General features: G+C 73.2%; 52 protein-coding genes and 4 pseudogenes (1 of these 56 running past the window's edge). 31 read left to right on the top strand and 25 right to left on the bottom strand.

The features are described 5' to 3' along the window. A protein-coding gene (locus tag ABT245_RS07505; RefSeq protein ID WP_351729918.1) for a FadR/GntR family transcriptional regulator crosses the window boundary here: on the bottom strand, positions 1-60 show its beginning. 642 nt of this gene lie to the left of the window's left edge; only the first 60 of its 702 coding nucleotides appear in the window; the start codon lies at positions 58-60; its stop codon lies beyond the left edge, outside the window. A gap of 142 nt (positions 61-202) precedes the next feature. Here ABT245_RS07505 and ABT245_RS07500 point away from each other — a divergent pair, with 142 nt between their 5' ends. The 3 genes and pseudogenes from ABT245_RS07500 to ABT245_RS07490 form a co-directional block, all read left to right on the top strand. Continuing rightward, positions 203-721, top strand: coding sequence for a gluconokinase (locus ABT245_RS07500; RefSeq protein ID WP_351730206.1), 519 nt, complete (start codon positions 203-205; stop codon positions 719-721). Positions 722-883: 162 nt separating this feature from the next. Beyond that, a complete protein-coding gene (locus tag ABT245_RS07495; protein ID WP_351730226.1) occupies positions 884-1,036 on the top strand; it encodes a hypothetical protein in 153 nt (50 codons plus the stop codon). Further along, positions 997-1,261 (top strand): annotated as a pseudogene (locus tag ABT245_RS07490) (GntT/GntP/DsdX family permease); the annotation flags it as partial. The gene ABT245_RS07495 and the pseudogene ABT245_RS07490, both read left to right, overlap by 40 nt. On the opposite strand, the gene ABT245_RS07485 reads toward ABT245_RS07490, so the two are convergent. Genes ABT245_RS07485 through ABT245_RS07475 form a run of 3 tightly spaced genes read right to left on the bottom strand, consistent with a single transcriptional unit; the run spans position 1,261 to position 3,692 of the window. Beyond that, positions 1,261-1,884 carry a cytochrome b/b6 domain-containing protein gene (locus ABT245_RS07485; protein ID WP_351729915.1) on the bottom strand — a complete coding sequence of 208 codons (624 nt, stop codon included), beginning with the start codon at positions 1,882-1,884 and terminating at the stop codon, positions 1,261-1,263. The pseudogene ABT245_RS07490 and the gene ABT245_RS07485 sit on opposite strands and share 1 nt — an antisense overlap. After that, positions 1,868-2,605 (bottom strand): molybdopterin-dependent oxidoreductase, encoded by a 738-nt coding sequence (locus ABT245_RS07480; RefSeq protein WP_351729912.1) that lies wholly within the window; start codon positions 2,603-2,605, stop codon positions 1,868-1,870. Before ABT245_RS07480 ends, ABT245_RS07485 begins: the two co-directional genes overlap by 17 nt. Before the next feature lie 52 nt (positions 2,606-2,657). Then, positions 2,658-3,692 carry a hypothetical protein gene (locus ABT245_RS07475; RefSeq protein WP_351729909.1) on the bottom strand — a complete coding sequence of 345 codons (1,035 nt, stop codon included), beginning with the start codon at positions 3,690-3,692 and terminating at the stop codon, positions 2,658-2,660. Between the two features lie 380 nt (positions 3,693-4,072). Between ABT245_RS07475 and ABT245_RS07470 the strand changes: the two genes are divergently transcribed. From ABT245_RS07470 to ABT245_RS07440, 7 genes are all read left to right on the top strand, one after another. Beyond that, positions 4,073-4,966 carry a DMT family transporter gene (locus tag ABT245_RS07470; RefSeq protein WP_351729906.1) on the top strand — a complete coding sequence of 298 codons (894 nt, stop codon included), beginning with the start codon at positions 4,073-4,075 and terminating at the stop codon, positions 4,964-4,966. 447 nt (positions 4,967-5,413) lie between these two features. Then, positions 5,414-5,929 (top strand): NUDIX hydrolase, encoded by a 516-nt coding sequence (locus tag ABT245_RS07465; RefSeq protein ID WP_351729903.1) that lies wholly within the window; start codon positions 5,414-5,416, stop codon positions 5,927-5,929. Positions 5,930-5,986: 57 nt separating this feature from the next. After that, complete coding sequence (locus tag ABT245_RS07460; protein ID WP_351729900.1) at positions 5,987-6,379, top strand: YidH family protein; 393 nt, start codon at positions 5,987-5,989, stop codon at positions 6,377-6,379. Continuing rightward, complete coding sequence (locus ABT245_RS07455; protein WP_351729897.1) at positions 6,376-6,687, top strand: DUF202 domain-containing protein; 312 nt, start codon at positions 6,376-6,378, stop codon at positions 6,685-6,687. The genes ABT245_RS07460 and ABT245_RS07455 overlap by 4 nt, the downstream gene beginning before the upstream one ends. 466 nt (positions 6,688-7,153) lie before the next feature. Further along, positions 7,154-7,453: a hypothetical protein gene (locus ABT245_RS07450; RefSeq protein WP_351729894.1), complete on the top strand. Its 300-nt coding sequence runs from the start codon at positions 7,154-7,156 to the stop codon at positions 7,451-7,453. A gap of 178 nt (positions 7,454-7,631) precedes the next feature. After that, positions 7,632-8,654, top strand: a complete 1,023-nt coding sequence (locus ABT245_RS07445) for a phosphotransferase family protein (protein WP_351729891.1) — start codon at positions 7,632-7,634, stop codon at positions 8,652-8,654. Between the two features lie 5 nt (positions 8,655-8,659). Then, a complete protein-coding gene (locus ABT245_RS07440; protein WP_351729888.1) occupies positions 8,660-9,913 on the top strand; it encodes an acyl-CoA dehydrogenase family protein in 1,254 nt (417 codons plus the stop codon). A 168-nt stretch (positions 9,914-10,081) separates the two neighbouring features. Here ABT245_RS07440 and ABT245_RS07435 read toward each other — a convergent pair whose 3' ends face one another. The 3 genes from ABT245_RS07435 to ABT245_RS07425 form a co-directional block, all read right to left on the bottom strand. Continuing rightward, positions 10,082-10,675, bottom strand: a complete 594-nt coding sequence (locus ABT245_RS07435) for a TetR/AcrR family transcriptional regulator (protein ID WP_351729885.1) — start codon at positions 10,673-10,675, stop codon at positions 10,082-10,084. Positions 10,676-10,833: 158 nt separating this feature from the next. Further along, positions 10,834-11,595 (bottom strand): SDR family oxidoreductase, encoded by a 762-nt coding sequence (locus ABT245_RS07430; RefSeq protein ID WP_351729882.1) that lies wholly within the window; start codon positions 11,593-11,595, stop codon positions 10,834-10,836. 303 nt (positions 11,596-11,898) lie between these two features. Continuing rightward, the gene (locus ABT245_RS07425; RefSeq protein ID WP_351729879.1) at positions 11,899-14,703 is read right to left on the bottom strand and encodes a penicillin acylase family protein; all 2,805 of its coding nucleotides are present in this window, start codon (positions 14,701-14,703) and stop codon (positions 11,899-11,901) included. Between ABT245_RS07425 and ABT245_RS07420 the strand changes: the two genes are divergently transcribed. Beyond that, positions 14,702-14,941, top strand: a complete 240-nt coding sequence (locus ABT245_RS07420; RefSeq protein WP_351729876.1) for a hypothetical protein — start codon at positions 14,702-14,704, stop codon at positions 14,939-14,941. The genes ABT245_RS07425 and ABT245_RS07420 overlap by 2 nt on opposite strands. A gap of 15 nt (positions 14,942-14,956) precedes the next feature. Next, the gene (locus tag ABT245_RS07415; RefSeq protein WP_351729873.1) at positions 14,957-15,559 is read left to right on the top strand and encodes a hypothetical protein; all 603 of its coding nucleotides are present in this window, start codon (positions 14,957-14,959) and stop codon (positions 15,557-15,559) included. Between the two features lie 709 nt (positions 15,560-16,268). Here ABT245_RS07415 and soxR read toward each other — a convergent pair. Next, the gene (gene soxR / locus ABT245_RS07410; protein ID WP_351729870.1) at positions 16,269-16,730 is read right to left on the bottom strand and encodes a redox-sensitive transcriptional activator SoxR; all 462 of its coding nucleotides are present in this window, start codon (positions 16,728-16,730) and stop codon (positions 16,269-16,271) included. A gap of 125 nt (positions 16,731-16,855) precedes the next feature. Here soxR and ABT245_RS07405 point away from each other — a divergent pair, with 125 nt between their 5' ends. Continuing rightward, the gene (locus tag ABT245_RS07405; RefSeq protein WP_351729867.1) at positions 16,856-17,323 is read left to right on the top strand and encodes a MaoC family dehydratase; all 468 of its coding nucleotides are present in this window, start codon (positions 16,856-16,858) and stop codon (positions 17,321-17,323) included. Between the two features lie 256 nt (positions 17,324-17,579). Here ABT245_RS07405 and ABT245_RS07400 read toward each other — a convergent pair whose 3' ends face one another. Together ABT245_RS07400 and ABT245_RS07395 are read right to left on the bottom strand one after the other, a co-directional pair. Continuing rightward, positions 17,580-18,203, bottom strand: coding sequence for a TetR-type transcription factor C-terminal domain-containing protein (locus ABT245_RS07400; protein ID WP_351729864.1), 624 nt, complete (start codon positions 18,201-18,203; stop codon positions 17,580-17,582). Positions 18,204-19,156: 953 nt separating this feature from the next. Continuing rightward, entirely contained in the window at positions 19,157-19,468 is a 312-nt protein-coding gene (locus ABT245_RS07395; protein ID WP_351729861.1) for a YiaA/YiaB family inner membrane protein, read from the bottom strand. 123 nt (positions 19,469-19,591) lie between these two features. Between ABT245_RS07395 and ABT245_RS07390 the strand changes: the two genes are divergently transcribed. Together ABT245_RS07390 and ABT245_RS07385 are read left to right on the top strand one after the other, a co-directional pair. After that, on the top strand, positions 19,592-20,236 hold the full coding sequence (locus ABT245_RS07390) for a TetR/AcrR family transcriptional regulator (RefSeq protein ID WP_351729858.1): 645 nt from the start codon (positions 19,592-19,594) through the stop codon (positions 20,234-20,236). 43 nt (positions 20,237-20,279) lie between these two features. Then, entirely contained in the window at positions 20,280-21,077 is a 798-nt protein-coding gene (locus tag ABT245_RS07385; protein WP_351729855.1) for an ArsR/SmtB family transcription factor, read from the top strand. Between the two features lie 50 nt (positions 21,078-21,127). Here the strand turns inward: ABT245_RS07385 and ABT245_RS07380 are convergent, their stop codons facing one another. From ABT245_RS07380 to ABT245_RS07370, 3 genes are all read right to left on the bottom strand, one after another. Further along, the gene (locus ABT245_RS07380; protein WP_351729852.1) at positions 21,128-22,507 is read right to left on the bottom strand and encodes an ABC transporter ATP-binding protein; all 1,380 of its coding nucleotides are present in this window, start codon (positions 22,505-22,507) and stop codon (positions 21,128-21,130) included. A gap of 574 nt (positions 22,508-23,081) precedes the next feature. Further along, the gene (locus ABT245_RS07375; protein ID WP_351729849.1) at positions 23,082-23,699 is read right to left on the bottom strand and encodes a TetR/AcrR family transcriptional regulator; all 618 of its coding nucleotides are present in this window, start codon (positions 23,697-23,699) and stop codon (positions 23,082-23,084) included. A gap of 184 nt (positions 23,700-23,883) precedes the next feature. After that, entirely contained in the window at positions 23,884-24,420 is a 537-nt protein-coding gene (locus ABT245_RS07370) for a hypothetical protein (RefSeq protein WP_351729846.1), read from the bottom strand. Between the two features lie 174 nt (positions 24,421-24,594). Between ABT245_RS07370 and hmgA the strand changes: the two genes are divergently transcribed. The 3 genes from hmgA to ABT245_RS07355 all read left to right on the top strand — a co-directional run bounded on the left by hmgA (position 24,595) and on the right by ABT245_RS07355 (position 28,297). Further along, a complete protein-coding gene (gene hmgA / locus ABT245_RS07365) occupies positions 24,595-25,911 on the top strand; it encodes a homogentisate 1,2-dioxygenase (protein WP_351729843.1) in 1,317 nt (438 codons plus the stop codon). 27 nt (positions 25,912-25,938) lie between these two features. Continuing rightward, positions 25,939-26,688 carry a GntR family transcriptional regulator gene (locus ABT245_RS07360; RefSeq protein ID WP_351729840.1) on the top strand — a complete coding sequence of 250 codons (750 nt, stop codon included), beginning with the start codon at positions 25,939-25,941 and terminating at the stop codon, positions 26,686-26,688. Between the two features lie 448 nt (positions 26,689-27,136). Further along, entirely contained in the window at positions 27,137-28,297 is a 1,161-nt protein-coding gene (locus ABT245_RS07355) for a type ISP restriction/modification enzyme (protein ID WP_351729837.1), read from the top strand. Between the two features lie 31 nt (positions 28,298-28,328). Here the strand turns inward: ABT245_RS07355 and ABT245_RS07350 are convergent, their stop codons facing one another. Beyond that, positions 28,329-29,048: a TetR/AcrR family transcriptional regulator C-terminal domain-containing protein gene (locus tag ABT245_RS07350; protein ID WP_351729834.1), complete on the bottom strand. Its 720-nt coding sequence runs from the start codon at positions 29,046-29,048 to the stop codon at positions 28,329-28,331. Between the two features lie 63 nt (positions 29,049-29,111). Here ABT245_RS07350 and ABT245_RS07345 point away from each other — a divergent pair, with 63 nt between their 5' ends. Together ABT245_RS07345 and ABT245_RS07340 are read left to right on the top strand one after the other, a co-directional pair. After that, positions 29,112-30,107: an ATP-binding cassette domain-containing protein gene (locus ABT245_RS07345; RefSeq protein WP_351729831.1), complete on the top strand. Its 996-nt coding sequence runs from the start codon at positions 29,112-29,114 to the stop codon at positions 30,105-30,107. Next, positions 30,104-30,886 carry an ABC transporter permease gene (locus ABT245_RS07340; protein ID WP_351729828.1) on the top strand — a complete coding sequence of 261 codons (783 nt, stop codon included), beginning with the start codon at positions 30,104-30,106 and terminating at the stop codon, positions 30,884-30,886. The genes ABT245_RS07345 and ABT245_RS07340 overlap by 4 nt, the downstream gene beginning before the upstream one ends. Before the next feature lie 4 nt (positions 30,887-30,890). Here ABT245_RS07340 and ABT245_RS07335 read toward each other — a convergent pair whose 3' ends face one another. The 4 genes from ABT245_RS07335 to ABT245_RS07320 all read right to left on the bottom strand — a co-directional run bounded on the left by ABT245_RS07335 (position 30,891) and on the right by ABT245_RS07320 (position 33,308). Further along, positions 30,891-31,262: a hypothetical protein gene (locus tag ABT245_RS07335; RefSeq protein WP_351729825.1), complete on the bottom strand. Its 372-nt coding sequence runs from the start codon at positions 31,260-31,262 to the stop codon at positions 30,891-30,893. Between the two features lie 302 nt (positions 31,263-31,564). Next, positions 31,565-31,840, bottom strand: coding sequence for a hypothetical protein (locus ABT245_RS07330; RefSeq protein ID WP_351729822.1), 276 nt, complete (start codon positions 31,838-31,840; stop codon positions 31,565-31,567). Between the two features lie 116 nt (positions 31,841-31,956). Continuing rightward, positions 31,957-32,769: an anti-sigma factor gene (locus ABT245_RS07325; protein WP_351729819.1), complete on the bottom strand. Its 813-nt coding sequence runs from the start codon at positions 32,767-32,769 to the stop codon at positions 31,957-31,959. Then, the gene (locus tag ABT245_RS07320) at positions 32,766-33,308 is read right to left on the bottom strand and encodes a sigma-70 family RNA polymerase sigma factor (protein WP_351729816.1); all 543 of its coding nucleotides are present in this window, start codon (positions 33,306-33,308) and stop codon (positions 32,766-32,768) included. Before ABT245_RS07320 ends, ABT245_RS07325 begins: the two co-directional genes overlap by 4 nt. A 208-nt stretch (positions 33,309-33,516) precedes the next feature. On the opposite strand from ABT245_RS07320, the gene ABT245_RS07315 reads away from it, so the two are divergent. The 4 genes from ABT245_RS07315 to ABT245_RS07300 all read left to right on the top strand — a co-directional run bounded on the left by ABT245_RS07315 (position 33,517) and on the right by ABT245_RS07300 (position 40,439). Further along, the gene (locus ABT245_RS07315; protein ID WP_351729813.1) at positions 33,517-35,055 is read left to right on the top strand and encodes a DUF4331 domain-containing protein; all 1,539 of its coding nucleotides are present in this window, start codon (positions 33,517-33,519) and stop codon (positions 35,053-35,055) included. 111 nt (positions 35,056-35,166) lie between these two features. Next, positions 35,167-37,122 (top strand): tetratricopeptide repeat protein, encoded by a 1,956-nt coding sequence (locus ABT245_RS07310; protein ID WP_351729810.1) that lies wholly within the window; start codon positions 35,167-35,169, stop codon positions 37,120-37,122. Continuing rightward, the gene (locus ABT245_RS07305; RefSeq protein ID WP_351729807.1) at positions 37,119-38,783 is read left to right on the top strand and encodes a nickel transporter; all 1,665 of its coding nucleotides are present in this window, start codon (positions 37,119-37,121) and stop codon (positions 38,781-38,783) included. Before ABT245_RS07310 ends, ABT245_RS07305 begins: the two co-directional genes overlap by 4 nt. Before the next feature lie 45 nt (positions 38,784-38,828). Next, a complete protein-coding gene (locus ABT245_RS07300; RefSeq protein ID WP_351729804.1) occupies positions 38,829-40,439 on the top strand; it encodes a serine/threonine-protein kinase in 1,611 nt (536 codons plus the stop codon). A 4-nt stretch (positions 40,440-40,443) separates the two neighbouring features. Here the strand turns inward: ABT245_RS07300 and ABT245_RS07295 are convergent, their stop codons facing one another. Continuing rightward, a complete protein-coding gene (locus ABT245_RS07295; RefSeq protein WP_351729801.1) occupies positions 40,444-41,250 on the bottom strand; it encodes an SGNH/GDSL hydrolase family protein in 807 nt (268 codons plus the stop codon). Positions 41,251-41,567: 317 nt separating this feature from the next. Here ABT245_RS07295 and ABT245_RS07290 point away from each other — a divergent pair, with 317 nt between their 5' ends. Next, entirely contained in the window at positions 41,568-42,776 is a 1,209-nt protein-coding gene (locus tag ABT245_RS07290) for a S8 family peptidase (protein WP_351730204.1), read from the top strand. A 79-nt stretch (positions 42,777-42,855) separates the two neighbouring features. Here ABT245_RS07290 and ABT245_RS07285 read toward each other — a convergent pair. Continuing rightward, positions 42,856-43,158: pseudogene (locus tag ABT245_RS07285) on the bottom strand (enoyl-CoA hydratase-related protein); the annotation flags it as partial. A gap of 146 nt (positions 43,159-43,304) precedes the next feature. Here ABT245_RS07285 and ABT245_RS07280 point away from each other — a divergent pair. Both ABT245_RS07280 and ABT245_RS07275 read left to right on the top strand, forming a co-directional pair. Then, positions 43,305-44,399, top strand: coding sequence for a DUF5925 domain-containing protein (locus tag ABT245_RS07280; protein ID WP_351729798.1), 1,095 nt, complete (start codon positions 43,305-43,307; stop codon positions 44,397-44,399). 135 nt (positions 44,400-44,534) lie between these two features. Further along, complete coding sequence (locus ABT245_RS07275; protein WP_351729795.1) at positions 44,535-45,383, top strand: DUF72 domain-containing protein; 849 nt, start codon at positions 44,535-44,537, stop codon at positions 45,381-45,383. Here ABT245_RS07275 and ABT245_RS07270 read toward each other — a convergent pair. Further along, the gene (locus ABT245_RS07270) at positions 45,368-45,739 is read right to left on the bottom strand and encodes a GntR family transcriptional regulator (RefSeq protein ID WP_351729792.1); all 372 of its coding nucleotides are present in this window, start codon (positions 45,737-45,739) and stop codon (positions 45,368-45,370) included. The two genes, ABT245_RS07275 and ABT245_RS07270, sit on opposite strands and share 16 nt — an antisense overlap. A gap of 71 nt (positions 45,740-45,810) precedes the next feature. On the opposite strand from ABT245_RS07270, the gene ABT245_RS07265 reads away from it, so the two are divergent. Together ABT245_RS07265 and ABT245_RS07260 are read left to right on the top strand one after the other, a co-directional pair. Then, positions 45,811-46,740, top strand: a complete 930-nt coding sequence (locus ABT245_RS07265) for a GNAT family N-acetyltransferase (RefSeq protein ID WP_351729789.1) — start codon at positions 45,811-45,813, stop codon at positions 46,738-46,740. After that, the gene (locus tag ABT245_RS07260) at positions 46,721-47,221 is read left to right on the top strand and encodes a ribonuclease FAU-1 family protein (protein ID WP_351729786.1); all 501 of its coding nucleotides are present in this window, start codon (positions 46,721-46,723) and stop codon (positions 47,219-47,221) included. The genes ABT245_RS07265 and ABT245_RS07260 overlap by 20 nt, the downstream gene beginning before the upstream one ends. A gap of 17 nt (positions 47,222-47,238) precedes the next feature. Here ABT245_RS07260 and ABT245_RS07255 read toward each other — a convergent pair whose 3' ends face one another. Then, positions 47,239-47,853: a class I SAM-dependent methyltransferase gene (locus ABT245_RS07255; RefSeq protein WP_351729783.1), complete on the bottom strand. Its 615-nt coding sequence runs from the start codon at positions 47,851-47,853 to the stop codon at positions 47,239-47,241. 138 nt (positions 47,854-47,991) lie between these two features. Between ABT245_RS07255 and ABT245_RS07250 the strand changes: the two genes are divergently transcribed. Both ABT245_RS07250 and ABT245_RS07245 read left to right on the top strand, forming a co-directional pair. Beyond that, positions 47,992-48,126: a hypothetical protein gene (locus ABT245_RS07250; RefSeq protein ID WP_351729780.1), complete on the top strand. Its 135-nt coding sequence runs from the start codon at positions 47,992-47,994 to the stop codon at positions 48,124-48,126. Between the two features lie 240 nt (positions 48,127-48,366). Then, positions 48,367-49,452 (top strand): lytic polysaccharide monooxygenase auxiliary activity family 9 protein, encoded by a 1,086-nt coding sequence (locus ABT245_RS07245; RefSeq protein WP_351729777.1) that lies wholly within the window; start codon positions 48,367-48,369, stop codon positions 49,450-49,452. 55 nt (positions 49,453-49,507) lie between these two features. Here ABT245_RS07245 and ABT245_RS07240 read toward each other — a convergent pair. The 3 genes and pseudogenes from ABT245_RS07240 to ABT245_RS07230 all read right to left on the bottom strand — a co-directional run. Further along, positions 49,508-50,158 (bottom strand): annotated as a pseudogene (locus tag ABT245_RS07240) (lipase family alpha/beta hydrolase); the annotation flags it as partial. 358 nt (positions 50,159-50,516) lie between these two features. Then, a pseudogene (locus tag ABT245_RS07235) lies at positions 50,517-51,526 on the bottom strand (DNA polymerase Y family protein). Continuing rightward, positions 51,523-55,029: a DNA polymerase III subunit alpha gene (locus ABT245_RS07230; protein ID WP_351729774.1), complete on the bottom strand. Its 3,507-nt coding sequence runs from the start codon at positions 55,027-55,029 to the stop codon at positions 51,523-51,525. Before ABT245_RS07230 ends, ABT245_RS07235 begins: the two are co-directional and overlap by 4 nt. Positions 55,030-55,668 lie beyond the last annotated feature (639 nt).

Raw genomic sequence — 55,668 nt, 5'->3', positions numbered from 1 at the left:
GATCGCGGGTCCGAGGGTGTCCAGTACGCGGCCGTGCAGCCCCCGGCCCGGTGTGCTCATGCACTCAGCGTACAGAGTGGATCACGCCCCAAAAAGTCAGACTTATTTATTAGAGACCCTTGAATTCGTCGTACCTAATGGGATTCAGTGTGGCCGACGTCGGATGTCGACGTCGCAGGTCGAGGAAGACAGCGAGGCAGTGATGCGTACCCCTCATGTCGTCGTGGTGATGGGCGTCGCGGGCACGGGCAAGACCACGATCGGTCCCCTGCTCGCGGCCCGGCTCGGCGTCCCGTATGCCGAGGGTGACGACTTCCACCCGCCGGCCAACATCGCCAAGATGTCGGCCGGGATTCCGCTGGACGACACTGACCGGTGGCCGTGGCTCGATGCCATCGGCGGCTGGGCGCACGGGCGGGCGGGCCTGGGCGGGGTGGTGAGCAGCTCGGCGCTGAAGCGGTCGTACCGCGACCGGCTCAGGGCGGCGGCCCCCGGGATCGTGTTCGTGCACCTGGCGGGTGACCGTGCGCTCATCGAGGACCGCATGTCCCACCGGCAGGGCCACTTCATGCCGACCGCGCTGCTGGACTCCCAGTTCGCCACGCTCCAGCCGCTGGAGCCGGACGAGCCGGGTGCCACGGTGGACGTCTCCGGCAGCCCGGACGAGATCACCGCGCGGGCCGCCGAGGCACTGGCCGCGCTTCCCGGCCCCGCGCGGTGACACCCCCGCAGCACCCCCGCCTCGGCAACGTCTCCCCGTCCCCGTCCATCCGCAAGGGAATCCGTGACCGGTCTCAGCGCCGAGACGCCGGCAGCGGACACCGTCCAGCCCCTCACCTCGGCAACGTCGTCTCCCCGTCCCCGTCCATCCGCAAGGGAATCCGTGACCGGTCTCAGCGCCGAGACGCCGACAGCGGACGCCGTCCAGCCCCTCACCTCGGCAGGGCACACCCAGCTCGGCACAGCCGTGCCGGCGGGCACCGCCGTGATCGTCCTGTGCGCATCGGCGTCCCGGCGCTCGCGGGACTGTCCGTGAGGCACGGGCTGGTGCCGCCGCACCCCGGCCCGCTGGTCGCGATCGACGCGGTCGGCGCCGACCTGGGCGTCACCCGGCGCTCGGTGTGCTCGTCGCCGCCCCCACCGTCGTCATCGCGGCCCGCTGTTCGCGAAGGCCGCCGCCCGCCGGGGGGACGTCCCGGCGCCCGAGCGGATGATCCCGCGGCGCCCCTCCGAGGAACTGTGCGGCGGGCCGGCGGTGGGTCAGGGGCGCCACAGGGGGTGTTCCCGGGCTGCCCAGTCGCGGCTCACGGTGCCGGTGCGCAGGCCGCGGCGGGCTTCCGGGTCGGCCAGGGCCATGCCGATGTGGCCGGCCAGCACGACGCCCATGGTGAGGGCGAGCCAGTCGTGCACGAAGGTCGCCGAGGTGCGCCACATCAGCGGGGTGAGATGGGTGAACCACATCATCAGGCCCGTGCCGAGCATCACCAGCGTGGCTCCGGCGATCCAGGCGGCGTAGACCTTCTGGCCGGCGTTGAACTTGCCCGCGGGGCGCGCGGAGTGCCGCTTGTCACGGCGCAGGGCCGCCCTGAGCCAGACCCGGTCGTGCGGGCCGAAGCGGTTCAGGAAGCGCAGGTCGGCGCGGAACGCCCGGGAGGCGAGCCCCAGCAGTACGGGCACCGGCAGCGCGAGGCCAGCGCACTCGTGGACGCGGACGACGAGGGCGCGGCGGCCGACGGCGACGGCGAGCTGGGGGACGTAGAGGCAGGCCGCGGTCAGCACGCACACGCCCATCAGCGCGGCCGTCGTGCGGTGCACCCAGCGTTCGGCGCGGGAGAAGCGCGGCAGCCGGGCCGTGCCCGCGGTGGCCTCAGTTCGTAGGCTCATCGGTCCGTCCGTTGGAGCGGCCGACCCAGGCGTCGACGTCGTATCCCAGGTGCTCCCAGTACCCGGGTTCGACCCGGTCGGTGACGGTGATACCGGAGAGCCACTTCGCCGACTTGTAGAAGTACATGGGGGCCACATACAGACGGACGGGTCCGCCGTGGTCGTGGCCGATGTCCTCGTCCTGCATGCGCAGCGCGACCAGCACGTCGGGGCGGCGGGCCTGGTCGAGGGTGAGGCTCTCGGTGTAGGTGCCGTCGAAGCAGGTGAAGCGGATCGCGCGGGCCGTGCCGCGCACGCCCGCCGCATCCAGCAGCCGGGACAGTCTGACCCCCTCGAAGGGGGTGCCGGGGACCCGCCAGCCGGTGACGCACTGGACGTCCTTGACCAGCCGGGTCTGCGGCAGGGCGCGCAGATCGGCGAGGGAGTAGGTGCGGGGGCGGTCGACGAGTCCGCCGATCGTGAGCCGGTAGTCCGCCGGGCCCCGGTGCGGGACGGACGCGGCGACCGAGTAGTAGCGGAAGCCGCCGCCGTTCGGCAGCAGGCCCGTCAGTCCGGTGGGGTCCTTGCCGGAGGCGGCGCCGAGGAACGTCTCGGTGCCGCGCTGGAGTGCGGGGGCGGCGGCCACGGTGAGGGCGCCGAGGGCGAGGGTGCCGAGGAACACACGGCGGCCGATCGGACGGCCCTCCTCGGCCCGTGCGTCCTCGGGTGGTTCGGGGTTCACCCCGTCATTCGAGCACCGTCGGCTCCGCAGGACCAGAGGGTCGGGCCACGGGTCAGCGTTCCGTAAGGTCTTCTTGGGTTCCCGGAAAGGGACCGCACGGGTACGTCGGGTCCGGGAACGCCCCGTCGGAGGCCGCCTGCGCGGCGCCGAGCACGCGGTCGCGGGCGGCGCGGAAGGCGGCGCGGGGCTCACGGTCGGGGTACGACCACGGCCGTGGGGTCAGATGCCGGCCGATCCGCTGGAACAGGGCGGCGGCCTCGGCGCTCCGGCCCGCGCAGGACATGGCGTGGGCGAGGAAGTTGAGGTCGACGTGGCGGCGCGGGTGCTCGTCGTGCTCCCACTCCAGCCACCAGTCGAAGGCGGCCTGCAGCACCTGCCGGGCCCGGGGCCCCGACCAGTGCCCGGAGGCGACGGGGTCGGCGGTCACCAGGCCCGCGGTGGCCAGCGTCCGGAAGCGCTCGGCGTGCGCGACGACCGGCAGGACGGCGAGCGGGGAGTCGGCGGGGGCGCGGGCCGCGGTCCGGTCGGCGAACGCGTACGCCTCGTGGCCCGGGTCGGCGCCGGGCTCGGGGTGACGCTCGGCCAGGCGCGCGGTCATCAGATGGTGGGCGTGGTGGTGGTCGCGGTGACGGCGGCACACCTCGGCGAAGGCGTCCGCGGTCTCCTCGTCGGTGCCGAGGTCGCGGGCGAGCAGGAGCAGACCGAGCCATGGGGTCGGGTCGGCGGGCGCCAGTTCGGCAGCGGCGCGGCAGGCGGCGCGGGCCGCGGCGGGCTCCTCCTTGCCGCGCAGGGCGCGCCGCGCCAGGGCCAGGGCGAGCAGCGCGGCGGCATCGGCGGATCCGGGCTCGGCGGCCAGCCAGTCCCGGGCCCGGGCGGCGGTGTACGGCGGACGGGACAGGACGCAGATCCGGTGGCCGCGGCGGTCCCAGTCGTCGGCCGTGCGCCGCAGCAACGCCCGTACGGCCTGCCGCCGGCCCTGGGCCAGGGCGGCGCGCGCGGCGACCAGCTCGGTGTCGTCGAAGGCGTCGTCGAAGACCTCGTGGGGGCGCGCGCGGCGCGGGGTGAGCAGGGGTGGGGGTGAGGGCACCGCGGGACTTCCTGGTTGTCGAACTGCCATCGACCGATCACTCACAGCAAATCCCCAGCCAACGGTTCACGTCAAGTTCACCGAAGCTGTTGTTGCGTTCAACTACCTTTTACAGTAAGGGAGTTGGGGAAGGCCCTGGGCCGCGTGGGCGGCCTGTTCGGACCCGCCGAGGGGATCTCCGTGGCATGAGTCATGGCGGGGTCCACCCGGGCGGCGGACCATGACGGCAGGGCCGTCGGCTCGCGTCCCCCTGGCCGACCGGGCGTCGCGCCCGACCTCATCTGACCGGTTCTGGGCATCCCCGGGGCGCGAAGAGCTTCGGGAGGCTACAGTCGGCCACTACGCACCCGTGGCCCGGCCGGATGATCGAGGTACGCAGCGTGTCGGTTCTGGTTCTGAGTCTCGCCGTGAGCGCGGCCTGTTGCCTCGGCTTCGGGTTTGTGCTCCAGCAGAACGCCGCCCAGAAGGCACCCCTGAGCGACTTTCTCTCACCGCGGCTGCTGCTCGACCTGATGAAGGTGCCGCGCTGGCTCGGCGGCATCGGCCTGATGGCGGCCGGGATGATCCTCGGCGCCATCGCCCTGGGCCGGGGCGAGATCTCCCTGGTGGAGCCGCTGCTCGCCACAAACCTGCTGTTCGCCCTGGCCCTTTCCCGGCACCAGACCAGGCAGCCGCTGGGCCGCCAGGGCTGGGCGGGCCTCGCCCTGCTCGCCGGCGGCGTGACCGCGTTCATCGTGGCGGGCCGGCCGCACGGCGGGCACGCGGTCACCGACCCGGTCCGGAACTGGCTGATCATCGGAGTGATGCTGGGCCTGGCCCTGCTGCTCACCACTTTCGCCAAGCGGTCCCGGCTGAGCATGGCCCCGGTGCTGCTGGCCCTCGCCGCGGGTCTCCTGTACGGCGTGCAGGACGCGCTGACCCGGATCAGCGGGCAGCGGTTCTCCGCGGGCGGGCTCGCCGAACTGTTCTCCGGCTGGCAGCCCTACGGGGTGCTCGTGCTGGGCGTCACCGGGCTGATCCTGGTGCAGAGCGCGTTCGAGACGGCGCCGCTGCGGATGTCGCTGCCCGCGCTGACGGCCGCCCAGCCGCTGGCCGGGATCCTGTGCGGGGTGGGCTTCCTCGGTGACCGGCTGCGCACCGACACCGGGGCGCTGGCCTGGGAGGCGACCGGGCTGGCCGCCGTGGTCGTGGGCATCGTGCTCCTCGGACTGCATCCGGCGATGCCACGGGGTACGGCGAAGCCGGCGCCGAAGCGGGATCTTCAGCCCTACTGAGACCTGGCCGGTCCGGCTTGACGCCGACCTCCGCCTCCGGCCCGTGTTTCGCCCGGGGCGGCCCTCCTTCGGGGCACGAAAGGGCGTCGTTCGGCTGCGGTGGTGTGTGGGGGTTGGGTGCGTCGTTCCTTGCGTCCCTTCGGGGCACGCAACGGGGTCGTTCGGCTGCGGCTGCGTGGGGGCTGAGCGCGCTGTTCCCCGCGCCCCTTTTGCGGCACGCAACGGGGTCGTTCGACTGCGGCAGTGTGGGGCTTGGGCGCGCCGTTCCCCGCGCCCCTTTTGCGGCACGCAACGGGGTCGTTCGGCTGCGGCCGCGTGGGGGCTGAGCGCGCCGTTCCCCGCGCCCCTTCGGGGCACGCAACGGGGTCGTTCGACTGCGGCTGTGAGCGGGGGCGAGCGCGTCGTTCCTCGGGTCCCTTGGGGGCTGGGTGCTGGTTGGATGGGGGGATGAGCGCTGCTGACGAAATCCTCGACATCGTCGACGAGCACGATCGGGTCATCGGGCAGTCACCCCGCGGCGAGGCGTACGCGCGCGGGCTGCGCCACCGTTGCGCGTTCGTCCTGGCCCGGAACACGGCCGACCGGATCTTCGTGCACCGCCGTACCGCGACCAAGCTGGTCTACCCCTCCCGGTACGACATGTTCGTCGGCGGCGTGGTCGGCGCGGGCGAGTCCTACGACGACGCGGCCCTGCGCGAGGCCGAGGAGGAACTGGGGGTGACGGGGCTGCCCCGCCCGTCGCACCTGTTCACCTTCCTGTACGACGACGGCGCCGGCCACAGCTGGTGGTCGGCGGTCTACGAGGTCCGCTGCGCGCTTCCGGTCCGGCCCCAGGCCGAGGAGGTGGCCTGGCACGACTTCCTGAGCGAGGACGAGCTGGCGCGGCGGCTCGGCGAGTGGGAGTGGACGCCGGACGGGCTTGCGGCGTACCGGCGACTGCGGGCGCACCGGGGCGCGGGATGACGACCGCGGAAGACCCGGCCGGCAGGCCCCGCCGAGGAGCCCGATAGGGTCCCCGACGTGATCGAATTCCTGCGAAACGTCCGGTTCTGGTTCATGCCCGACCGGGTCCGGGACGAGGGCGACACACCTGACTACCGGTTCTCGCTGGCGAACGAGCGCACCTTCCTGGCCTGGCTGCGTACCGCGCTCGCGCTGATCGGCGGGGGTTTCGCGGTGGACCAGTTCCTGCCGGAGCTGCGCTGGGGCTGGCGGGTGGGGCTGGCGCTCGCCCTGCTCGGCGCGGGCGTCCTGTGCTCGCTGCGCGCGATCAACCACTGGGTGCGCTGCGAGCGGGCGATGCGGCGCGGTGAGGACCTGCCCGCGTCCCGGTTCCCGGCGCTGCTGAGCCTCGTCATCGGGGTGGTGGCGGTCGCCATGGTGTTCGTCGTGCTCGTCAGGCGGGAGGGGTGACGGCCGGGCGGGACCCGGGGCTGCAGCCGGAGCGGACCCGGCTCGCCTGGCGGCGCACGACCTTGTCCTGCACCGTGGTCACCGTGCTCGCCGTGCGCACCGCCCTGCACGGCGGGGCGTCTGCCGCCGGCCTCCTGGTGTGCGCGCTGTGCTGCGGGCTCTGGCTGGGCTTTCTGCTGCTCGCCCACCACCGGGTGCGGGCGCTCGCCACGACCGCGCGCCCGGCCTCCCTCACCCCCCGGCACGCCGCCGCGGCGGCGCTGTGCGCGGTGGCGATGGCGGTATGCGCGACGGCGCTGGTCATCTAGGGCCGCCCGACCGGGCCACCGGGGCCACATTCGACCCGCACACCGGCCCACCCTTCAGACCCCAGCCCCACCAGCCCGGCGCCAGCCGATGCACCCACCACCCCGCCAGGCCCATGCACCCACCACCCCGCCAACCCACGCCAGCCGATCCGCCCATCACCCCGCCAGCCGATACCCTCACGGCCCCGCCGATCCCGCGTCAGCCGATACCCCGCCACCCCGCCAGTCCCCGGCAACCGATCCGCTCACCACCCCGCCGATCCCGCGCCAGCCAATACCCCTATCACCCCGCCAGTCCCCGGCAGCCGATCCGCTCACCGCCCCGCCGATCCCGCGGCAGCTGATGCGTCCATGCCCCGCGGTCCTCCGGGGTACCCGTACGCACGCGGTCAGGATGCCCGAATATGTTCTGTATGCGTGGCAGCCTGTGCCTCGTCAGCACCCCTCACTCCTGAAGGTGAGCACCATGACAGCAGTTCATCAGGAACACGCCGCCCATGACTCGCACAGCCACGGCCCCGGCTGCGGGCACACCCAGGTGCCGCACGGCGACCACGTGGACTACGCGCACGACGGGCATCTGCACCGTGAGCACGCCGGGCACTGGGACGAGTGCGAGCCGGCCGGGCACACCACCCACGAGGACCACGACCACCAGCACGGCGAGGGCTGCGGGCACACCGGCGTGCGACACGGCGACCATGTCGACTACCTGCACGACCACCACCGGCACGCCGAGCACGCCGGCCACTGGGACGACCACTGACCCCGACCGCACCCCCGGCACACCCCCGCCACAGCCCGGCCGACGGCTCCTTCGCGCGACGCGCGGGGAGCCGTCGGCCTATCGTGGCTCCGGTCACGTTCGACACCCGCACTGGACGGCATACCGACCGGTCGGCATCATTGGTCGCGTCCTGTTCACCCGTTCGTAGGAGCGATGCATGGGTCCCGACCACCCGCCCGGACTCGATCCCGACCGGTTGCGCGGTCTGCTCGACCGCGAACGGCCCGGTCTGGTCGACGGCCCGCTGACCGGACGGCTGATCGAGGGCGGACGGTCGAACCTCAGCTACGCCGTCACGGACGGCAGGTCGACCTGGGTCGTACGCCGTCCCCCGCTCGGCCATGTCCTGGCCACCGCGCACGACATGGCGCGCGAGCACCGTGTGATCGGCGCGCTGCACCCCACGCGGGTGCCGGTGCCGCGCCCGGTGCTGCTGTGCGAGGACCCCGAGGTGCTCGGTGCGCCCTTCTACGTCATGGAGTTCGTCGAGGGCACGCCGTACCGCACCGCCGAACAGCTGGCCCCGCTGGGCGCGGAACGCACCCGGAACGCGGTGCTCTCCCTCGTCGACACCCTCGTGGAACTGCACGCCGTGGACCCCGCCGAGGTGGGCCTCGCGGACTTCGGCCGTCCCGAGGGGTTCCTCGACCGGCAGCTGCGCCGCTGGGGCAAGCAGCTGGACGCCTCACGCGACCGGGAGCTGGCCGGCATCGACGAGTTGCACGCGGCCCTCGGGCGCGCGCTGCCCACGTCCCCCGCGCCGGCCGTAGTGCACGGCGACTACCGGCTCGACAACGTCCTCCTCGACACCGACGACCGGATCACGGCGATCCTCGACTGGGAGATGTCGACGCTCGGCGACCCGCTGACCGATCTGGGTCTGCTGGTGATGTACAGCCTGCCGTTGGGCACGCCGAACTCCCCCGTCCTGACCACCGCCGAGGCGGCCGGGCACCCCGCGCCGGCCGAGCTGATCGAGCGGTACGCGGCACGTTCGGGGCGGGATGTGTCGGCCGTCTCCTGGTACACGGCGTTCGCCTGGTTCAAACTCGCCGTGATCCTGGAGGGCATCCACCACCGGTACACGCTGGGGCAGACGGTCGGACCCGGCTTCGACCGCATCGGCGACCTCGTCCCCGTCTTCATCGAGCACGGTCTCACCACCCTCCGGGAAGGCTGACGGTCATGGACTTCGCGTTCGACGCGCGCACCGAGGAACTCCGCGCCAGGCTGCTGGCCTTCATGGACGCGTTCGTGTATCCCGCCGAGGCGGTCGCCGAACAGCAGCGGGCGGCGCTGACCTCGCCCTGGGACACCCCGGCGGTGGTCGAGGAGTTGAAGGCCGAGGCGCGCAAGCAGGGGTTGTGGAATCTGTTCCTGCCGGACACCGGGTACGGCGCCGGGCTGACCAACCTGCAGTACGCGCCGCTGGCCGAGATCACCGGCCGCTCCCCGCAGCTGGCGCCCACCGCGCTGAACTGCGCGGCCCCGGACACCGGCAACATGGAGGTGCTGGCGCAGTTCGGCGACGAGCGGCAGAAGAAGCAGTGGCTGGAGCCGCTGCTGGCCGGCGAGATCCGCTCGGCGTTCGCGATGACCGAGCCGGAGGTGGCCTCGTCGGACGCCACCAACATCACCACCCGCATCGAGCGGGACGAGGGGGGCACCTCCGGGTCGAGCGGAGCCGAGAGCGGGGGAAGCTATGTGGTCACGGGACGCAAGTGGTACATCTCCGGGGCGATGAACCCGGACTGCCGGATCTTCATCGTGATGGGCAAGACCGACCCCGGCGGCGCCGATGTCCGCCGCCAGCAGTCCATGGTGCTCGTGCCCCGCGACACACCGGGTGTCACGGTGCGGCGGGCGATGCGGGTCTTCGGGTACGAGGACCACTACCACGGCGGTCATGCCGAGGTGGTCTTCGACCACGCGCGCGTGCCGGTGTCGAACCTGATCGGCGAGGAGGGCGGCGGGTTCGCCATCGCCCAGGCCCGGCTCGGGCCCGGCCGCATCCACCACTGCATGCGGCTGATCGGCATGGCGGAGCGGGCGATCGAGCTGATGTGCCGGCGTGCCGTGTCCCGCACGGCCTTCGGTACGACGCTGGCCGGGCAGGGCGTGGTCCACAACTGGATCGCGGACGCCCGGGTGACGGTGGAGCAGCTACGGCTCCTGGTGCTGAAGACGGCGTGGCTGATGGACACGGTGGGCAACAAGGGCGCGCACACGGAGATCCAGGCCATCAAGATCGCCACGCCCCGCGCGGTGGTCGACATCATCGACCGGGCCATCCAGCTGCATGGCGCGGGCGGGGTCAGCCAGGACTTCCCGCTGGCGGAGCTGTACGCGGCGGCCCGCACCCTGATGATCGCGGACGGCCCGGACGAGGTCCACCAACGCTCCCTGGCCCGCCGGGAGTTGAAGAAGTACCTCCCGTAGCCCCACAAGGGGCGCGGGGAACCGCGCGCCCGGCCACGCCCGGACCACGCGAAGGCCACAGTCCGACAGCACGCCCCAAAGGGGGCGCGGGGAACCGCGCGGTCGGCCAAGACGCAGCCGCAGACGACCGACGGCAGGACAACCCCGGCACAGTCGCACCGCGCCGTGTCACGGCCGCAGCGCCCGCAGCAGCAGGTCCGCCAGGTGGTCGGCGACCTGCTGCGGGCTGAGCGGGCCGTTCGGCCGGTACCACGTCGACAGATGGTGGACGGAGCCGAAGTGGTATTCCACCACCAGGTCGGCCGGGGTCGCCGTGGAGAAGACGCCCTCCCGCTGGCCCTCCTCGACAAGCGCCCGGAAGCGTTCGTGGTAGCGCCGGCGCTCGGCCCGCACCTGCTTGTTCTTCTCGGGGCCGAGATGGTGCATGGAACGGAAGAAGATCATCGCGTCGTCGAGGTTCTCGATCGTGGTGACCACGACGTCGGCCGCCGCCGCCCGCAGCCGCTGCTCGACCGGTTCGTCGGCGTCCGCGAAGGCGTCGAGCCGCTCCTGCTGGACGCGCAGCACACGGGCGTAGACCTCGTGCAGCAGGTCGTCCTTGGAGCCGAAGTAGTGGTAGAGCGCCCCCTTGGTGACGCCGGCCGCCTCGACGATCTCCTGTACGGAGGTGCGATCGTAGCCCTGCTCGGCGAAGAGCCGTGTGGCGGCGGCGAGGAGCCGCTGCGGGACGGGAGTTCCGTCGCCGTCCGTCGTCCTGGGCACTGCCGCCACCTGCCTTTCCGTGGTGCTTCACTGGCCGTCGTGCGCGCGGGAACGCGGTTCCCGAAGGAGGATCTTTCCACTTCCCGTGCTGGGCGGGCCGGGCAGGACCGGTGGCCGGGGGCGGGTATGTGCGGGCTGGGCGGCGTGTCCGGAGCCGGTCATGGGTTCGCCTCCCAGGTCCGCTGGAGGTGGTTCATGCCGGACAGCCAGCGGTCCGGGTCGGCGGCCCTCGTCCGGTAGTACTCGGCGACCTCCGGGTGCGGCAGGATCAGGAAGCGGTCCTCAGCGATGCCTTGGAGCAGGGCGTCCGCTACGTCCTCCGGTTCGATCGCGGTCGGTTCGAGTACGAGGTCGCCCGCGCTGCCGGCGGCGGCCAGCATGTCGGTGCGCACGCCCTGCGGGCAGATGGCGTGGACCTTCAGTCCGCGGTGCCGATAGGTCAGTGACAGCCACTCGGCGAAGGCGTACGCGCCGTGCTTGGTGACGCTGTAGGGGGCGGCGCCGATCATGGTGAGGAGTCCGGCGGCGGAGACGGTGGACACGAAGCGGCCGGCGCCGCGCTCCAGCCAGCCGGGCAGCAGCGCATGGGCGGCGCGCACATGGGCCATGACATTGACGTCCCAGGCCCGCGCCCAGACGTCCTCGGGCGCGGCCTGCGAACCGCCCGAGCCGAGCCCGGCGTTGGCGCAGTAGACGTCCACCGTGCCGCCCAGCGCGTTTCGGGCGGCGGCGACGGTCGTGGCCGCGTCGCCGGGGACGGCGATGCCGCCGATCTCGTCCGCGACCGCCTCGGCCCGGTCCGCGTCGAGGTCGTTCACGACGACCCGGGCGCCCTCGGCGGCGAAGCGGCGGGCGAGCGCGGCCCCGACCCCACGGCCCGCTCCGGTGACGACGACTCCCGCATCCCGCACGGCTCCCACCTTCGGTCCCCTTCGACGCGACTCGGCTTCCGCGGTGCCACACTAACCGGTCGGTATGTTTACGGGAAAGGCCGGCCGCGACACGGGCCAAAGGAGGTGGTCGGCGCCTGGCAGGAGGGGCCGGCGGTGTTCCGCCGGGTGCGCGGCGAGTATCTCCCCTACAAGTGAGCCCCGGCGGCCGGGTCCATGTCCGCACGGTGCGCGGCCCGAAGGGCACGGCCGGGGCCCACGGCATCGTCGTACACCCGGAGTTGGGGTGGTGCCGGCGGCGGGCCGCGCGTCGTGCGGCCCGCCGCCGTCGGGTCACCGGTGCGAGGTGAACTCCACGACCTGCTGGTAGGTCGGCCGGTTCTGCCAGCTGATCCTGCCGTGCGTGATGCCGCCCAGGGTGCGCTGGACGATCGAGTCGGCGCACCACTGGTCGCCCGCCGCGCACTTCTCGTCGCCGGGGTAGACCTGGGCGGCGGTCAGTCCCGCCGCCTGCTTGAGCGTGCCGAGCAGAATGTCCCGGCAGGAGCCGAGGCTGCCGCCGCCGCAGAACTTCTGGGCGAGCGGCCCCTGCACGGGTTCGCCGAGCACCGCCCGGATGTCCTTGTCGACATAGCTCCACCAGCCGTACTGGAAGGAGCTTCCCGCGTGCGATCCGGTCGGTCCGTGCCCGGCCGACGGCGCCTCGTCCACCGGCAGACTGGCCGTGAACGCGGTGAAGAGGTCGCTGCCCAGGCCGGGTTCGAACTGGGCCTTCACCAGCAGCGGCCACCAGGCGTCCAGGATCCGGACGGCATCGGCGTTCGCGTACTGTTTCGAACCCGCCGATGTCTCCGTGCGCTTGGCGCCGGCGCTCACCCACGCCTGGAGCTTGCTCACCGCAGCCGCGGCCGTGGAGTCGGTGACCGTCGAGCTGTTGATGACCTTCAGCAGGCCCGGCAGCACGTCCTCGGCGCGCAGATCGGCGAGCCCGGCGTCCGCCATCGCCTTCACCAGCGACGCGCGGGTGACCCCGCCGGCCTTGACCAGCTTCTTCACCCGGTCGTCGAGGAGGTTGCCGCGGTGCACCGAACCCTCGCCCCAGGGCGCGGCCGTGTAGTCCTTGGCCTGTTTGTTGTTCCAGGAGATGTAGTAGTCCTGGTCGACGGAGTGGGGGTGCTCGGCGGGCGGCGTGTAGTCGGCCGTGTTGCCCGCCGGGTCCCAGCCGCGCCACTCGTACGCGGGCTGCGCCCACACCGGGAACTCCGCGTCCACCCCGCTCGCCCGCACCGGGTTGCTGCCGCTGTTGTAGTACGCGGTGTGCCGGGAGTCGGCGTAGAACCAGTTGAAGGTGTAGTTGATGTGCTGGGCTGCGGCCTGGAAGTCCTCGGGGCCCTTGAGGTGGTCCGGATCGTTCAGCATCTGGAAGCCGATGATCGAGTCCACCTCGTGCAGGTAGGAGGAGCGCAGTGTGGTGTAGGCGACCTTCTTGCCGCCGACGGTCGCCCGGTAGGCCACCGGCCCGTACTCGGTGCGCCAGACCCGCATGGTGTACGAGCCGGCCGCGGTGCCGTCCGCCACGGTCGGCTTCCAGGCGTTCTTCTGCTCGATCTTCTCCATGGCGGTGCAGTTGCCGCGGTACAGATAGTGGTAGTCGTCCTGGCACAGTTCGACCGCGTAGGTGTCGATGATGTCCTGGCCGGAGGTGGTGGCGCTCCACGCGTAGTCCTGGCCGCGGCCCAGTTCGACGTACATGCTCAGGCCCGCGAAGGAGGCGCCGCGGGCGCTGATGCCGGGGCCCTGGATCTCCTGGAGCATGAGCAGTTGGGGCGCGAAGTAGCCGGTCTGCGGGCCGAAGACGGCGATCGGGTGGCCGCCGGCGGTGTGCGCGCCGCTCACCACCAGGGCGTTGGACATGCCGCGCCGCGCGGAGCCGACCGCGTTCTTCGCGGTCGCGGCGGAGGCGTCGGCGGCGCTCGCGGCGGCGGCGCTGCCGGTGCGGTCGTGGACCAGCGGCTCCTGGGTCACCGAGCCGGCGTCGGGCAGGGCCGCGCCCTTGGGATCGGCGGGCTTGGTGCCGTACGGGAAGCTCTCGCCGTTGTGCACGGTGAGGACGGCCTCGGGGTCGTTGCGTTCGCGGAAGGACTCCCACAGGCGGGTGCCCTCCTGGACGCCGTACTTGGACTGGGCGGCGATCAGGGAGAGCGCGTTGTCGACCTCGCCGCCACCGCCGGCGCCGAACAGCGAGCCGATGACGGAGGCGAGCGCCACCAGGTCGGTGACCTTGAAGTGCTCGATGGTGCCGGCATTGGTGATGGAGTCCTTGTGGCCGGTCAGCACATACTCGCCGGGGAAGTAACGGCCGTTGTCGGAGGCGTCGATATAGGCGTTGATGCCGTCGATATAGGCGTTGACGTCGGCGAGGGCCTGCCGGCCGCGGTCGCCGTTCTGGGTGGCCGCGTTGTCGATCTGGGCTTGCAGGTCCGCCTCGGTGTAAGGGGCGTTGCGGTAGAACAGCTGCTCAAGGCCCTGGTTGGCGGCGGCGCCGCCGGCGAACGAGGTCAACTGGCCGCGGCCGACGTGCCGGAAGACATCCATCAGCCACAACCGGTCCTGGGCCGCGGCGTAGCCGGCGCCGAACTCGGTGCCGTACCGGGTGGTGCCGGTGATGTGCGGAACGCCGGTCTTCTTGTCCCGGACGATCGTCACGTCGCTGCGCCCGGCCGGCTTCTCGGTGGAGGCGACCTGGTCGGCGGGGACCCCGAACGAGGCGTCGTTGAAAAAGGTGTTGATCTTGGCGTCGGTGAGTGCGGAGTAGCCCGTGGCCAGGTCGGCGTAGGGGCCGAGCTGGTCCTCGGCATGGTCGGGCTGGGTGCCGAACGCCTGGTTGAGGAGGATCTGCACGAGGGTCGCGTTGCCGTTCTGACCGGGCGGCAGGATGTCGGAGCACTGTCCGCCGCAGTGGTCGTCGGCGGCCACCGCCTGTGTCGCCTCCGGCTCGGCCGCCGCCGCCTGGTGGGTCAGCGGCGACAGCAGTCCTGCGATGAGCGCGCATACGGACGCCGTCTTCAGGAACCCGGTGCGAGTGCCGGGAGTTCTCAGTTTGTGGAACAACGCGTTGCGTGGGGTGCGCCGTGGCATGGCAGCTCCTCCCGACGGGGGTGGGCCGGACGTTACCGCCGGTATCCCCGACATTGAAGATGAACATGCGTCACTTTTCGGCGTCACCGGAGCCGTTGACCGTGTCAACCGGGGGCACATTATGGCGGGCATCGGAAATCGGATGGAGCCGATTCGCGTGTCGATACGTCTATTCGGCGACGCCGCACAAAGTCCGTGCGGCGACACCGAAGTGACCGATGTACAGGTGCAGGTGTGACGGAGGTGCAGGGCGATGGCCGGTTTCCGGAGTCTGGCGAGACAGGTGCGCGACCCGCGGTGCGACCTGGCGCTGCGACGCTACTCACTGCGCAAGTGCCTTGAGCGGTTCGCTCCTTACGGACACAGGGCGACCTGGGACCATCTGTGCTCCCGGGCCGGATTCGACCCCGAGGACCGTTCTCCCGATCCAGTGCGTCTCGTGGCCGCGCTGGAGGAGTTGGAGGAGGCCCGGGTGGTATGGCTCGGCTACGAGGGGAAGTTCGCCGAGCGCCGCAGGAAGGAGAAGCACGACGGGCTGCGCCGGCCGGGCAGCGTGGACGACTGGCACCGGCTGACCTGGGGCGGCTTCGGGGTCGCTTGGTGCGACGACCCCGGGGTCCATCCCCGTGCACCACTCGCCGAGGTGCTGCGAGGGCTGATCGCCGCCCTTGAGCGCGCGCCGGGCTCGGCCTGCCCGGTCTGCGCCGGGGAGCGCCTTGTCTGGAAGTACGACCTGGATCATGAACCGTCGTCGGGGCCGGTCTGTGTGGACTGCGGGATTCTCGTACCGCGGCCCGTCCTCACGCCCGAGGCGCTGGGATACGCCCGGCGCGGTCGGATACTCATGTCGGCCTGACCGACCGGGGTGCGCCGGGGATGCCGCACCCCTCAACGGACGGCGCGGGGGCGCCGAGGGCGCGTTTGTGCGACTGGGCGTGCGCGGCTGGGCGTGTGGGCCGACGGTGCGTGTGCGGTTGTGCGCGTGGGCCGACGGTTCGTGTGCGGTTGTGCGGTTGTGCGCGTGGGCCGACGGTGCGTGCGCGACGGCGCGTTTACGACTGGGCGCGTGCGCCGACGGTGCGTGCGCGACTGGGCGCGTGTGCGGCTGGGCGCGTGGGCCGACGGTTCGTGTGCGGTTGTGCGCGTGGGCCGACGGTGCGTGCGCCGGTGTCGCTGGAGGCGGTGGCCGATGCCGTGGCCGAGGCGGTCACGGCGAAGGGACGGCCGGGCGGGAACAGCGCGCCCTGAGGGCGTACGGGGCTGTGCCGGACCACCGAGTGGGCGCGGGCGCGACCGTGGGGCTGTGTCGCTGTTGGCGCACCGCAGGGTGGGCACGGGCGCGACCGTGAGGCTGTGCCGGACCGCCGTGTGGGCGCGATCGTGGGGCTGTATCACTGTGCCGGACCGCCGTGTGGGCGCGACTGTGGGGCTGTGTCGCTGTGCCGTACCGCAGCGTGGGCGCGATCGTGGGGCTGTATCACTGTGCCGGACCGCTGTGTGGGCGCGGGCGGCCGCAGCGGCCGACGGCCGAAGGGCGTCACGTCCCGGCGCGCGCGGCGGCGCGCCTACCGGCGGCGTTCCACCAGCAGCCGCGAACCCGAACCGGTCTCGCCGAAGGCGTCGTCGGGGTTCGACAGGACACAGCTCTCCAAGGAGAGGCAGCCGCAGCCGATGCAGTCGGTGAGGTGGTCGCGGAGCCGGTTCAGCTGGGCGATGCGCTCGTCCAGTTCGGAGCGCCATGCCTGCGAGAGCCGGGCCCAGTCCTGGCGGGTCGGGGTGCGCTCCTCGGGGAGTTCAGCCAGCGCCTGGCGGATCGTGGCCAGCGGGATGCCCACCCGCTGGGCGGCCCGGACGAACGCGACGCGGCGCAGGGTGTCACGGCTGTAGCGGCGCTGGTTGCCGGAGGTCCGACGGCTGCTGATGAGCCCCTTGGACTCGTAGAAGTGCAAGGCGGAGACGGCGGCGCCGCTGCGCGCGGACAACTGGCCGACGGTCAGTTCGTGGATCTTCTCGGGGATCTGGGGCACTCGTCACAGCCTACCCACCGCGGCACCGTCGCAGTCCGTTGACATCGTCCGCCACCCCGTCCATACTAAGCAGTTGCTTAGCCATAGTCGATTCCGTACGTATGCGAGAGGCCGGGACAGGGACCATGGCAGAACCGAGGATCTTCGCCTCCCCCGACGAGCTGAAGGCGGCCGTGGGCGAGCAGCTGGGGTACACCGACTGGGTGGAGGTCGACCAGAAGCGGATCGACCTCTTCGCGGACGCCACCGGCGACCATCAGTGGATCCACGTCGACCCGGAGCAGGCCGCCGCGGGACCGTTCGGCACGACCATCGCGCACGGGTACCTCACCCTGTCTTTGCTGCCGCTGTTCGGGCCGCAGCTGCTGCGGGTCGACGGCGCGACGATGGGCGTCAACTACGGCACCAACAAGGTCCGGTTCCCCGCCCCCGTCCCGGTCGGCTCGCGGCTGCGCGCCACCGCGCGGGTCACCGGCGTCGAGGACGTCACGGGCGGCGTCCAGCTGACCGTCGCCTTCACCGTGGAGCGCGAGGGCGGCGACAAGCCGGTCTGTGTGGCGGAGTCGGTCTCCCGCTACTACCTGTCAGCCTGACCTGCACCGCCGACTTCACGGTCACGGGACTTACACGCGCGTACGACTGCCCGCTGTGCGTTCGCCATCCGTCACCCGACCGAATGCCACCGCGGGGATGCCTTACCGGCTCCGCCGGGCACGGCACGCCGCGACGCAACCACGAGAATCCTCCGAGGGCTGAAGCACCGGGGTTTCTGGCAAGAATCTGCCGAACCACCTCCGGACCGCCTCTGAGCGGGACCGCTTCTGAGCGCCACCGCCCGGCGGACCCGGTCTACTTGGCCCCGACCATCCGCAGCACGAGGTCGGCGTAGAGCGTGCCGACCTCCTCCGGCGTCCGCGGGCCCTTCACGTTGAACCAGCGGGCCACGTCGATGCACAGGGACAGCACCGCGAGGGTCGTGCCGTGCACGTCGAGGACGTCGAACTCGCCGGACGCCACGCCCTCCTGGATGATCCCGCGCACCTCAGCGTCGACCTGGCGGCGCAGCGCGACGATCTCGGCGCGGGCGTCCGGCCCCAGCGCGTCCAGCTCGTACTGCACGACCCGCGCGGTGGTGCGCCGGCCGGCGTGCCAGCGGACGAAGGAACTCACCGCGTCGGCGAGCCGCTCTCCGGCGCTGCCCTCGCGGCGGGCGGCCGTGCGCAGGATGTCCAGCGCCTTGTCGTGACCTATGCGGCTGATCCGGTGGAGCAGTTCTTCCTTGGTCTTGTAGTGGATGTAGAGCGCGGCCGGGCTCATGCCGGCGCGGCCGGCGATGTCGCGGGTGGTCGTCGCCTGATACCCGCGCTCGGCGAAGGCCTCCACGGCGGCGATGAGCAGCCGCCGGGCCGCGTCAGGGGTGACCTCGTCCCACGGCTCGACCTCGCCGCCGGTCGTCTCCTCCGCCGTACTCATCACTCGCTCGCCCCTCTCGGTGACAGGAACTCCACCATACCGCCGACGCTGAGCAACCGCTTAGCGCGCTCACGCGGAGACGCACGCCCCTCCCTCCGGGTGCCGCCGGAGGCGACGGCATCGGACACGGCGGCATCGCGCACGGCGGTATCGGGCACGGCGGTATCGGGCACGGCGGCGTCAGCCGGTCCGACGGTCGTGGCCGGTGGTGTGGCCGGTGGTCGTGGCCGGTGGTCGTGGCCGACGGCACCGCGCAATCAGCGCCGCAGGTCCCGGCCCTCGCATCCCCACCGCGCATCCCCGCCGGGCATACTGCCGGGCAAGCCCGCCGCTCAGCCCCGCCACGCATCGCTGCCGCACATCCCCACCACTCAGCCCCGCCGGGCATCGGTGCCGGTCAGGCCGCTGCCCGGACCAGCCGCGCATCCCTGCCACTCAGCCCCGCCCGACAGCACCCCGGCCGCGGTTCGACTGCCGGATCGCTGCCGACGGAGCCACCGAAGCCCCGCCACACATCCCCGCCGACCGCGCATCCTCGCCGATCAATCCCTCCGGGCATCAGTGCCCCGCACCCCTGCCACCAGCCCAACCGCGCTTCCACGCCAGGCATCACCGCCGGTCAGGCTCACCGATCAGCCCTGTCGCGAATCCTCGCCACTCAGCCCCGCCGGGCATCGCCGCCGATCATGCTCGCCGCCCATCCCTGCCGTGCATCCCCGCCACTCAGCCCCGCCCGACAGCACCCCAGCCGCGATTCGACTGCCGGGTCGCTGCCTGGGGAGCCGTCGAAGCCCCGCCACTCAGCCCGGCCGCACATCCCGCCACTCAGGCCCGTCCGGCAGCCCCCAGCCATGGTTCGACCGCCGGGTCGCTGCCTGCGGAGCCATCGAAGCCCAGCCGGGCATCCCCGCCGGTCGGCCCCGCTGGGCATCGCTGCCTGTCGGGCCCGCCGGTCAGGCTCGGCCCTGTGGTGTGGGGCCGGGGTCCTTGTAGGGGTCGTGGGCTGCGAGGAGTTTGTCCAGGCGGGCCTGGTCCACGCGGCTCACGATCTGGCCGGCCTCCTGACGGTCCCGGATGACCTTCGCCAGGGTGAAGGCGGAGGTCACCAGGTACAGGACGGCGATGCCGAGGAACGCGCGGACCCAGGCATCCGAGTGGAGGTTGTAGATGCCGAGCGCGGTGGCCGCCAGGGCGACGCCGAAGGACGCGACGGCCTGGCCGTAGAAGGCGGTGGTGCTCTGCTGCTTGACCGGTGTCTCGCTCATGCGGGCCAGCGTCGCGCGCGGTGGCCGGAATCAACATCCGCTCGGCTACTCAGACGCGTACTCAGAGCGCGTCGGGCTCCATGCCGGTCCCACGGAAATCGGCGCGGCCCTACTATGTGCGCCATGGCCCGACCGCGCAAGCCCCTCCTCAGCACCGACCGGATCGTCCGGGCGGCACGGGAACTCGTGGACGCGGAGGGCCTGGCGGCCGTCTCCACCCGCCGCCTCGCCGCCGAGCTGGGGGTGAGCGGGCCCTCGCTCTACAACCACTTCCGCACCAAGGACGAGATCCTGGAGGCGGTCGCCGACTCGGTGAGCGGCCAGGTCGACCTGTCGATGTTCGAGGACGGCCGGGACTGGCGGACGGCGCTGCACGACTGGGCCGTCTCCTACCGGGCGGCCCTGCGCGACCACCCCAACATCGTCCCGGTCCTCGCCCGCGGCCCCGGCCGCAGGCCCGCCGCGCTGCGCCTCGCCGACGCCGTCTACGGCGCGATGGTCGCCGCCGGCTGGCCGCCCGCGCAGGCCACGTCCATCGGCGCGCTGATGCGGTACTTCATCCTGGGCTCGGCACTCGACTCGTTCGCCGGGGGATTCGTGGGCGACGCGAGCGCCTACGACCCCGCCGACTATCCGCACCTCGGACAGGCGCACCTCCTCGCCGAACAGCAGGAGAAGATCGACGAGCGCGCCTTCGAGACGGGGCTGACGGCGCTGCTGGACGGGCTGGCACAGCAGTACGAGCGGATCACACGCGCCGTACGGTGACACTTCGGCGGCGGCCGAAGGGTCGCTGACCGATGCTGGAGGCATGACCGTCAAGGATCCCCGGGCCGCGGGGCTCGCGGCGCTCGCCGCACTGCTCGCCGACGAGACCCGGGCGGCCTGTCTGCTGGCGCTGCTCGACGGCCGGGCCTGGACCAACGGCGAGCTGGCCCGGCACGCCGGGGTCGCCGCGTCCACGCTGAGCGAGCACCTGGGCAAGCTGGTCGCGGGCGGGCTGCTCACCGAGGAACGGCAGGGGCGGCACCGGTATGTGCGGCTGGCCGACGCGCGGGTCGCCCAACTCGTGGAGGAGCTGACCGCGTGCATCGCCCCCGAGGTCACGGCCCGCCGCCCGCGCACGCTGCGGGAGTCGAGCGCCGGATCCGCGCTGGCCCGCGGACGCACCTGCTACGACCACCTCGCCGGGCGGCTCGGCATCGCGATCACCGACGCGCTGACCGAGCGCGGGCTGCTGAGCGTCACGGACGGGCCGGCGGACGTCAGCGTGGCCGGGCTCCGGGCGCCGGGCACCGCGTCGGCCTCGCGGCCGGTGCCCGAGGAGCGCGGCACCGGGTTCGCGCTCACGGGCGCGGGGCTGAAGTGGTTCGGCGACGCCGGTATCGGGCTGGCGCACCCGGGCCGCCGACCGCTGGCGCGTGCCTGCCTCGACTGGACCGAGCGCCGGCCCCATCTGGCGGGCGTCGCGGGCGCGGAACTGTGCCGGCACGCCCTGGACGCGGGCTGGTGCGTCCGTATCGGCTCCGGCCGCGCCGTGAAGCTGACGGCCACCGGCGAACACGCCCTGTCCGCCCTCCTGGGCATCGCCCCCGGCACACTGCGCTGAGCCGGACCTCGGACGGCGCGAGCCGGACCTTCGACCGACGACCGGTGGTGTCACCCCTCCAGGTCCGGCAGCCGCGCCGGGGCCGGGCAGATACGCTCGCCGTGCTGGTCGAAGACGAGCAGATGGGCGAGGTCGACGAGGAGCGGAACCTGCATCCCGTGGCGGAGCCGGACGTCCGGGGCGGTCCGCACCACCAGGTCACCGGGCAGCCGGCCCTCCGGGGACGCGGGATCGGGACCGTCGTCCACCGGATGCTCCAGCACCGCAACCGGCCCGGCGCGCAGCGCGCCCGTCCGCTCCCGGATCCGCTCCAGCATGGTCGTGCCCTCGCGCCGGCGGCGCCGCGAGCGGCGGACCGCCGGGCGCGGGGACTCCAGGTCGGGTACGACGGCCGGACTCGAACCGGTGTTGAAGTGGACCAGGACCTCGTGCCCCTGGAACTCCACGTGTTCCACGAGCCCGATGATCGGCACCTCGCCGGGGCGGGCGAACGAGCGCGCCGGGGGTCCCCCCTGTTCTTGCGGAGCCGAGAACTTGGGGGAAATACGGATCGCCTCCGAACGCAGCCCGACGATCACCTCGCGGCCCTGCTGAACGCGGAGCAACTGGTGGTCCAGGCTGAGGGGTTCGGGCAGCCGGAGGTACTGCTTGCCGAGGCTGATGCTCATCGCGCCGCCGAGCGGGGCCCGCACCAGGCCGCGCAGCAGGTTGATGCGGGGGGTGCCGACGAACGCGGCGACGAAGACGTTGCGCGGCAGCCCGTACACCTCACGGGGGGTGCCGACCTGCTGGAGCACACCGCCGCGCAGTACGGCGACCCGGTCGCCGAGGGACATGGCCTCGGCCTGGTCGTGCGTGACGTAGACCGTGGTGACGCCCAACTCCCGGGTCAGCTGGGATATTTCGGCCCGCAGGTGGCTGCGGAGCTTGGCGTCGAGGTTGGACAGCGGCTCGTCCATCAGGAAGGCGGAGGGGTGGCGGGCGATGGCCCGGCCCATGGCGACGCGCTGGCGTTCGCCGCCGGAGAGCTGGGCGGGGAGGCGGTCGAGGAGATCCTCGATGCCGAGCATGCGGGCGGTGGCGTCCACGCGGGGGCGTGGGTCCGCGCCCGGGGACTCGATGCGCAGCGGGAAGCCGATGTTGTCACGGCTGGTCATGCTCGGGTAGAGGGCGAAGTTCTGGAAGACCATCGCCATGTCGCGCTCGGCGGGCTGGAGGCCGTTGGCGTGCGCGCCGTCGAGCAGCAGCGTGCCCTCGTCGATCTCCTCAAGGCCGGCGATCATTCTGAGCACGGTGGACTTGCCGCAGCCGGACGGGCCGAGGAGGACCAGGAACTCGCCGGGTGTGATGTCCAGCGAGAGGCGGTCCACCACCCGGGTGCCTCGGGTGTAGGACTTGCTGACGTCGTGCAGCGAGATGGTGCGTGTCATCGCGGGTGCCCCCGGGGGCTCTCCAGAGCGGTGGTGCTCCGTCGGTCGAAGGTCCCGTGCGGGTCGAACGGGGCCTGTGGGTCACGGAAATTAACGGAATGTGTGCGGCGGGGGGAAGACGCGTGCCGGGACGCCTACAAGTGCCCAGGTGACAAGCGAAACGGAGGCACCCATTCAGCCGGTGGACTCCGTCCACCCGGCAAATCCCCCACCCTGCTCCCGCTCCGGCCACCCCCGTTCGCCTGCCCGATGAACACACCCCGACCACGCCAGGTGCGGCTCAGCGGTTGTGGTTCGGCTCGGTGGTACGGGGGCGCTCGACGACCGCCGTGCGCTGCGCGACGGATCGGGCCCCCGACGGGACCAGCCCCTGCGGCCGGCTCCCGCCGGGGACAAGCCCCGACGGACCCACCCCCGCGATCCGGCACGCCCAGCGACGACGTTCGGCATCCGTCCCTTGAACTCCCACCAGGGACGGAGGTGCGATGACGTCAGGTCCGGCCGAACCGCGTCAACAAGGTGTTGGCGCGCAAGCAATAAGCGCAAAAGTCCAGGTCACAGCCGCGCCGGGCGATCAGTCCAGTACGCGCGCCAGGTATGCGCCCAGCAGCGACCGGGTCTCGGCGATGATCGCCTCGTCGCCCTGCGGTGCCACCCGGAAGGCGAGGTGGACGAGGGTGTCGGCGGCCTCCACGGCGACCAGGAAGGTCCGCCGCAACTCCTCGTCGGGGGTACGGCCGAGATAGCCGGAGAGCAGGGCGGTGAGGCTGTCGGCGACACGGTGGTTGGGCTCGGCGTGCCGGTCGCCGACCGGTATCTGGTTGCCGAAGTCCACGAGTGAGAAGCCGGGTGCGGTGCGTTTCATGGCCAGGTACTCGTCCAGTACGGCGTCCACGGCCGCCCGCCAGTCGCCCGGCCGGGCGCCCTCCAGTCGCCGGGTGACGCGCTCCGAGTAGCGTTCGAGGTTGCGCTGGGCCAGGGCGTCGGCCATCTGCCGCTTGTTGCCGAAGAAGCGGTACACGGAGCCTATGGGCACGCCGGCGCGCAGCGCGACGGCGCGGGTGCTCAGAGCGTCGTAGCCGACCTCGTCGAGGAGATCGGCGCAGGCGTCCAGGATCCTCTCCAGGCGTTCGGCACTGCGTCGTTGGACGGGGGCGCGGCGGAGCGATGTCGCATGGGGCACGCGCTCCATGATGCCTTTCAGCCGCACTCCGGTGAACCTCGTCCCACAGTACGAAGCCGATCACCCACCCCACGCCCCACCAACCCCGCTCCCCCGACCCACCCACACCCCCGACCGGCACACCCACCGACCGACGCCACACCCACCGCCACACACACCCGCGCGCGTATGTGGCTCCCCCATGTAGGCGTGGTTACTTGGGGGTGCTGCTCTTCCCGGTCGGTGTTGGTTCGGTTTTTGATGTGGTGATGTCGGCGGTGCTTTGGACCGGTTTACCGTGTGCCGCCCACACCGTGCCGTCGTCGGCGTAGAGGCGGGCGGTGACCTGGTGGGTGCCCTGCGGGACGAGTCCGGCGGCGAGCTGGTGGCGCGGTGTGCGCAGCCGGGCGACCGGTTCGCCGTCCACGAAGAGGAGGGCGAGTCCCCGCCCGGGCCGCGCCCGCTCGTCGGCGCCGTCCGGTGAGAAGCGGAAGGCGTGGAGTCTCAGCCGTACCTGCCAGCCGCCGGTGGGGTCGGGCGTCACCTCGATGTCGACCTCGGGTGCGCCGCCCCCGGGCGCCTCGCGGTAGCGCCGCCCCTGCTCGTCCGTCTTGTCGAGGAGCCGGCCCGCCGCCGCGGACGACCGCGCGCCGGTCCCTTCGCGCGCCTCGCCGGTCCCGCAGCCGACCGCCCCGGTCAGCAGCAGGACGCAGACGGCGAGCGCGCTGAGAAGTCCACGGGTCCACGGCATGCCGGGAGCGTAGAACACCGGCCCGCGGCCCCGGATCCCCCTGGAGTCGGGAGTTCCGCTCGGTGCCGTCCCCCTCAGGGAGCAGGCGGGCGGGCCCCCTTGCGCCCGCACACACCCATTCCTATGGTGTTGCATAGGAATGGGCAGCGACACCGGGTTCGCAAGGGAGCGATCATGAGCGGGGACGCGCGCAAGACCGCCGAGCAACTGGACCATCTCCGCGGCTTCGGCAACGAGCACTCCTCGGAGGCGGAGCCGGGCGCCCTGCCCGAGGGCCGCAACTCCCCGCAGCGCGCCCCGCTCGGGCTGTACGCCGAGCAGCTCAGCGGCACGGCGTTCACCGAGCCGCGGGCGCACAACCGCCGTTCCTGGCTGTACCGCATCCGCCCGTCCGCCGCGCACCCGGCGTTCACTCGCACCGACAACGGCGCGCTGCGCACGGCGCCGTTCACCGAGACGGTGCCCGACCCCAACCGGCTGCGCTGGAACCCGCTGCCCGAGCCGGCCGCCGGTACGGACTTCCTCGCCGGGCTGTGGACCCTCGGCGGCAACGGCGACGCCACCGTGCGCAGCGGCATGGCCGTGCACCTCTATCACGCCAACTCCTCGATGGAGCGCGTCTTCAGCGATGCCGACGGGGAGCTGCTGATCGTGCCGGAGCGCGGCGGGCTGCTACTGCGCACGGAGTTCGGCCTGCTCCATGTGGAGCCGAGCAATGTCGCGCTGATTCCCCGTGGGGTGCGCTTCCGTGTGGAGCTGCTGGACGATTCGGCGCGGGGTTATGTGTGCGAGAACTATGGTTCGCCGTTCAGGCTGCCCGACCTCGGCCCGATCGGCGCCAACGGGCTGGCCAACGTACGCGACTTCCGGGCGCCGGTCGCCGCGTACGAGGATGTCGACGGCCCGGTGGAGGTGGTGAACAAGTTCTGCGGCAATCTGTGGACGGCGACGTACGACCACTCCCCGCTCGACGTGGTCGCCTGGCACGGCAACCATGTGCCGTACGCCTATGATCTGCGCCGTTTCAATGTGATCGGAACCATCTCCTACGACCACCCGGACCCGTCGATCTTCACGGTGCTGACATCGCCGTCGGACACTCCCGGGCTGGCCGGTGTCGACTTCGTGGTGTTCGCGCCGCGCTGGCTGGTGGGCGAGGACACCTTCCGGCCGCCGTACTTCCACCGGAACGTGATGAGCGAGTACATGGGGCTGATCGAGGGCGCGTACGACGCCAAGGCGGAGGGCTTCGTGCCGGGCGGCGGCTCGCTGCACAACATGATGTCGGCGCACGGGCCCGACCGTGAGACGTTCGACCGGGCGAGCGCCGCCGAGCTGACGCCGCACCGTGTCGACGACGGGCTGGCGTTCATGTTCGAGACGCGCTGGCCGGTCACGCTCACCCCGCAGGCGGCGCGCGCGGACCACCTCCAGCAGGACTACGACGGCGTATGGCGGGGCCTGGAGCGGCACTTCCGTCCGTTGCGCTGATCGGTCCCGACGGGTACGGATAGGCCGGTGACCTCCTTCGCCCCGGACTCGATCGTCCTGAACCGCAAGCTGCCGCTCTGGTACCAGGTGTCGCAGTCGCTGCGCGCTTCGATACTCGGCCGCTCGCCCCAGGGCCCGCTGCGGCTGCCCACCGAGGAGCGGCTGGCGGAGCACTACGGCGTGAGCGTGCTGACCATGCGGCAGGCGCTGAAGGAGCTGGAGGAGGAGGGGCTGATCAGCCGGCACCGGCGGCGGGGCACGTTCATCGAGCCCGCTGCCCGGCGCGGCACCCCGGTGCGTCTGCTCGGCTCGGTGGACGCGATCGTGGCCCAGCAGTCCGGGATGACGACCGAGCTGCTGGACCGGGGCCGGACGGCGGTGCCGGCCGAACTCGCCGAGCACTTCCCGGACCTGGCCGAGGTGGCGACGTACCACCGGCTGCGCCGCGACGAGAAGAGCGGCGAGCCGACCAACCACGCCCGCAACTACGTCCGTCCCGCGCTGGCCCGGCGCATCGATCCGGGGGATCTGGTCCGCTGGCCGATGACGAAGGTGCTGCGGGACGTCGTGGGCGCGGACATCTGCCGCATCACGGACACCGTCGAGGCCCGGCTCGCCGACCCGGAGACGGCACGGCTCCTTCAGGTGCCGCTGCTCAGCCCGATCCTGCACTACACGGGCGTGACCTACGACGCGGCGGGCCGGGTGCTGGACGTGGCGGTGATCCACTACCGCGGCGACCGCTTCTCCTTCACGGTCACCCTCGAAGCGAGGTGACGCCGTCGGATTGGCCGGGGCGGTCGACCGCCGTGGTGCGGCAGGCCGGCGGCCGGGAGCGGGCAGCGTCGTGGCCGGGCGCGCAGTTCCCCGCGCCCCCTCCGGGCGACGGAAGCGACGTGACGCCGTCGGACCAGCCCCGGCGGTCGAGCGCCGTAGTACGGCAGGGCGGTGACCGGGAGCGGGCAGCGTCGTGGCCGGGCGCGCAGTTCCCCGCGCCCCCTCCGGGCGACCCGACGCCGTCGGATCAGCCCCCGGGCGGTCGAACGCCGTAGTGCGCCAGGACGGTGACCGCAAGCGGGCAGCGTCGTGGGCGGGTGCTTAGTTCCCGGCGCCTATTCGGGGCGACGAGGGCGGCCCCGTCTTGCGGCGCGGGGCACCGGGTGCCGCGGGCCAGATGGTGTGGTCGGACAGACTCCGGGACCGCCCGCGGAGGGAAGGTCGTACGATGCCCAGCGTGACGCACGACGACGCTCCGCTGCTCGCGGACCTCATGCCGTGGTCCGTCGCACCGCCGCGGCTCGGCCGGGGGTGGCCGGCGGCCCCCGACGCGGCGTCCCTGAAGGCCCGTTGGGACGCTCTCGTGAAGGCCGAGGGCCCCGACCGTGAGGCCCTGTTCGAGCCGACACGCTCGCGCACCCTGCACTCGGCCGTCGGCCAGCTGCCCGGCCAGCCCAGCGGCACGCAGCGGCTGGCCCGGGCGGCGGGCCCGTGTCCGGAGCCGGTCCGAATGCTGGCCGCGCCCTTCGACGAGCAGTGGCTGATCCCCGACCACCGGCTGATCGACGCGGCCCGTCCGGAGCTGTGGCGGGTGGCGGACGCGCACCAGGTGTTCGCCGTGGAGACGGGCGCGGAGGGGCCGGGCCCGGTGCTCCTGGCCACGTCGCTGCTGCCGGCCCTGCGCCCCGGCCGGATCCGCCCGCTGTACCGGCGGCCGGGCGGCCGGGAGCCGAATCTGACGCCCGGCCTGCTGGAGCACCTGGGCGCCCGGCTGGGGCTGACCCCCAGCCCCCTGGACCTGCTGGCCTGGATCGTGGCGGCGGCTCGGCCGGGCCCGGTGGTGCCGCTCACTCGGGACCCGGAACTGTGGTCGCGGGGCGTACGGTTGGGTCACCGGCTGCTGTGGCTGATGCGCCGCGACGGCGAGCGCCCCAAGCTTCCCGGCGGGCGGCGCCCCTATGTCCGCGCCCCGCTCCCGCCGCGTCCCCTCGCCGTCCGCTACGACCGCGACGAGGAGTGTCTTCACCTCGACGAGGGCCGCATCGCTCCGGTGCCGCCCGCGGCCTGGGACTTCGAGGTGGCCGGAGTCCGGGTGCTGGAGCAGTGGTTCACCGCACGGACGGCGCAGGCGGAGGCCGGCACCCTGGCGGCCGTCCGCCCCGCGGCCTGGCCGCAGTCCTGGACGTCGGAGCTGCTCGAACTGATCACCGTGCTGGCCCTGCTCGCCGAACTGGGGCCCGACCAGGCGCAGCTGACCGTGAGTTCGCCGGTCACGGCCGCGGAGCTGCGCGCGGCGGCCGTCCTTCCGCCACCGGCCAGGTCCCGCCGTCCGGCCTCGGTCCTGGACCACCACGAGGAGGGCCCGGAGGGGCAGTTCGCGCTGCTCTGACGGCCGGCCCGCGCCGCTCTAGGGCGCCGCCCTAGCGCGCCGTGGGCGGGGTGAAGGCGTCGAGGATGCGGTCCAGGGTCCGTTCGAAGAAGGCCTCCAGATCGACCGGCCCGGGATCCTCCGTGAACGCCGCCGCCAGGTGCGGGTACGCGCCCGAGGCGAGCCGGCCGCCGAGATAGGCGACGCGGGCCGCGTTCTCCTGTTCCTCCGACCAGGGCAGGGCGCGGGTGCGCTCGGCGGTCTCCAGTTCGTTCCTGACGTATGTCGCCACCACACCGTTGAGCATCGCGAAGAGTTCCAGTTTGGTGCCGTAGGGCGCCTCAAGCGGCTCCAGGCAGGCCAGGCAGTGCTCGATGTAGCGCAGGGCGTTCGGGCTGAAGCCGTACACCGGTGACATCAGCCGCGGCAGCCACGGATGCCGGTGCATCAGGGCACGCGTCTGCCGCGCCACCCGGCCCATGTCCGCGCGCCAGTCCCCGCTCGGCTCCCACAGTTCGTGTTCGCCGCCGACCGCGTCCACCATCAGCTCGTACAGGTCCTCCTTGCGGGGGACGTAGTTGTACAGCGACATGGTGCCGCAGCCCAGTTCGGCCGCCACGCGCCGCATCGAGACCGCGTCGAGACCGTCGGCGTCGGCGATCCGCACGGCCGCCGCCGCGATGTCGGCGCGGGTGTACGCCGGCTTCGGGCCGCGGCCCGTGCGCTCGGGACGGGCCCAGATCACTTCGGGGACGGCCGCTCGGCCTGCCATGGATCATCACCTCTCCCGCCATCCTAGTTCCGTACACCGTACGTAGTGCGCTATGGTCGACCCATGACTACTGCGTACGCTGTACTTAGTGAGGGTCTGGAGAGGCGCTTCGGCGCCGTGCACGCCCTGCGCGGCCTTGATCTGGCCGTGGCGCAGGGCACGGTCTGCGGGCTGCTCGGCCCGAACGGGGCGGGGAAGACGACGGCCGTGCGGCTGCTCACCACGCTGCTGCGGCCCGACGCGGGCTCGGCCCGGATCGCGGGGTTCGACCTGGTGCGGGAGGCCGCGGCCGTGCGGCGCCGGATCGCCGTCACCGGTCAGTACGCGTCGATCGACGGCGACCTCACCGGACGGCAGAACCTACGGCTGTTCGCCCGCCTGCACCGGGTCCGCGGCCCGGCCGGGCGGGCCGCGGACCTGCTGGAACGCTTCGGCCTTACGGAGGCCGCCGACCGGCGGGCGGCCACCTACTCGGGCGGTATGCGGCGTCGGCTGGACCTCGCGGCGAGCCTGGTGCGCCGCCCCGACGTGCTCTTCCTGGACGAGCCCAGCACCGGTCTCGACCCGGTCGGCCGCAACCGGATCCGGGACGCGGTGCGCGAACTGACGGCCGAGGGCACGACCGTGCTGCTGACCACGCAGTACCTGGAGGAGGCGGACCAACTCGCCGACGACATCGCCCTGCTGGACCGGGGCCGCGTCGCGCACACCGGATCGCCGGCCGAACTCAAGTCCCTCATCGGCTCCTACGCCGAGGCCGTCGTCGCCGACGCCGACGCACTGCCGCGGGCGGCCGGCGTCCTCGACCGGCTCACCGGCCGGGAACCCTCGTTCGACCACGACCGGCACTCCGTCGGCGCGGTCACCACCGACCCCACCCTGACCCTGCCCCGCCTGGTGCGCGAACTCGACGCGGCGGGCGTGCCGTTGCTGGACGCGAGCCTGCGCCCGCCGACCCTCGACGACGTCTTCCTCAGGCTGACCGGCGCGGGCGCCGGTAACGGGCCCGCCGGGGCCCCGGAGGACGGGCCCACCGACCACAAGGAGACCGCGGCATGAGCGCATGGGCGTACGACGGTGTGACGATGGTGGGCCGGCAGTTGCGCCGGGTCCGCAACAGTCCGGGTATCACCGTGCTGAGCCAGATCATGCCGGTGAACATGCTGCTGTTCTTCGGATACGTCTTCGGCAGCGCCCTTGCGATGCCCGGCCGGGAGTACCGGTCCTTCCTGGTCCCCGGGCTGCTGGTGGCGACCGCGGCGGGCGGGATCATGACCGGGATGTTCCAGGCCGCCCAGGACGCGCACCGGGGTGTGATGGACCGGTTCCGCACGATGCCGGTGAGCCGGTCCGCCGTGCCGCTCGGCCAGGCCGTCGCGGACCTGGTCGTCTCCGCGCTCGGTACGGTGCCGTTGCTGCTGGTCGGCCTCGCCGTGGGCTGGCGCATGGAGGGGTCGGTGGCCGGGGCGCTCGGCGCGGTGGGCCTGTTGCTGCTGTTCCGGTTCGCCTGCACGAGCGTGGGGATCCTCCTCGGACTGCTCACCCGGAGCGAGGAGGCCGCGGGGCAGCTCGGCGCCTCGACCTTTGTACTGCCCCTGCTGTCGAACGCCTACATCCCGACCGGCAACCTGCCCGGCTGGCTGCGCACGCTCGCCGAGTGGAACCCGATCAGCGCGGTCACCGCCGCGCTGCGCGACCTGTTCGGCAACGCCCCCGTAGCGGAGGGCGCCGCCTGGCCGGTGGCACACCCGGTGGCCGGCTCGCTGGCGTGGAGCGCCGTCCTGATCGCGGTGTCCCTGCCGCTCGCCGTACGCCGGTACGCGCACGGTGAGCGGTGAACGGTCAGGTCTGGCGAGCCGGTTCGGGGCCGCGGGAGGAGAACTGCTCGTCGGACACGATCCGTCGGGGCGGCCAGGTGATGTGGTCCTGCGGCCACGACTGGCGGGTCTTCTTCAAGGACCACGACGGCGGCTCGTACATGGGCGGTTCATAGCCGTCGGGCAGGGCGGTCTTCCAGGTGATGCCCGTCGTCCGCTCTGCGAACTCGGCCTTGATCGCCTTCAGTCGCTCGGGCTGAGTGATCAGGGCGACCGCGGTCGCCGCGAGGTACTGGACGGCGTCGTGCGGCTGCGCGGGGCGACGAAGCCGTCTGACGCGAAGCCGTGGTGGGGGTCGGCGGCCGGGGCGCCGAAGGCAGCCAACGGCAGCGGTCACCGGACCGTGGTCGCGAGCGCGGGCGCGGGACGATCGCGCGGCTGGGCGCGAGGCCCGGCCCACTGAGGACAGCGCCAGCCGGCGTCGGTCGGGGTGGGATGAGCGGGGTGGGGAGGGAGAGGGCGGCGGGAGGCGGGTACGGCGTCGTCCCCCATCGGTGCCGGGCGGGGACGGGCATGGATGGGGGACGGTGGGCGCTCGGGCGGCACACCGCGGCGCCGCTGCGCGCCGTGGGGATGACGGACGACCGGATCGCAGCATGGCGCCGGAGCGGCAGGGCCGCCCGAGCACGGGCCCTTCGGTCAGTGCCTGTTGCCGCCGAACAGCGAACGACGCAGCCGGCGCAGTGGCGCGAAGAGCGACACACGGCGCACCCGCGTGTCCCGGTCGCTGCGCTCGTGCCTGGTGTCACGCGCGGTCAGCTCGCGCATCAGCGAGGTCGCCTCGACCGTCTTCTGCTGCGGTATGGCGGGACCCGCCAGCACCGAAAGATGGCGGTCGAGGCGCGAACTGGTCGCGCTGCTCCCGCAGCTGATCGCAGGGACCCTCGCCCTGCTGCGCACTGTTATCTGCTCCATGTCACTCCCCACCCGTAACGAGTCCACCCGGCGCGGGCAGAGTAACCCTATCTCCCCATCCGGGCACTCGGGTATCTGGCCCGCAGGATTCACCTTCGCCGCAAGGAGGTTGACGATTACTCTCCGAATCCGACCGATTTCAGGGCGAGTTGCGCAATCGGCTGACTGGTGGGCTGCGCGGAGCCGCCCGCGGGCTCGACGGTGACAGCCAGTGACGTCGCGGACGTGCCGAGCCCGGTCGCGATCAGGGGCGTGTCGCCGTCGAGGAGCCCGAGGGAGCGCGGTCGCACATCCGGGCGCATGAGCCACAGCTGGTGCACGCGCCCGCCGGGCTCGGTGCCGTACCCGCTGAGGGTGACGACGGCTCGCCCCTCGGCCGCGGAGGCGATCACCGCGATGCCCCGGCCACGGGCATCCTTGCTGCTGGTGGCCCGGGCGTCCGGGGCCGAGAGCACCTGCGCGATCTCGCGTGCCTGGGCCCGCTCGGCGTCCAGCCGGTCCTGGGTCCGGCCCGCCTCGACGGCGAAGAGCCCGGCGACGACGAGCGCCGCGGCGGCGGTCGCCGTGGCGAGCGGAACGAACAGGGGGCGCACCCGGGGCGTACGGGTGCGTGCCGGCGGGGGCTGGGTGCCCCAAACGTGCGGCGGCAACTGTGGTGTGCGCTCTTGCCCGGGGGCGGGCTCCTGCGGGGTCGTACGCACGGCGGCCAGTACCCGCGCGCGCAGCGCGACCGGCGCGGGCGCGGCCGTGGACCAGGCGAGCCGCACCACGTCCTCGGACAGCGCCCGGACCTCGCTGGCGCAGCGCTCGCAGCCGCCGAGGTGCTTCTCGAAGCGGCGCCGCTCGCCCGGTTCCAGGGCGTCGAGCGCATAGGGGGCGGCCAGCGAGTGCGGGTCCTCGCGGCGCAGCACACGGCCGAGGGCGTTCATGCGGCACCTCCCAGGCACTCGCGCAGCCGGGTCAGTCCGTCGCGCATCCGTGTCTTCACCGTGCCCAGCGGCAGCGAGAGCCGCTCGGCCACCTCACGGTAGGTGTAGCCGTCGTAGTAGGCGAGGGTGACGGACTGCCGCTGAAGGGCGGTGAGCCGGTCCAGGCAGTGGCGCACCCACTCGCGTTCCAGGCCCGCCTCCACCTCCTCGGACACCTGGTCGAAGGCCGGGTGGTGGGAGCGGCGGGCCTCGCGCTCCTCGCGTTCGCCGGCCGCGCGGGCGCTGCGCACCCGGTCCACGGCGCGGCGGTGGGCGAGGGTGAGGATCCAGGACAGGGCGCTGCCCCGGGCGGGGTCGAACCGCGCCGCGGAGCGCCACAGTTCGAGCAGTACCTCCTGGGCCACCTCCTCCGACTGGGCCGGGTCGCGCACCACGCGCCACACCAGGCCGTACACGGGTCCGGACACCAGCCCGTACAGGTCCTCGAACGCCCGCTGGTCGCCGCCCGCCACAAGCACCAGAAGCTCGTCCGCCTCCACCGCGTCCCCCTCTCGCCGTCCGCAGCCGGACCGTCCCGTCACACCAGGTATTCGCACCGAACGCACCTCCGGACGGTGTTACGGATCAGCCGCCCGAAAACGCGGGTCGCGCAGGGGGGAAGAAAAAAATCCACGGCCGACCAATCCGGCCCGGCGCCGTCTCCGAATCCCCGGGCGTCAGGCAAGTCGGCACGGAGGAACGGACGGCATGACTCCTCTCATCTCCAGCAGGGCCGCGGGACGTTCGGGTCTCGCCGCCCTCATCTGTGGTGCGCTGGCCGCCGGGGGGCTCACAGCCGCCGGTGTGGCCATGCTGGAACCGGGGGCGGCCGCCGCCTCCTCCCACCGGGAGGCCCCGCTGATCTCGGGAGCCCCGCAGTACGACAACACGGACGTGTACGCGTTCGTCAGCCCGGACGAACCGGACACGACCACGATCATCGCCAACTGGATCCCGTTCGAGGAGCCGGCCGGCGGACCGAACTTCTACACGTTCGCGGACGACGCCCAGTACGACCTCCACATCGACAACAACGGTGACGCGCAGGGCGAGTTGCTGTTCCGCTACACGTTCACCACGCACCGCAAGAACGGGGACACCTTCCTCTACAACACGGGTCCGGTCACCAGCCTCGACGACCCGGACCTGAACATCACCCAGACCTACGACATCGATCTGGTCCGGCTGAAGGACCAGCACGAGGTGTCCCGGACGAAGCTCGCGGACGACGTGCCGGTCGCGCCGTCCAATGTGGGCAAGGCCTCGATGCCGGACTACGGCACGCTGCGCGCGCAGGCGGTCCACCGGACGGCCGGCGGCACCCGGACCTTCGCCGGGCAGGCGGACGACCCGTTCTTCCTGGACCTGCGCGTCTTCGACCTGCTGTACGGCGGGAACCTGTCCGAGGTCGGCCGGGACACCCTCAAGGGCTACAACGTCAACACGATCGCCCTCCAGGTGCCGAACGACCTGATCCAGGAGTCGGCGAAACAGCCGGTCGTCGGCATCTGGTCGACGACGCAGCGCAGGAACGCGCAGGGCTACTACACACAGGTGTCGCGGCTCGGCAACCCGCTCGTCAACGAGGTCGTCAACCCGCAGAAGGACAAGGACCGGTTCAACGCCTCAGCGCCCTGGGACGACGCGCAGTTCCTGAAGAACGTCACCAACCCGGAGCTGCCGAAGCTCATCGAGGCGATCTACAAGATCCCGGCGCCCGCCGAGCCCCGCAACGACCTGGTCGACGTCTTCCTGAAGGGGGTCGACGGGCTCAACCGGCCGCCGAACGTGCGCCCGGCGGAGGAACTGCGCCTGAACACCTCCATCAAGCCGAGCGCGCACCCCAAACGGCTGGGTGTGCTCGACGGCGACAACGCGGGGTTCCCGAACGGCCGTCGGCTGACCGATGACGTGATCGACGCCGCCCTTCAGGTGGTCGAGGGCGAACTGGTCGGTGCCAAGAACGACCTCGGCGACGCGGTGGACGCGAACGACAAGAAGTTCGAGCAGCACTTCCCGTACGTGGCCCAGCCGACGGCCGGTTCGCGCGGCGCGCTCGCCAAGGGCACCACCGAAGGCGCCGACGTCCGCAGCGGGCTCGGCGACGCGCTGCGCCCGGCCGGCTCGTCCGCCGGTTCCGGCGACACGGTGCTGATCGCCGCCTCCGCGGCTTCGGGCGCGGCCGGGATCCTGCTGATCGGCACCGCCCTGGCGTGGTGGCGCCGCCGGATGCGGCGCCCTTACTGATCCCGCCGGCGCACCCCACCGACCGGCGCGGCCCGTATCCCCGTATCCCCCACGGCGCGGGCCGCGCCACCCCGCCGCACGACCACCCGCCCAGGCGACACAGGAGAGGGCATGCCCCCGCGAACGCACGACGCCGAACCGACCGGACAACCGCCGAACACCCCTGAGCAGAGGCCGGAGTCCAACGCCCCCGGTAACGAGAACGAGCCGGGGCACGGCCTCGCCGAGGACGGGCCCGGGGACAACGTCCCCGAGGGACGCGGCGCGGGGCCCGGCGGCCGGCGGGGCACGGCTGGTGGCGCCGGCCGCCGGGCTCGGCCGGAGACCGACGTCCCCGCGCCGGAGAGCAAGCCGGCGAACGACCTCGCCGGGGTCGGGCCGGAGCGCCCGGGAGCGGCGGGTGCCACCCCGCCGGATGCCGCCCCGCCGGATGCCGCCGCCGACGAGGCCGGGCCGCGGCTGGGCCCGCCCACGCACCACACCACGCCGAACACCGGCACGACCCACACCACATGCACACCGAACACCACGACAGCCGGAAAACCGACGCTCGCACCCCACGAAGAACCGTGCCTGCCCCACACCAGCACCCCGACGTCCCAAACCATCCCGTCCAAGGACAAGGCAGGCACGAGGAGGGCGACCACGGCCGACGTCATCGACAGGCCCGCTCCGCCGGCTGCCGCCGCCGACGGGCAGGTCGCCGCTGTGCGGCGGGTGGCCAGCGGCGGGCGGCGGTGGCGGCGGGCCCGGGCCGCCGGTTGCGCGGTGCTGCTGGCCGTCGCGCTCACCGGTGGTGCCGTCGCCGTGGGCGCCGCGCGGGACGGGTCGCCCGCTCCGGCCGCCGCGGTCTCCGCCGCCGTCTCCCCCGGCCTGCTGAGCGGCGGCGACCTCGACGCTAGCGTCGCCGCTTTGCAGGCGCATCTGCGGGCGCAGCCACGGGACTTCGCCGGTTGGGCCGTCCTCGGACTCGCGTACGTCGAACAGGCCCGCGTGCAGGGCGACCCGTCCCGGTATCCGCAGGCCGACCGGGCCCTGCGGCGCTCCCTGCGGCTGGCCCCGGACAACGACCAGGCGCTCGCGGGACGCGCCGCGCTCGCCGCCGCCCGGCACGACTTCACGGCCGCCCTCCGCCACGCGGACCGTGCGCTGGCGCGCAACCCCTACAGCGAGCGCGCCCTGTGCTCCCGTATCGACGCCCTGGTCGAACTCGGCCGGTACGAGGAGGCGTCCCGGGCCGCCGACACCGCCGACGCGCGGCGCCCCGGGGTGCCGGTCTTCACCCGGTACGCCTATGTGCGCGAGCTGCGCGGCGACGTCGGCACGGCCCGGCGGGTGCTGGAGCGGGCGCTGGCCGCCGCCGTCACGCCCGGGGACGTGGCGTACGTCGCCACCCAGCTCGGCCACCTCGCCTGGAACCAGGGCGACTACAAGACCGCCCTGGCCCACTACGGCCGGGCGCTCGCCGCCGACGAGACCTATCTCCCCGCCCTGGAGGGACGGGCCCGCGCGCAGGCGGCGAGCGGGGACCGGGCCGCCGCCGTCCGGGGCCTGGAGGCCGTCGTCGCCCGGTCGCCGCTGCCCGGCCCGCTGGTCGAACTCGGCGAGCTGTACGAGGCGCGCGGCGCCCCGGGCGACGCGGCCAGGGCGCGTGACCAGTACGCCCTCGTCGGCGCGTGGACGTCCCTCGCCCGCGCGGGCGGCGTCGACGCCGACCTGGACACCGCGCTCGCCGCCGCCGACCACGGCGACCGGGCCGCCGCCCTGCGCGCGGCGCGCGCCGAGTGGGCCCGCCGGCGCAGCGTGCACACCGCGGACGCCCTCGCCTGGGCCCTGCATGTCAACGGCAGGGACCGGGAGGCGCTGCCGTACGCCCGGCGGGCCACGGCCACCGGGTACCACAACGCCTCCTTCCTCCATCACCGCGGGATGATCGAACTGGCCGTGGGGGACCGGCGGGAGGGCCGCGCCTCGCTCACCGCGGCCCTGCGGCTGAACCCCGGCTTCTCGCCGCTCGGCGCGGCCCGCGCCAGGGCGGCACTGCGCGGTGCGGAGGCGGCCGAGTGAGGATCCGTCATCCGTTCGCCGCCTTCGCGGCCGTGTTCACGGCGGCCTGCGCGGTCGTGCTGGTCCCCGCCGGGAGTGCCGGGGCGCATCCGCTCGGCAACTTCACCGTCAACCGCTACGACGGTCTCATCGCGGCTCCCGGGCTGCTCCGCGTCGACCACATCGAGGACCTCGCCGAGATACCCGCCGCCCAGGCCCGGCCGGACATCGGGCGGCTGGGCACGGCGGGTTGGGCCCGCGGCCGGTGCGCCGACGCCGCCGCGGGCAGTGCGCTCACCGTGGCGGGCCGGCGGACCACCCTGTCCGTCGAGCGCAGTCACGCGGTGCGGCGGCCGGGGCAGGCCGGGCTCGACACCCTGCGGGTGGAGTGCCGGTTCACCGCGCCGCTGCCCGAGGGCCGCTCCGTAGCGATCGGTTTCCGGTCCGCGGGAGCGGACACCGGGCCGGGCTGGCGGGAGATCACGGCGCGCGGCGACCGTATGACGCTCACGGCGACCGATGTGCCCGAGCGCTCGGTCTCGAACGAACTCACCAGCTATCCACGGGAGTTGCTGTCCTCCCCCGCCGACACCGGCGGGGCCGACGTACGGGTGCGGCCCGGCGGTCCGGCGCTCGCCGAGCCGCACCGGGACGCGCCCGCCGCGACCGTCCTGCCCCGCGGCGCCGATCGCTGGACCCGCGCCCTGGACGACCTCGTGGCCCGGCACCGGCCGACCGCCGGCTTCGTCCTCCTGGCGCTGGTGGTCGCGGCCGGGCTCGGCGCGCTGCACGCCCTCGCACCGGGCCACGGCAAGACGCTGATGGCCGCGGCGGCGGCCGCCCGGGGCGGCCGGGCCCGGCTGCGGGACGTGCTGCCGCTGGCGGCCTCGGTGACGGTCACCCACACCCTCGGCGTGATCGCGCTCGGCCTGCTCGTCACGGCGGGCTCGGCGGCGGCGCCCTCGGTGATCGCCTGGCTGGGCATGGCGAGCGGCATCCTGGTGATGCTGGCGGGCACCAGCCTCGTACGCCGGACCTGGCGCAGCCGCCACCACCCGGCCACGGACCCGCACCACCACCCCCACCCACATTCGCACCCGGCCAAGGACCCGCACCCCCACCCGCACCCACACCGGACCACGGACCCGCACCCGGACCCGCACGCGCACCCCCACCCACATCCGCACCCAGCCACGGACCCACACCCCCACCCGCACCCGCACGGTCGCCTCCGCCACCACGACCGCCACCACGACCGCCCTCACACCGTCAAGGACGCCGTCGTGAACGCCGTGGAGCACACGCACGGCGGTTCCTCCCACACGCACCCCACCGCCCCCACCCTCCGCGGCACGCTCCTGCTCGGCTTCGCGGGCGGACTCGTGCCCAGCCCGTCCGCGGTGGTGGTGCTCGTAGGCGCCGCCGCGCTCGGGCACGCCTGGTTCGGGCTGCTCCTCGTCCTCGGGTACGGGACCGGACTGGCCCTGACGCTGACCGCGGCCGGATTCGCCGTCGTCAGGCTGGGTGCGGGAATGACCCGGGTGCTCGACGGACGGCCCCGCTGGACCACCCATCCGATGGCCGCCCTGGTGCGCCGGACCGTGCCGCTCGCGTCCGCGCTCGGCGTCGTGGTCCTGGGCATCGGACTGGTGCTCAAGGGGACGGCATCCGCGTTCGGATGAGCTACTTTGTGGAGACATCACGCGAGCCGGCGTGAGGGGGCGCCCGTGTCGGAAGAGCCGGTCGACGAACGTGTGATCGCGGGCCGTTACCGTCTGCTGTCGCCGCTCGGCGAGGGCGGCATGGGGACCGTGTGGCGGGCGCGCGACGAGGTGCTGCGCCGCGAGGTGGCGGTCAAGGAGGTGCGGGCCCCGGCCGGGCTGCCGGACCCGGACGTGCAGCGGATGTACGCCCGCCTGGAGCGTGAGGCGTGGGCGGCGGCCCGGGTCGCACACCGCAGTGTGGTGACGGTGTACGACGTGGCGGTGGAGGGCGGCCGGCCGTGGATCGTCATGGAGCTGGTCCGGGGCCGGTCGCTCGCCGACCGGTTGGCGGCGGACGGCCCGCTGCCGCCGCAGCGCGTCGCGTACATCGGCGCCGAGGTGCTGGCCGCGCTGCGCGCCGCCCATGAGGCCGGGGTGCTGCACCGGGACGTGAAGCCGGGCAATGTGCTGCTGGGGAGCGAGGGCCGGGTGGTGCTCACCGACTTCGGCATCGCCACCGTGGAGGGCAGCTCCGCGCTGACCATGACCGGCGAGATGGTCGGCTCACCGGAATTCCTCGCCCCGGAGCGGGCGTTGGGGCGCACCCCGGGGCCCGAGTCGGACCTGTGGTCTTTGGGTGTGCTGCTGTACACGGCGGTCGAGGGTGTCTCGCCGTTCCGGCGCGACACCCCGCTGAGCACCCTGCGCGCGGTGGTCGACGAGGAGGCGCCGGCGATGCGTCGTGCGGGGCCGCTGGCCCCGGTCGTCGAGGGGCTGCTGCGCAAGGATCCCGCCGAACGGCTGCCCGCCGACCTGGTCGGGCAGCGGCTGCGGCTCGTCGCGGCGGGCGGCGCGCCGCGCCCCGGCACGGCGTACGCGCCGACGGCCACGACCCGGCCGGTCCGGCCGGACCCGAACGGGCCGATGCCGGTCCGGTCCGAGGGTGCGTCGGCCCCGGCGGCGACCGCGGTGACCGCCCCGGAGCACGGCCGGCGTGCCGTCGTCGTCCTGGTGGCGGGGCTGCTCGCCGTGGCGCTCGCGCTCGCCGGGCTGACGTACGCCCTGCTGAACCGCGACGACGGCGGGGGCGGCGGCGCCGCGAGCGACAGCGGACCGGCAAGCGGTGCCGGCTCCTCCGCACCGGGCGGCTCCTCCACACCGGGCGGCGGCACCGGTTCCGGCACGCGGGACACCTCGCCCGAGACGAGCGGCGGCCCGTCCGGCACCCGGCCGGCCCAGTCGGTGCGGGTCACCCTCACCGGCGCCGACACGCGCTATTCCGGGTCCTGTCCGCCGCCGACCGCGCACACGCCCGCGTTCACGGCGACGTTCACCGTGGGGCGGCTGCCCGCGCAGGTCGAGTACCGGTGGGTCGTGAGGAGCGGGTCCGTCTCCGACCTGGGGTGGCGGACGCTGGCGTTCCCGGCGGACGGCGGACGGACGCGGCAGGACAAGGTGGTGGTGAGGGCCGCTGCCGGGAGCGGGACGACCGAGGACGCGATCAGTGTGGAGGTACGGGCTCCGGTGCGCACGACGTCCGACGCCGTGCCGTTCTCGGTGACGTGCACGGCGACGGAGACCCCGACGGACGGGGCCTCCGCTTCGCCTTCGGACTCGCCGTCCGACGCGCCCTGAGGACTCAGCCGTTGCTGCTGAGCACGGGCAGATAGCCGAGGGACTGGCCGCCCGCGGTGGGGTGGTACGACTCGCCGATGTCCAGCCAGTTCACACTCTGCAGCCAGGAGCTGCCGGAGCACAGCTCGTGGCCGGTGAAGGTGGTGCGGACGTCGCCGAAGACGAAGCCGTAGGCGGCGACGCGCTGGGCGATGACGCTGTTCATCTGGTCGGACGCGTCGTTGATCGCGGACCGCTTGGTCTCGGAGAGGCCGACGCAGGACGTGCCCAGCTTGTAGAAGCGGGGGTAGCCGATGACGACGACCCGGGCGGAGGGGGCCTTGGACCTGATCGCCGAGTAGACGGTGTTGAGCTTGCCGGGCAGCGTCGAGGCGATATAGGACCGGGCGGTGTTGATCCGGGACAGACAGCCGCTGTCGTCGCTGAGCACACAGGTCGTCATGACGTCGGCGAAACCGGCGTCGTTGCCGCCGACGGTGAGGGACACGAGGCCGGTGGAGGAGTTGAGCGAGCCGAGCTGGCTCGCGAGAACGTCGTCCGTGGTGGCGCCGGAGCAGGCGTTGAAGGCGAAGGACGAGGGGGAGTTGTAGGTGTTCCACAGGTAGGGGTACGCCTTGGTGCTGCGGTCGCAGCCGCCGCTGGAGCTGATGTAACCGCCCGCGCCGACCCCGGAGGAGTAGGAGTCACCGAGGGCCACATAGCCGCCGGCCACCGCGGACGAGGACGCCTGCGCCGTGGCGGCCCCGGTGAGGGCGAGGCCGACCGCGAGAAGCATCGAGGTCAGATACGCGGTAAGTCGGGAACGTCTCATGGAACCTCCCTTTAGCAGCATCTCTGCCTCAACTTTGGTAGCAGCTACGCGTGTTGACTGAAAGCGTTCATGCCAATACTTTTCAGGCCCGGACGAGATCGACTCGGCCCGTTACCGCCCGATTGATTGCATGTTCATGACATGCATGTTGACAGCTTGTCAACTCCCTTGAGCCATACCCGTAGAAGACCCACCCTTTTCTCAACCCCGGGATGGAACGCAACACGTTCCAGGGCCGTGCGGGCGATCCCGCCCGCATCCCCCACAGCAGCGCGCCGCACCCGGGCGCGCTCCGCCAGGAGGAGGACCCCCTCGTAATGGCACAGCTGCGTAGCAAGAAGTTCCGCCTCGCCGCCCTCACCGGCGTGGCCGCCGCCGCCCTCGTGGGCGGGCTCACCGCGCTCCCGGCGCACGCCGCCCCCGTCACCGGCACGGTGCTCGCCGCCGGCTCCCCCACCGCGGTGAAGGGCAGTTACCTCGTCACCCTGAAGAACTCCGCGGGTTTCAAGGCCTCGTCGAGCACCGGCAAGGGCCTGATCAAGGAGTACGGCGGCACGGTGAAGAAGACGTTCGGCGCGGCACTGAACGGCTACACCGCGAACCTCTCGGCGGCCGAGGCCGCGAGACTCGCCGCCGACCCGGCGGTGGCCTCCGTGGAGCAGAACCAGACCGTCCGGCTGACCGACACCACGCAGTCCGACGCCCCCTGGGGCCTGGACCGCGTCGACCAGACCTCGCTCCCGCTGTCCGGCACCTACACCTACCCGGACAGCGCGGGCAGCGGCGTGACCGCGTACGTCATCGACACCGGCGTACGCATCACACACAGCGAGATCAGCGACCGCGCCTCCTACGGCTATGACGCGGTGGACGGCGACAACACGGCCGAGGACGGCAACGGCCACGGCACCCATGTGGCCACCACCATCGCGGGCTCCACCTACGGCGTGGCCAAGAAGGCGAAGATCGTCGCCGTGCGCGTGCTCGACAACAGCGGCTCGGGCACCACCGCCGGCGTCATCGCGGGCATCGACTGGGTGACCGCCAACCACAGCGGGCCCTCGGTCGCCAACCTGTCGCTCGGCGGCGGCGCCTCGTCCACGCTGGACACGGCCGTGCGCAACTCCATATCCAGCGGCGTCACCTACGCGGTCGCCGCGGGCAACAACGGGCTCAACGCCTCCTCGTACTCCCCCGCCCGGGTGAGCGAGGCGATCACGGTCGGCGCCACCACCAGCTCCGACGCCAAGGCCGGCTACTCCAACTACGGCTCGATACTCGACCTGTTCGCGCCCGGCTCCGCCATCACGGCGGGCTGGAACACCAGCGACACCGCCACCAACACCATCTCCGGCACGTCGATGGCCACCCCGCATGTCGCGGGTGCCGCGGCCGTCTATCTGGCGGGCCACACCTCGGCCACCCCGGCCCAGGTCGCCACCGCCCTGGTGAACGGCGCCACCTCCGGCACGCTCTCCAGCGTGGGCACCGGCTCGCCGAACAAGCTCCTGAAGATCGTGCCGTAACACCGGTACGCACCCCTCGAACCACCCGTTCCCCGGAGGCAGCCGGCGCCTCCGGGGAACGCGCGTTCCGGGGCCGGCCGGACGAGAGACCCGGCTCGGACAGCCGCATCCGGGTCGGCCCATCGGGCCGTCCCCGTTCCCGTCCCCGGCCCCGGCCACCCGGTCGCCCCGCCCGGTGCCCGGTGCCTTCAGGTCCGCGCCCGCGCGGAACGTGCCGCCCTCACCCCACAGCACCGCCACCCGCGCCTCCTCGCCGGCCTCGAACACCCCGAAGGCGGCGGCGAGTTCGGCCGCGGTCGGCCCGTCGACCGCGTTGCGGACCTCAAGCCGGGGACAGCACGACGGCGGTGATGTGTTCCCCGCGTTCCAGACGCACCGGCACGGACACCTCTCCTCCCTGGCAGGCCGGCCGAGCCGCACCCGGTAAGGAACACGGGGAAAAATCGGAGGATCGTTCGCATGTCCGACACTCCGGGCCCACTTCGGAAACCGGGTGCGCACCGGGCCCGCGTGCCGGATCATGGCGGCATGTCTGCAAACCCACACGACGCGCTGCCGATCCGGCTCAACGTCGACGACTCCGACTCGCCGTCCGACGTCGTCGACGCGCTGTTCCTCGGCCGCTTCGCCACGGGCGAGCAGCCGTACTCGCACGCCGTCAACATCGACCGGGTCCGCTCCGGAGCGACCCTGCTGCCGCGGGACGCCCGGGTGCTGCGCGTCGCCCGGGACGAGGACCGCAACGCCACTCTCGCCGAGGGCGACGGCTGGACCCTGCTGGTCTCACGCTGGAACCGGGGCGCCGATGTCACGGTGACCGCGACCACCGCGGAGCTGGCGAAGGAGATCCTGGAGCGGACCACGGACGGCGCGGCGGACGAGCCCGAACCGCAGCCGGAGAACGTGACGATGGGCTTTTGGTACGTGTCCCCGAGGCGCGGCCCGCACCGCACCACCCGCCAGATCTCGGCGGGCACCTGGGAGGAGGTGCGGCCCAACTACACGGCGCCGGTGGCGGAGGCCATGGACCGGCTGATGAAGACGACCCCCGAGGACATCTCGGGCCGGCTGCTGCTCCTCCACGGCCCGCCGGGCACCGGCAAGACCTCCGCGCTGCGCACGCTGGCCCGCTCCTGGCGCGACTGGTGCCAGGTCGACTGCGTGCTGGACCCGGAGCGGCTGTTCGGCGACGTCGGCTATCTGATGGACATCGCCATCGGCGAGGAGGACGCGACGGGCAAGGGCCGCTGGCGGCTGCTTCTGCTGGAGGACTGCGACGAGCTGATCCGCGGCGAGGCCAAGCACACGGCGGGCCAGGCGCTGTCGCGGCTGCTGAACCTGACCGACGGCCTGCTGGGCCAGGGCCGCAACGTGCTCGTCGGCGTCACCACCAACGAGGACCTGGAGCGGCTGCACCCCGCCGTGGTGCGTCCCGGCCGCTGTCTGGCCCGGATCGAGGTAGGCCCGCTGACCCGCGCGGAGGCGGTGTCCTGGCTGGGCACGGAGCAGGGCATCGGCCGCGACGGCGCGACGCTGGCCGAACTGTACGCACTGCGCCGCGGCACGACCCCGACCTCGGTACCGGGCGCCCGCGAGTCAACGGAAGCGGGCCTGTACCTCTGAGGCCACCGCCCGGGGACCGGGCCGGCCCGGTCCCCCACCACCAGGGCCGCAGCACACCGGCGCCCGGCCACCGCCCGAGCCGTGCGGGCGGCCGCTGGGGCGGGTTCGCGGTCGGGAGGGTGTTTTGATGGGGGTATGACCTTGTTCGTCGGTACGTCGGGGTGGCAGTACCGGGACTGGCGGGGCGTTCTGTACCCGGCCGACCGGCCGATGCGGGTGTGGCTGGAGGAGTACGCCGCGCGCTTCGCCACCGTGGAGATCAACAACGCGTTCTACCGGCTGCCGACGCGGGAGAACTTCGAGCGCTGGCGGGACCGCGTGCCCTCGGACTTCGTGGTCGCGGTGAAGGCCAGCCGCTATCTGACCCACATCAAACGGCTGCGCGACCCGCAGGAACCGGTGGGGCGGCTGATGGGCAGCGCGGCGGGTCTCGGCGACCGCCTCGGCCCGGTCCTGCTCCAGCTCCCGCCGACCCTGCGCGCCGACCCGTACCTCCTGGACGCGTGCCTGGCGTGCTTCCCCTCCGGCACCCGGGTCGCGGTCGAACCACGCCACGACTCGTGGTGGACCGCGCAGACCCGTGCGGTCCTGGAGCGCCGGGGTGCGGCGCTGTGCTGGGCCGACGTCCTCGCCCGCCCGGTCACCCCGTTGTGGCGCACCGCGAACTGGGGCTACGTCCGCTTCCACCAGGGCCGCGCCCGCCCCTGGCCGCGCTACGGCCGACGCTCCCTGGAGACCTGGACCGACCGCATCGCCACCACCTGGTCCGGCACGGAGGACGTCTACGCGTACTTCAACAACGACCCCGGTGGAGCCGCGGTGCAGGACGCGACGGCATTCGCCGCGGCGGCGGCCAGGGCCGGCCTGCCGGCCACCCGCACCCCGGCCCTGACGCGACACACGGCTGAGCCCCGGCACACCCCCGTGCATCCCGTCGGCGGGCCCCCGGGCCGCCCACCGGCTCCGCCTCACCCCGCCCCGTAGGCCGCACGCAGCGCGTCGCGTACCGCGGTCAGGGCCGCCGTCTCGTCCAGGCCGAGCCGGCGGGCCCGTTCCGCGTAGGTCTGTGCGGCGGTCGCGGCCTCGCGTGCCGCGGCCGAGCCGGCCGCCGCCACGAACGTCCCGTTGCGGCCCCGCGTCTCGATCACCCCGTCCGTCTCCAGCGCCCGGTACGCCTTGGCCACGGTGTTCGCCGCAAGCCCCAGCGACCCGGCCAGCCCGCGCACGGTCGGCAGCCGGTAGCCCACCGGCAGCACCCCGGACCGCGCCTGCTCCGAGATCTGGGCCCGCACCTGCTCGTACGGAGGTGCGCTGTCGTCGATGCGGATCTTCAAGGTCACACCGCGATTCTCCCGCACCCGCAGGAAAATGACGGGCACCCGGGTCCCGGTCCCCCGTAGCGTGCGACCCCATGACTGTGCTCGTGCGCGATCTGCGCCCCGACGCGCGTGCGGACCTGGACGGCTTCGTCCGGGTCCGGCACCGTGCCCTCCCGTTCATGCTGTTCACCCCGGAATCCGTCGCCCACGAGATCGCCCACGCCCACCCGGACGCCCATCTGCGCAGGCTCGTCGCCGAGGAGGACGGCGAGATCATCGGCACCGCCCAGGTGGGCATCGCCCATGACAGCCCGGAGCCGGGCCAGGGCTATGTCAACGTGTATGTCGACCCGGAGCGGACCCGGCGCGGCGCCGGCGGGCTGCTGGTACGCACCGCCGAGGAGCATCTGGCGGCCCGGGGCGCGCGCCGTCTGCTGACCTGGGTGCCGGACGGGCCGGGCAACCTCGCCTTCGCCGAACGGCACGGCTACCGGGCGGGCCGCTCCGCGCACTTTCTGCGGCTGGATCTGGCGCATGCGACGCTGCCCCCGTTGCAGGACCCGCCGCCGGGCGTCGAACTGCGCAAGGGCTCGGACTTCGCCGACGACCCGCGCCCGCTGTTCCGGCTGGACGCGGAGACGATGGCGGACGAGCCCAGCGACCTGGACACCGAGTTCACGGACTACGGGGCCTGGCTCGACGAGACCTGGCGGCACCCCCTGTTCAGCCCCGAGCTGACCTCGGTGGCGCTGGTCGACGGGCGCCCCGCCGCGTTCAGCGCGGCCCGCACGGACGGCGGCCACCGCTACGGCACCGTGATGACGGGCACCGCGCGCGCCTTCCGGGGGCGCGGTCTGGCCAAGCTCGCCAAGAACGACTCCCTGCACCGTGCCCGCGCCGCCGGGTTCACGGAGGCGTTCACCGGCAACGACACCGGGAACGGCCCGATGCTCGCGATCAACACCTGGTTCGGTTACCAGGTCTGTGCGACGGAGGTGCGCCATGTCCGCGAACTCGGCTGACACCGGTGCTCTGTTGGAGGTCGTCCTGGTCAAGGGCGGCCGTACGAAGATCCGTTACCCGGCCGAGCTGCTGCGGGACGACGGCACCCGGATCGTGGTGCGCGCTCCCTTCGCGGGCGGCACGGTCCGCGACTTCGGCTTCGTGCGCTTCGCACCGGGCGATGTCTTCACCGAGTACTACTGGCGGGACCGCTGGTACGCGGTGATGGAGGTCCGCGACCCGGCGGGCGTGCTCAAGGGCTGGTACTGCGACATCGCCAGGCCGGCCGTGCTGTCCGGCACACGGCTGGTCGTGGAAGACCTCGACCTGGACCTGTGGCGCTCCGCGGACGGCACGGACGTACGGCGGCTGGACGAGGACGAGTTCACGCAGAGCGGGCTGGCCCGCACGGACCCCGAGGCCGCTGCCGCCGCCGTGGCCGCGCTCGACGAGTTGGAGGCGCTGGCCCGTACGGAACGCTTCGAGGCGCTGCTGGCCTGACCCGCCGCCGGCCGGGATCACACCGTCGCCACCACCGCGTACCGCTCGTCCGTCACGGGGCCGCCCCACAGCGCGGGCTCGTGGGACAGCGGATCCACACGCACCTGGGAGGCGATCGGTTCCAGGAGTGCGGTCAGCCGGGCTGCGGGTATGCCGACCGGGGAGAGCGTCCCCCATACGCCCTCGACCAGCACGAGCCGTCCGCCCGGCCGCAGCAGCCCGCTCCAGTGCCGCAGCACGCGGGCGGGTCCGGGCAGCGTCCACAGCACGTGCCGGACGAGGACGGCGTCGAAGCGCCGCTCCCCCACCGGGGGCCCGGCCGCGTCACCGACCAGGAACACCGCGTCGCGCCCGGCCGTCTTGGCGCGGGCCAGGTCCACCATCGCCGGGGACAGGTCGACGCCGGTGACGCGGTGCCCCCGCTCGGCGGCGAGGAGCGCCAGGCTGCCGGTGCCGCAGCCGAGGTCGAGCACATCGGCGGGGCGCCCGGGCAGCCATCTGCCGAGTCTGGCGGCCCAGGCCGCGCGCACCCCCGGGTCGCGCAGCCCGTGGTCCGGCTCGTCGTCGAAGGTCGCGGCGGCGGCGTCCCAGTCGACGCCCGCCGCCGTCCCGCGGTCGCTCTCGTCCGTCATGCCCCCAGGGTGACACCCGCCACTGACAGTGCGGGCGTGACAGCCGCCACTGACAGACCACCGCCGATCAGTCACCCTCACCGCAAGGGCCCGCCGCCGCGGAAGCGCGGATTCCGGCAGGCGCCGAAGGAGGCAGCCATGCGGCGCGCGACCGTGCACAAGCCCCTGAAGAAGACGGACACCCGCCGGGTGGGCGAGGAAGCCGAGGAGCGCCCCGCGGGGCGCCGGGAGATCCGCGAGGACATCGCCCGCACCTGGTGGCCGGACGGCTGACCGCCCGGCGGCCCATGTCACTCCGGCCGCCTGCGGCGGTGCATACGGTCGCGGGGACCGTCCACACGCGTGTCATGGCGCGCACGTACCTACCTGAGCGCAGTCTGAGCACTCCCTTAAGCGGACCATAAGGATCTCCCGCGACCGCCTCCAGCAGGCGATTTCCCGGTTTCTTCGGGCTAGTTTCTGATCGCCCCCCGCGGGATCGACCCCACCCCCGAAGACCGGAGGAGTTCCCCCATGCCCGTACGCCGCCAGCCGCCCGCACGCCGTACGGCCGCGGCCGTCGCCGTCCTCGGCGCGGCACCGCTCGCCCTGACCGCGCTCACCGCCGCGCCGGCCGCCGCGCACGGCTCGATGGGCGACCCCGTCAGCCGGGTGGCGCAGTGCTACGCGGAGGGACCGGAGAGCCCCGACTCGGCGGCCTGCCGGGCGGCGGTCGCGGCCGGCGGCACCCAGGCGCTCTACGACTGGAACGGCGTCCGGATCGGCGACGCGGGCGGCCGGCACCAGGCGCTGATCCCGGACGGCAAGCTGTGCAGCGCGAACAACGACGAGTTCAAGGGGCTCGACCTGGCCCGCGCCGACTGGCCCGCGACAGGCGTGAGCAGCGGCTCGTACACCTTCAAGTACCGGGTGACCGCCCCGCACAAGGGCACGTTCGACGTCTACCTCACCAAGCCCGGCTACGACCCGGCCAAGCCGCTCGCCTGGGCCGACCTGGACCTGGCGCACCCGGTCGCGACGGTCACCGACCCGGTGGCCTCGGGCGGCTTCTACACGTTCTCCGGCACGCTCCCCGAGCGCTCCGGCCGGCAGCTGTTGTACGCGGTCTGGCAGCGCTCGGACAGCCCGGAGGCGTTCTACTCCTGCTCCGACGTCACCTTCGGCGGCAGCGGCGGGGGCGCGAACGGCGGTGGCAGCGGCGGGAGTACGGGTGACGGCGGCAGCGGCGAGGGCACGGGCGACGGTGAGGGCGGCTCGGGCACGGCCGCCCGTGGCGGCGGCGATGCCGGCACCCCCGCACCGAGCGCGTCCGCGCCGTCCGAGGAGCAGATCGCGGCCGGTGCCGACAAGTCGACGGTCGGGCACCACGGCCACGGCGACGACGACGCGAGCACATTGGCGGAGCCGGCGACGGCCGCGGCCGGCACCTCGGCCAACGAGCCGAAGGCCGCCGGTGCCTCGGCGAACCTGGCCGAGACCGGCGCGAACGGCGGCACGCCGTACCTGGCAGCCGGTGGCGCGGCGGTGCTGGCGCTGGGCGCCGCGGCGCTGTTCCTGTCGGTGCGGCGGCGCGCGGCGGGCGGCCGGCACGGCCGCTGAACGGATCTCCGGGGCCCGACCGGCGGCTCAGTCCGGTCGGGCCCCGGGCCCCGCCTCAGCCGAACGCCGACGCGCAGCTGGTGGGGGCGGCGTGCGCCGGGTCGAGGGCGTTGGCCACCTCGTGGAAGGCGACGCGGTCGAGCAGGCCGATCGCCAGGTGCTCGGAGAGATCCAGCGGGCACAGGTCCTGGAGCAGGACGTTGCGCACGTCTGAGCCGCTGAGGTACTGGGTGCGCCAGGGTGTGACCACCTCGTCGTACGTGGTGGCGATGACCGTGTAGCGGACTCCGGGGACGGTGTCGCCGCCCGTGTTGAGCCGGGTGAGGAAGTCGGAGCCGACGATCTGGTCGGCGAGGCCGGGGGTGGTGGCCTTGAGCAGGTCGGCGGCGCCGGGGAAGTACGGCAGCGGGTTGGTCAGACCGCTCAGGTCGGTGCCGGGGAAGTACGGCAGCGGGTTGGTCAGACCGCTCAGGTCGGTGCCGTGGTTGTCGGGGGCAAGGCCGACGAGGGCGTTCACCTTGCCGGCTCCGCCGAGGAACTTGAGGTAGTGGCGGGGCATCATGCCGCCCTGCGAGTGGCCGACGAGGTCGGCCTCGGCGGCGCCGGTCGCCGCGAGCAGCTTGTCGACGAAGGCGGAGAGCTGCGCTGCCGACCCGTCGATGGCGCCGAGGCCGTAGAAGACGGGGACACCGGGCAGTTGGCCGTAGCTCCGTGCTCTCCCGGCCGGGTCGGCCAGCCGCCGTAAGGCATCAGGCCGTCACCCGGGCGCGGCAGCATCGTGGTTGAGCACGCCGTTCCCCGCGCCCCTTCAGGGCGCCAACACGACACCGTGCTCTCCCGGCCGCGTCGGCCAGCCGCCATAAGACGTCACGCCGTCACCCGGGCGCGGCAGCATCGTGGTTGAGCACGCCGTTCCCCGCGCCCCTTCAGGGCGCCAACACGACACCGTGCTCTCCCGGCCGGGTCGGCCAGCCGCCGTAAGACATCAGGCCGTCACCCGGGCGCGGCAGCATCGTGGTTGAGCACGCCGTTCCCCGCGCCCCTTTGGGGGGTCTGTTCGGGGGTCAGGAGGCCAGGGTGGCGGGGAGGGCCGCTTGGGGGCCGAACTTCGCTCGTGCCCGGTCGGCCACCTCCTCGATGCGGCGGACCTTCTCGTCCACGGCGTCGAAGGTGAGCTGCCAGGAGGCCTGTTGGGCCGGGGTGAGTCCCTCCGCGCGCAGGACGAGCGCGCGGACCCGGGCGCGTTGCAGACCCAGGGCCTCGTACATGCCGTACGCGGTCCGCGTCAGGGCCGGCGAGTGCGCGGTCGGCTCCTTGAGGGTGCGGCTGCGGGTGGTCGCGAGGGGCGACCCCCCGTTCGAGCCGGTTCGAGAGCGGGGGAGGCCGGCGTAGCGCACGGTGAGGGTCAGGGTGCGGCAGACCTTCCCCAGGGTGCGCAGCCGTGCGCCCAGTTCACCGGCGGCCGAGAGCAGCGCACGGCGGTGCCGGTCGGGGTCCAGTTCGTCGAGGGGGAAGGGGCGTTCGGCCACGAGGGAGCGGGAGACCGCGTTCGGGACGACCCGGCCACGGTCGATGCCGTTCGCCTTCTCGTGCAGCTCGCGGCCCGCCTTCGCGCCGATCAGCCGCTGGAGCGTGCACAGCGGTGCGGCGGCCACCCGGCCCAGGGTGTCGAGTCCGTACCCGCACAGGGGCGGGCGGTGGCCGCGCCGACTCCGGGAAGCGCGCCGACGGGCCGGTCGGCGAGGAACTCCGCGGCGCCGTCCGGGCCTTCGGGGGCCGCCCGGGTCACCCCGGGCCGGGCGTCCCGCAGCGCCATACGAGCCAGCAGCGGGCCCGGCCCGGCGCCGATCGCGCAGTCGACGCCGTACAGCGCGAGGGCCCGGACCCGGATCACGGCCGCCAGGTCGACGGCGCTTCGGCCGAAGTACCGCTCGGCGCCCCGCAGATCGGCCAGCGCCCCGTCCGGCGGCAGCGCCTCGACGACCGGGGTGAACTCCTCCAGCAGCCCGAGCAGCCCCGGCAGGGCCGCCTCGTACATGGGAGGCGGCTGGAAACGTACGCAGAGGATGGTCATCCCGCACTCCCCGGACTCTGGTGCCACAACTTCCTTCCCCCCGCCGGGTCCTCGCCCGCGGGACGCAGATCGGCCCAGGGGTGCATCTCGTACCCCGTGGCTATGCGGATGGTCCGGCCCGGCATCGAAGGGGCCGCCTCCTCGCGCGGCGCGGGCTCCGCGAGCCGCGCCGCCACCTGGTCGAGCCCGCCCTCGGCGCGCAGTTCGACGAGTTCGGCGAGGTTCCAGGCGGCGGCGCCCACCACGCTGAGGCTGCGCGGGCCGCGCCGCTGCACCACCCCGCGCACCAGCAGCAGCCAGGAGTGGAAGACGGTGTGCGCGCAGGCGTCGTGGGAGTCGTCGAAGAAGGCGAGGTCGACCAGGCCCGTGCCGTCGTCCAGGGTGGTGAAGATGACGCGCTTGCCGGAGCGGATCGGCGGGGTCTGGGTGGCCGCCTTGGCGCCCGCGACCAGTACGGTCTCGCCGTGCGGCGTCTCCCGCAGCCGGCGCGCCGAGACCACGCCCAACTCCTCCAGGAACTCCCGGTGGTCGTCCATCAGATTGCGCGAGGCGTCCATGGACAGCACGCCCAGTTCGGCGCTGAGCCGTTCCGCCGGGGTGAGGTCGGGCAGTCCGGCGGAGGCGGTCTTCCGGCCGCCGGCCAGAGGGAGTTGGCCACCGCCGCCGCTGCGGGCACCGCGGTGCAGCTCGGCCAGATGGAGTTGCAGGTCCCGGCGGTTGGCGCCGAACGCGTCCAACGCGCCGACCTGGGCGAGCCGCCCGGCCAGCGGCCGGCTGGGCCGGGCCCGCTCCCAGAAGTCCAGCAGGGAGGCGTAGGGCTGTCCGTCCGCGATCCGGGCCGCCTCGGCCTCGCTGATGCCGTGCACGTCGCAGAGGGCGAGCCGCAGTCCCCAACGCCCGGGGGAACCGGGGGACTCAGCCGGTTCGGGCGCGGCCGGCCCTGATTCAGACACCAGTTCGATGCGATGGGTGACCGCGGACCGGTTCACGTCCAACGGCAGGATCGGCACCCCGCGCCGCCGCGCGTCCGCCAGCAGCAGCCGCTTCGGGTACATCCCGGGGTCATGGGTGAGCAGCCCGGCGTAGAAGGCGGCCGGGTGATGCGCCTTCAGCCACGCCGACTGGTACGTCGGTACGGCGAACGCCACCGCGTGCGCCTTGCAGAAGCCGTACGAGCCGAACGCCTCGACGATCTCCCAGGTCCGCCGGATCGTTTCCGCGTCGTATCCGCGCTCCGCCGCGTACCGGGCGAACCACACCCGGATCCGACCCTGTGTCTCCGGGTCGGACAGCCCGCGCCGCACCTGGTCCGCCACACCACGCCCGCAGCCGGTCAGGATGGCGACGATGTCGATGATCTGCTCGTGGAAGACGACGACCCCGTAGGTGTCGCGCAGCGGCTTCTCCAGGTCCGGGTGCGGGTAGCGGATCGGCGCCCGCCCGTGCCGCGCCTCGATGAACGGCCGGACCATGTCGGCGGCGACCGGGCCGGGCCGGAACAGCGATATGTCGACGACCAGGTCGTGGAAGCCGGCCGGCTGGAGCCGCCCCACCAGGTCCCGCTGGCCCGGCGACTCGATCTGGAAGCAGCCCAGCGTCTCGGTGGAGCGGATGAGTCGATAAGTCGCCGGATCGCCCTCCGCGACCGCGTCCAGATCGATCCGCTCCCCCGTCGCCCGCTGCACCTCGGCGACCGCGTGCGCCATCGCCGACTGCATCCGCACACCCAGCACATCGAGCTTGAGCAGCCCGAGGTCCTCCACGTCGTCCTTGTCGAACTGCGCCATCGGGAACCCCTCGCCGCTGGTCGGCACGACCGGCGTACGGGAGAGCAGGGAGGCGTCGGACAGCAGCACCCCGCACGGGTGCATGGCGATTCCGCGGGGCAGGGCGTCGAGCGACTCGACCAGGCCCCACAGCCGGTCGTACCGCTCGGCGTCCTGCCGGGACTCCCCGGCCAGCCGTCTCAGCTCGGGCAGTTCCGCCAGGGCCGCGCGGGCGTCGCGGGCGCGGATGTGCGGGAAGGACTTGGCGATGCGGTCGATGTCGGCCGGGTCCATGGACAGGGCCGCGCCCACGTCCCGGATCGCATGACGGACGCGGTACGTCTCCGGCATGGCGACGGTCGCCACCCGCTCGGTGCCGAACCGGTCGATGATCGCGCGGTAGACCTCCAGGCGGCGCGCGGACTCCACGTCGATGTCGATGTCGGGCAGCGCGACCCGCTCCTTCGACAGAAAGCGCTCCATCAGCAGCCCGTGCTCGACCGGGTCGGCGTGCGCGATGCCGAGCAGATGGTTGACGAGGGAGCCCGCGCCGGAGCCGCGCGCGGCGACCCGGATACCCATCTTCCGTACGTCGTCGACGACTTGGGCGACCGTCAGGAAGTAGGAGGCGAAGCCGTGGTGGGCGATGATGTCCAGTTCGTGGTGCATCCGCTCCCAGTAGGCGCGCCGGCCGGTGTAGCCGCGCTGCACCATCCCCGCCGCCGCCCGGGAGGCCAGGGCCCGCTGGGCGGTGCGGCGGCCGGCGCCGACGAGGTGCGGCTCGGGGAAGTGGACGCTGCCGATGCCGAGGTCGTCCTCGGGGTCGACCCGGCAGTCGGCGGCCGTGGCCCGTGTCTGCTCCAGCAGGCGGTGGGCGGTGTCACGGCGGTAGCCCGCGGCCGCCACGATCCGCTCGGCGACGCCCAGCATGGCGTCCGCGTCCTTCAACCAGGCCTCGCCGGAGTCCAGTTCCTTCGTCGGGTCGATCGGGACCAGCCGGCGGGCCGCGTCCAGGACGTCGGCGACCGGGCCCTGCCCGGGGTCGGCGTACCGGACGGCGTTGCTGAGCACCGGCCGGATCCGCTGTTCGGCGGCGAAGCCGACGGTGCGGGCGGCCAGCCGCAGGGAGCCGGGTCCGGTGCCCGTGCGGCCGTGCCAGACGACCTCCAGGCGCAGGGCGTCGCCGTAGATTTCGCGCCAGGGGCCGAGCAGCCGGGCGGCACGGTCCGGGCGGCCCGCGGCGAGGGCGCGGCCGACGTCGGAGCCGGGGCCGAGCAGGACGGTCAGGCCGTCGCCGTGGTTGTCCGACCAGGACAGCAGCGGGGCGCCCGCGGTCCGGTGTCTGCCCTGCCCGGACGGGGCCGGGCGCGTCGGGGAGTGGGCGGCGGTGACCAGTCGGCACAGATCGGCCCAGCCGCGGGCGCCGTCCCGGGCGAGGAAGGTCACCCGGGGTGCCGACTCGTCGATGAAGGCACCGCCGCGCACCGGCGTACGGCGGTGCGCACGCCGTACCACCTCCGGCTCGCCCACCGCCAACTCGACGCCGAACAACGGCCGGATGCCCGCCCCGGCGCAGGCCTTGGCGAAGCGGACCGCGCCGGCGAGGGTGTCGCGGTCGGTGAGGGCGAGGGCGTCCATGCCCCGCTCGGCGGCGCGCTCGGCCAGCCGCTCCGGGTGCGAGGCGCCGTAGCACAGGGAGAATCCGGAGACGGTGTGCAGATGCGTGAAACCCGGCACACGCACCTCCCGCACTCGTGAGCCCCGACCGGCTCTCGAACATCAGTTCCCTACTCCCCGCCTCCACCATACCCCCTTTCCCGAACATCTGTACGACACCCACTCGGGCGCCCCTCACCTGCGCAAACGCCGCCGACCCGGCCCGTTTTGCGGCGGATTGTCACCAGGGAGGCACTGGGCACCCACACCGACGGAACCGATCACACCAACCCCGGAGGAAGGCGCCTCCCCAGTCGGCCAGGCTTCCCGCGCGCCCCGCATCCCCCGCACCTCCACCGGAGCACCCACCCTCAGCCGGAGCCTCCTGCGCACCCCGTTCCACCGCCCCCTTCACGACCCGCGCCGCCCGGACCACCCCTGGCGCGGCTCGCGACGCCCGCCCTGCGTCACCACGCCCCGCGCGTCTTCGCCACCGGGGAGCACCACGACCACGCCCACCCCTTCCAGAACCCGCGACTCACCCCACAGCCCCCGAAGCACCACCCCACCGGACGACCAGGGCCCCGCCACCGCCGGGCGACCGGGACCCCGCCACCGCCGGGCAACCGGGGCCGCCACCCTCCAGAACGACCCAGGAACCGCCCCACCGGGCGACCGGGGCCGCCGCCCCGCCGGACGATCAGGGACCCGTCCCTCCGG

It is taken from the genome of Streptomyces sp. NPDC001508, from assembly GCF_040298665.1.
Lineage (GTDB): Bacteria > Actinomycetota > Actinomycetes > Streptomycetales > Streptomycetaceae > Streptomyces.
Note: the sequence above shows the minus strand (reverse complement) of the source record. Positions and strands in the feature narration are given on the sequence as shown.

Excerpts from the sequence above, each read along its gene's own strand:
- ABT245_RS07280 (WP_351729798.1), top strand. The coding sequence starts at position 43,305 with ATGTCTGCAAACCCACACGACGCGCTGCCGATCCGGCTCAACGTCGAC.
- ABT245_RS07325 (WP_351729819.1), bottom strand. The coding sequence starts at position 32,769 with ATGAACGCCCTCGGCCGTGTGCTGCGCCGCGAGGACCCGCACTCGCTG.
- ABT245_RS07315 (WP_351729813.1), top strand. The coding sequence starts at position 33,517 with ATGACTCCTCTCATCTCCAGCAGGGCCGCGGGACGTTCGGGTCTCGCC.
- ABT245_RS07445 (WP_351729891.1), top strand. The coding sequence starts at position 7,632 with ATGGGTCCCGACCACCCGCCCGGACTCGATCCCGACCGGTTGCGCGGT.
- ABT245_RS07385 (WP_351729855.1), top strand. The coding sequence starts at position 20,280 with ATGACCGTCAAGGATCCCCGGGCCGCGGGGCTCGCGGCGCTCGCCGCA.
- ABT245_RS07400 (WP_351729864.1), bottom strand. The coding sequence starts at position 18,203 with ATGAGTACGGCGGAGGAGACGACCGGCGGCGAGGTCGAGCCGTGGGAC.
- ABT245_RS07425 (WP_351729879.1), bottom strand. The coding sequence starts at position 14,703 with ATGCCACGGCGCACCCCACGCAACGCGTTGTTCCACAAACTGAGAACT.
- ABT245_RS07380 (WP_351729852.1), bottom strand. The coding sequence starts at position 22,507 with ATGACACGCACCATCTCGCTGCACGACGTCAGCAAGTCCTACACCCGA.
- ABT245_RS07275 (WP_351729795.1), top strand. The coding sequence starts at position 44,535 with ATGACCTTGTTCGTCGGTACGTCGGGGTGGCAGTACCGGGACTGGCGG.
- ABT245_RS07340 (WP_351729828.1), top strand. The coding sequence starts at position 30,104 with ATGAGCGCATGGGCGTACGACGGTGTGACGATGGTGGGCCGGCAGTTG.
- ABT245_RS07330 (WP_351729822.1), bottom strand. The coding sequence starts at position 31,840 with ATGGAGCAGATAACAGTGCGCAGCAGGGCGAGGGTCCCTGCGATCAGC.
- ABT245_RS07390 (WP_351729858.1), top strand. The coding sequence starts at position 19,592 with ATGGCCCGACCGCGCAAGCCCCTCCTCAGCACCGACCGGATCGTCCGG.
- ABT245_RS07310 (WP_351729810.1), top strand. The coding sequence starts at position 35,167 with ATGCCCCCGCGAACGCACGACGCCGAACCGACCGGACAACCGCCGAAC.
- ABT245_RS07375 (WP_351729849.1), bottom strand. The coding sequence starts at position 23,699 with ATGGAGCGCGTGCCCCATGCGACATCGCTCCGCCGCGCCCCCGTCCAA.
- ABT245_RS07295 (WP_351729801.1), bottom strand. The coding sequence starts at position 41,250 with ATGAGACGTTCCCGACTTACCGCGTATCTGACCTCGATGCTTCTCGCG.
- ABT245_RS07500 (WP_351730206.1), top strand. The coding sequence starts at position 203 with ATGCGTACCCCTCATGTCGTCGTGGTGATGGGCGTCGCGGGCACGGGC.
- ABT245_RS07250 (WP_351729780.1), top strand. The coding sequence starts at position 47,992 with ATGCGGCGCGCGACCGTGCACAAGCCCCTGAAGAAGACGGACACCCGC.
- ABT245_RS07415 (WP_351729873.1), top strand. The coding sequence starts at position 14,957 with ATGGCCGGTTTCCGGAGTCTGGCGAGACAGGTGCGCGACCCGCGGTGC.
- ABT245_RS07405 (WP_351729867.1), top strand. The coding sequence starts at position 16,856 with ATGGCAGAACCGAGGATCTTCGCCTCCCCCGACGAGCTGAAGGCGGCC.
- ABT245_RS07355 (WP_351729837.1), top strand. The coding sequence starts at position 27,137 with ATGCCCAGCGTGACGCACGACGACGCTCCGCTGCTCGCGGACCTCATG.
- ABT245_RS07260 (WP_351729786.1), top strand. The coding sequence starts at position 46,721 with ATGTCCGCGAACTCGGCTGACACCGGTGCTCTGTTGGAGGTCGTCCTG.
- ABT245_RS07420 (WP_351729876.1), top strand. The coding sequence starts at position 14,702 with ATGGCAGCTCCTCCCGACGGGGGTGGGCCGGACGTTACCGCCGGTATC.
- ABT245_RS07395 (WP_351729861.1), bottom strand. The coding sequence starts at position 19,468 with ATGAGCGAGACACCGGTCAAGCAGCAGAGCACCACCGCCTTCTACGGC.
- ABT245_RS07440 (WP_351729888.1), top strand. The coding sequence starts at position 8,660 with ATGGACTTCGCGTTCGACGCGCGCACCGAGGAACTCCGCGCCAGGCTG.
- hmgA (WP_351729843.1), top strand. The coding sequence starts at position 24,595 with ATGAGCGGGGACGCGCGCAAGACCGCCGAGCAACTGGACCATCTCCGC.
- ABT245_RS07465 (WP_351729903.1), top strand. The coding sequence starts at position 5,414 with ATGAGCGCTGCTGACGAAATCCTCGACATCGTCGACGAGCACGATCGG.
- ABT245_RS07450 (WP_351729894.1), top strand. The coding sequence starts at position 7,154 with ATGACAGCAGTTCATCAGGAACACGCCGCCCATGACTCGCACAGCCAC.
- ABT245_RS07350 (WP_351729834.1), bottom strand. The coding sequence starts at position 29,048 with ATGGCAGGCCGAGCGGCCGTCCCCGAAGTGATCTGGGCCCGTCCCGAG.
- ABT245_RS07485 (WP_351729915.1), bottom strand. The coding sequence starts at position 1,884 with ATGAGCCTACGAACTGAGGCCACCGCGGGCACGGCCCGGCTGCCGCGC.
- ABT245_RS07370 (WP_351729846.1), bottom strand. The coding sequence starts at position 24,420 with ATGCCGTGGACCCGTGGACTTCTCAGCGCGCTCGCCGTCTGCGTCCTG.
- ABT245_RS07345 (WP_351729831.1), top strand. The coding sequence starts at position 29,112 with ATGACTACTGCGTACGCTGTACTTAGTGAGGGTCTGGAGAGGCGCTTC.
- ABT245_RS07265 (WP_351729789.1), top strand. The coding sequence starts at position 45,811 with ATGACTGTGCTCGTGCGCGATCTGCGCCCCGACGCGCGTGCGGACCTG.
- ABT245_RS07245 (WP_351729777.1), top strand. The coding sequence starts at position 48,367 with ATGCCCGTACGCCGCCAGCCGCCCGCACGCCGTACGGCCGCGGCCGTC.
- ABT245_RS07290 (WP_351730204.1), top strand. The coding sequence starts at position 41,568 with ATGGCACAGCTGCGTAGCAAGAAGTTCCGCCTCGCCGCCCTCACCGGC.
- ABT245_RS07255 (WP_351729783.1), bottom strand. The coding sequence starts at position 47,853 with ATGACGGACGAGAGCGACCGCGGGACGGCGGCGGGCGTCGACTGGGAC.